The sequence below is a fragment of the Pseudoalteromonas sp. SG45-3 genome, assembly GCF_014164075.1.
In the GTDB taxonomy this organism is placed as follows: Bacteria; Pseudomonadota; Gammaproteobacteria; order Enterobacterales; family Alteromonadaceae; genus Pseudoalteromonas; species Pseudoalteromonas distincta.
In genome coordinates this window covers 115,343-173,013 of sequence record NZ_JACJEN010000006.1, presented here as the reverse complement: position 1 = coordinate 173,013, position 57,671 = coordinate 115,343, and the positions used below count along the sequence as shown (strand labels likewise).

54 protein-coding genes and 1 pseudogene (2 of these 55 running past the window's edge) are annotated in these 57,671 nt (G+C 38.7%); 26 read left to right on the top strand and 29 right to left on the bottom strand.

The genetic code is table 11. From position 1 onward, the window contains the following. From H5126_RS09700 to H5126_RS09680, 5 genes are all read right to left on the bottom strand, one after another. Window positions 1–2,463 carry the 5' portion of a prolyl oligopeptidase family serine peptidase gene (locus H5126_RS09700; protein ID WP_182695940.1) on the bottom strand. Its footprint begins 42 nt before the window's first position, so only the first 2,463 of its 2,505 coding nucleotides appear in the window; the start codon lies at window positions 2,461–2,463; its stop codon lies off the left edge, out of view. A gap of 132 nt (window positions 2,464–2,595) precedes the next feature. Continuing rightward, complete coding sequence (locus H5126_RS09695; RefSeq protein ID WP_182719859.1) at window positions 2,596–3,759, bottom strand: endonuclease/exonuclease/phosphatase family protein; 1,164 nt, start codon at window positions 3,757–3,759, stop codon at window positions 2,596–2,598. 112 nt (window positions 3,760–3,871) lie between these two features. After that, window positions 3,872–5,023 (bottom strand): 5-(carboxyamino)imidazole ribonucleotide synthase, encoded by a 1,152-nt coding sequence (locus tag H5126_RS09690; protein ID WP_182719858.1) that lies wholly within the window; start codon window positions 5,021–5,023, stop codon window positions 3,872–3,874. A gap of 2 nt (window positions 5,024–5,025) precedes the next feature. After that, the gene (purE, locus tag H5126_RS09685) at window positions 5,026–5,508 is read right to left on the bottom strand and encodes a 5-(carboxyamino)imidazole ribonucleotide mutase (RefSeq protein ID WP_002962540.1); all 483 of its coding nucleotides are present in this window, start codon (window positions 5,506–5,508) and stop codon (window positions 5,026–5,028) included. A 151-nt stretch (window positions 5,509–5,659) separates the two neighbouring features. Beyond that, window positions 5,660–7,249, bottom strand: coding sequence for an ABC-F family ATPase (locus H5126_RS09680; protein WP_138490010.1), 1,590 nt, complete (start codon window positions 7,247–7,249; stop codon window positions 5,660–5,662). 637 nt (window positions 7,250–7,886) lie between these two features. On the opposite strand from H5126_RS09680, the pseudogene H5126_RS09675 reads away from it, so the two are divergent. Continuing rightward, window positions 7,887–9,095 (top strand): annotated as a pseudogene (locus H5126_RS09675) (porin). Window positions 9,096–9,866: 771 nt separating this feature from the next. Here the strand turns inward: H5126_RS09675 and H5126_RS09665 are convergent. The 3 genes from H5126_RS09665 to H5126_RS09655 all read right to left on the bottom strand — a co-directional run bounded on the left by H5126_RS09665 (window position 9,867) and on the right by H5126_RS09655 (window position 12,036). Continuing rightward, window positions 9,867–10,748 (bottom strand): alpha/beta hydrolase, encoded by an 882-nt coding sequence (locus H5126_RS09665; protein WP_182715493.1) that lies wholly within the window; start codon window positions 10,746–10,748, stop codon window positions 9,867–9,869. 30 nt (window positions 10,749–10,778) lie between these two features. Next, window positions 10,779–11,390, bottom strand: a complete 612-nt coding sequence (locus tag H5126_RS09660) for a MarC family protein (protein ID WP_033029579.1) — start codon at window positions 11,388–11,390, stop codon at window positions 10,779–10,781. A 163-nt stretch (window positions 11,391–11,553) separates the two neighbouring features. Next, window positions 11,554–12,036, bottom strand: coding sequence for a GNAT family N-acetyltransferase (locus H5126_RS09655; protein WP_002962624.1), 483 nt, complete (start codon window positions 12,034–12,036; stop codon window positions 11,554–11,556). 107 nt (window positions 12,037–12,143) lie between these two features. Between H5126_RS09655 and H5126_RS09650 the strand changes: the two genes are divergently transcribed. Further along, a complete protein-coding gene (locus H5126_RS09650) occupies window positions 12,144–12,344 on the top strand; it encodes a hypothetical protein (RefSeq protein WP_002962626.1) in 201 nt (66 codons plus the stop codon). A gap of 58 nt (window positions 12,345–12,402) precedes the next feature. Here H5126_RS09650 and H5126_RS09645 read toward each other — a convergent pair whose 3' ends face one another. Then, window positions 12,403–12,597 (bottom strand): CPXCG motif-containing cysteine-rich protein, encoded by a 195-nt coding sequence (locus tag H5126_RS09645; RefSeq protein WP_182719857.1) that lies wholly within the window; start codon window positions 12,595–12,597, stop codon window positions 12,403–12,405. Between the two features lie 281 nt (window positions 12,598–12,878). Between H5126_RS09645 and msrA the strand changes: the two genes are divergently transcribed. Continuing rightward, a complete protein-coding gene (msrA, locus tag H5126_RS09640; RefSeq protein ID WP_039487894.1) occupies window positions 12,879–13,478 on the top strand; it encodes a peptide-methionine (S)-S-oxide reductase MsrA in 600 nt (199 codons plus the stop codon). A 68-nt stretch (window positions 13,479–13,546) separates the two neighbouring features. Here the strand turns inward: msrA and H5126_RS09635 are convergent, their stop codons facing one another. After that, window positions 13,547–13,786, bottom strand: coding sequence for a hypothetical protein (locus H5126_RS09635; RefSeq protein ID WP_182693899.1), 240 nt, complete (start codon window positions 13,784–13,786; stop codon window positions 13,547–13,549). Between the two features lie 323 nt (window positions 13,787–14,109). Here H5126_RS09635 and H5126_RS09630 point away from each other — a divergent pair, with 323 nt between their 5' ends. The 4 genes from H5126_RS09630 to H5126_RS09615 all read left to right on the top strand — a co-directional run bounded on the left by H5126_RS09630 (window position 14,110) and on the right by H5126_RS09615 (window position 18,685). Continuing rightward, on the top strand, window positions 14,110–15,024 hold the full coding sequence (locus H5126_RS09630; protein WP_182719856.1) for a 2OG-Fe(II) oxygenase family protein: 915 nt from the start codon (window positions 14,110–14,112) through the stop codon (window positions 15,022–15,024). A gap of 334 nt (window positions 15,025–15,358) precedes the next feature. Continuing rightward, the gene (locus H5126_RS09625) at window positions 15,359–16,621 is read left to right on the top strand and encodes a hypothetical protein (protein ID WP_182719855.1); all 1,263 of its coding nucleotides are present in this window, start codon (window positions 15,359–15,361) and stop codon (window positions 16,619–16,621) included. Next, complete coding sequence (locus H5126_RS09620) at window positions 16,621–17,061, top strand: hypothetical protein (protein ID WP_182719854.1); 441 nt, start codon at window positions 16,621–16,623, stop codon at window positions 17,059–17,061. The genes H5126_RS09625 and H5126_RS09620 overlap by 1 nt, the downstream gene beginning before the upstream one ends. Beyond that, a complete protein-coding gene (locus tag H5126_RS09615; RefSeq protein WP_182719853.1) occupies window positions 17,054–18,685 on the top strand; it encodes a diguanylate cyclase domain-containing protein in 1,632 nt (543 codons plus the stop codon). The genes H5126_RS09620 and H5126_RS09615 overlap by 8 nt, the downstream gene beginning before the upstream one ends. A 31-nt stretch (window positions 18,686–18,716) precedes the next feature. Here H5126_RS09615 and H5126_RS09610 read toward each other — a convergent pair whose 3' ends face one another. Further along, the gene (locus tag H5126_RS09610) at window positions 18,717–19,139 is read right to left on the bottom strand and encodes a hypothetical protein (RefSeq protein WP_182693800.1); all 423 of its coding nucleotides are present in this window, start codon (window positions 19,137–19,139) and stop codon (window positions 18,717–18,719) included. 263 nt (window positions 19,140–19,402) lie between these two features. Here H5126_RS09610 and H5126_RS09605 point away from each other — a divergent pair, with 263 nt between their 5' ends. After that, entirely contained in the window at window positions 19,403–20,104 is a 702-nt protein-coding gene (locus H5126_RS09605) for a metal-dependent hydrolase (RefSeq protein WP_182719852.1), read from the top strand. 382 nt (window positions 20,105–20,486) lie between these two features. After that, window positions 20,487–21,089: a thiamine biosynthesis protein ThiC gene (locus tag H5126_RS09600; protein ID WP_182719851.1), complete on the top strand. Its 603-nt coding sequence runs from the start codon at window positions 20,487–20,489 to the stop codon at window positions 21,087–21,089. A 605-nt stretch (window positions 21,090–21,694) separates the two neighbouring features. Here H5126_RS09600 and H5126_RS09595 read toward each other — a convergent pair. The 4 genes from H5126_RS09595 to H5126_RS09580 all read right to left on the bottom strand — a co-directional run bounded on the left by H5126_RS09595 (window position 21,695) and on the right by H5126_RS09580 (window position 24,592). Then, window positions 21,695–22,642 carry a hypothetical protein gene (locus tag H5126_RS09595; RefSeq protein ID WP_182719850.1) on the bottom strand — a complete coding sequence of 316 codons (948 nt, stop codon included), beginning with the start codon at window positions 22,640–22,642 and terminating at the stop codon, window positions 21,695–21,697. Between the two features lie 125 nt (window positions 22,643–22,767). After that, window positions 22,768–23,175 (bottom strand): hypothetical protein, encoded by a 408-nt coding sequence (locus tag H5126_RS09590; protein WP_182719849.1) that lies wholly within the window; start codon window positions 23,173–23,175, stop codon window positions 22,768–22,770. Window positions 23,176–23,293: 118 nt separating this feature from the next. Further along, window positions 23,294–23,728: a hypothetical protein gene (locus H5126_RS09585; RefSeq protein ID WP_182719848.1), complete on the bottom strand. Its 435-nt coding sequence runs from the start codon at window positions 23,726–23,728 to the stop codon at window positions 23,294–23,296. Between the two features lie 267 nt (window positions 23,729–23,995). Next, window positions 23,996–24,592 carry a cold shock domain-containing protein gene (locus H5126_RS09580; protein ID WP_182719847.1) on the bottom strand — a complete coding sequence of 199 codons (597 nt, stop codon included), beginning with the start codon at window positions 24,590–24,592 and terminating at the stop codon, window positions 23,996–23,998. Between the two features lie 416 nt (window positions 24,593–25,008). Here H5126_RS09580 and H5126_RS09575 point away from each other — a divergent pair, with 416 nt between their 5' ends. Beyond that, window positions 25,009–25,629, top strand: a complete 621-nt coding sequence (locus H5126_RS09575) for a trimeric intracellular cation channel family protein (RefSeq protein ID WP_101216650.1) — start codon at window positions 25,009–25,011, stop codon at window positions 25,627–25,629. Window positions 25,630–25,699: 70 nt separating this feature from the next. Here H5126_RS09575 and H5126_RS09570 read toward each other — a convergent pair whose 3' ends face one another. Continuing rightward, window positions 25,700–26,209 carry a DUF421 domain-containing protein gene (locus H5126_RS09570; RefSeq protein ID WP_182719846.1) on the bottom strand — a complete coding sequence of 170 codons (510 nt, stop codon included), beginning with the start codon at window positions 26,207–26,209 and terminating at the stop codon, window positions 25,700–25,702. A 91-nt stretch (window positions 26,210–26,300) separates the two neighbouring features. Next, window positions 26,301–26,747, bottom strand: coding sequence for a GNAT family N-acetyltransferase (locus H5126_RS09565; RefSeq protein WP_220491448.1), 447 nt, complete (start codon window positions 26,745–26,747; stop codon window positions 26,301–26,303). A gap of 121 nt (window positions 26,748–26,868) precedes the next feature. Between H5126_RS09565 and gloA the strand changes: the two genes are divergently transcribed. The 3 genes from gloA (at window position 26,869) to H5126_RS09550 (ending at window position 29,777) form a co-directional block, all read left to right on the top strand. After that, window positions 26,869–27,396 (top strand): lactoylglutathione lyase, encoded by a 528-nt coding sequence (gloA, locus tag H5126_RS09560; RefSeq protein WP_182719845.1) that lies wholly within the window; start codon window positions 26,869–26,871, stop codon window positions 27,394–27,396. 166 nt (window positions 27,397–27,562) lie between these two features. After that, window positions 27,563–28,192 carry a response regulator transcription factor gene (locus H5126_RS09555; protein ID WP_182719844.1) on the top strand — a complete coding sequence of 210 codons (630 nt, stop codon included), beginning with the start codon at window positions 27,563–27,565 and terminating at the stop codon, window positions 28,190–28,192. Continuing rightward, entirely contained in the window at window positions 28,179–29,777 is a 1,599-nt protein-coding gene (locus tag H5126_RS09550; protein ID WP_182719843.1) for an MASE1 domain-containing protein, read from the top strand. Before H5126_RS09555 ends, H5126_RS09550 begins: the two co-directional genes overlap by 14 nt. On the opposite strand, the gene H5126_RS09545 is transcribed toward H5126_RS09550, so the two are convergent. The 8 genes from H5126_RS09545 to bioB all read right to left on the bottom strand — a co-directional run bounded on the left by H5126_RS09545 (window position 29,774) and on the right by bioB (window position 37,907). Beyond that, a complete protein-coding gene (locus H5126_RS09545; protein WP_182719842.1) occupies window positions 29,774–30,316 on the bottom strand; it encodes a hypothetical protein in 543 nt (180 codons plus the stop codon). The two genes, H5126_RS09550 and H5126_RS09545, sit on opposite strands and share 4 nt — an antisense overlap. A gap of 201 nt (window positions 30,317–30,517) precedes the next feature. Beyond that, on the bottom strand, window positions 30,518–31,036 hold the full coding sequence (locus tag H5126_RS09540; protein ID WP_310736029.1) for a hypothetical protein: 519 nt from the start codon (window positions 31,034–31,036) through the stop codon (window positions 30,518–30,520). Window positions 31,037–31,284: 248 nt separating this feature from the next. Beyond that, on the bottom strand, window positions 31,285–32,148 hold the full coding sequence (gene htpX, locus H5126_RS09535) for a protease HtpX (protein ID WP_182719841.1): 864 nt from the start codon (window positions 32,146–32,148) through the stop codon (window positions 31,285–31,287). A gap of 212 nt (window positions 32,149–32,360) precedes the next feature. Continuing rightward, on the bottom strand, window positions 32,361–33,944 hold the full coding sequence (locus H5126_RS09530; RefSeq protein ID WP_182719840.1) for an FAD-dependent oxidoreductase: 1,584 nt from the start codon (window positions 33,942–33,944) through the stop codon (window positions 32,361–32,363). A 122-nt stretch (window positions 33,945–34,066) separates the two neighbouring features. Continuing rightward, complete coding sequence (bioD, locus tag H5126_RS09525) at window positions 34,067–34,750, bottom strand: dethiobiotin synthase (protein ID WP_182719839.1); 684 nt, start codon at window positions 34,748–34,750, stop codon at window positions 34,067–34,069. A gap of 79 nt (window positions 34,751–34,829) precedes the next feature. After that, window positions 34,830–35,708, bottom strand: a complete 879-nt coding sequence (locus H5126_RS09520; protein ID WP_182719838.1) for a methyltransferase domain-containing protein — start codon at window positions 35,706–35,708, stop codon at window positions 34,830–34,832. Then, window positions 35,705–36,856 (bottom strand): 8-amino-7-oxononanoate synthase, encoded by a 1,152-nt coding sequence (locus H5126_RS09515; protein WP_182719837.1) that lies wholly within the window; start codon window positions 36,854–36,856, stop codon window positions 35,705–35,707. Before H5126_RS09515 ends, H5126_RS09520 begins: the two co-directional genes overlap by 4 nt. 10 nt (window positions 36,857–36,866) lie before the next feature. Next, complete coding sequence (gene bioB, locus H5126_RS09510) at window positions 36,867–37,907, bottom strand: biotin synthase BioB (protein ID WP_002961242.1); 1,041 nt, start codon at window positions 37,905–37,907, stop codon at window positions 36,867–36,869. Window positions 37,908–38,002: 95 nt separating this feature from the next. On the opposite strand from bioB, the gene bioA reads away from it, so the two are divergent. The 6 genes from bioA (at window position 38,003) to H5126_RS09480 (ending at window position 44,524) form a co-directional block, all read left to right on the top strand. Further along, window positions 38,003–39,304: an adenosylmethionine--8-amino-7-oxononanoate transaminase gene (bioA, locus tag H5126_RS09505; RefSeq protein WP_182719836.1), complete on the top strand. Its 1,302-nt coding sequence runs from the start codon at window positions 38,003–38,005 to the stop codon at window positions 39,302–39,304. Between the two features lie 171 nt (window positions 39,305–39,475). Continuing rightward, entirely contained in the window at window positions 39,476–40,288 is an 813-nt protein-coding gene (locus tag H5126_RS09500; protein WP_002961238.1) for a hypothetical protein, read from the top strand. Then, window positions 40,289–41,329, top strand: a complete 1,041-nt coding sequence (locus H5126_RS09495; protein WP_096793161.1) for an extracellular solute-binding protein — start codon at window positions 40,289–40,291, stop codon at window positions 41,327–41,329. Then, window positions 41,329–42,828 carry an iron ABC transporter permease gene (locus H5126_RS09490; protein WP_182719835.1) on the top strand — a complete coding sequence of 500 codons (1,500 nt, stop codon included), beginning with the start codon at window positions 41,329–41,331 and terminating at the stop codon, window positions 42,826–42,828. The genes H5126_RS09495 and H5126_RS09490 overlap by 1 nt, the downstream gene beginning before the upstream one ends. Window positions 42,829–42,842: 14 nt before the next feature. Continuing rightward, the gene (locus H5126_RS09485) at window positions 42,843–43,859 is read left to right on the top strand and encodes an ABC transporter ATP-binding protein (RefSeq protein WP_096793163.1); all 1,017 of its coding nucleotides are present in this window, start codon (window positions 42,843–42,845) and stop codon (window positions 43,857–43,859) included. A gap of 35 nt (window positions 43,860–43,894) precedes the next feature. Continuing rightward, window positions 43,895–44,524, top strand: coding sequence for a Vat family streptogramin A O-acetyltransferase (locus H5126_RS09480; RefSeq protein ID WP_024604311.1), 630 nt, complete (start codon window positions 43,895–43,897; stop codon window positions 44,522–44,524). A gap of 4 nt (window positions 44,525–44,528) precedes the next feature. Here the strand turns inward: H5126_RS09480 and H5126_RS09475 are convergent, their stop codons facing one another. Next, window positions 44,529–44,963 (bottom strand): ATP-binding protein, encoded by a 435-nt coding sequence (locus H5126_RS09475; RefSeq protein WP_002961231.1) that lies wholly within the window; start codon window positions 44,961–44,963, stop codon window positions 44,529–44,531. 297 nt (window positions 44,964–45,260) lie between these two features. Here H5126_RS09475 and asnS point away from each other — a divergent pair, with 297 nt between their 5' ends. Beyond that, window positions 45,261–46,658 (top strand): asparagine--tRNA ligase, encoded by a 1,398-nt coding sequence (gene asnS, locus H5126_RS09470; protein ID WP_024596826.1) that lies wholly within the window; start codon window positions 45,261–45,263, stop codon window positions 46,656–46,658. A gap of 139 nt (window positions 46,659–46,797) precedes the next feature. Here the strand turns inward: asnS and H5126_RS09465 are convergent, their stop codons facing one another. Both H5126_RS09465 and H5126_RS09460 read right to left on the bottom strand, forming a co-directional pair. Beyond that, window positions 46,798–47,724 carry an electron transfer flavoprotein subunit alpha/FixB family protein gene (locus H5126_RS09465; RefSeq protein ID WP_182692832.1) on the bottom strand — a complete coding sequence of 309 codons (927 nt, stop codon included), beginning with the start codon at window positions 47,722–47,724 and terminating at the stop codon, window positions 46,798–46,800. Next, window positions 47,725–48,474 carry an electron transfer flavoprotein subunit beta/FixA family protein gene (locus H5126_RS09460; RefSeq protein WP_182715514.1) on the bottom strand — a complete coding sequence of 250 codons (750 nt, stop codon included), beginning with the start codon at window positions 48,472–48,474 and terminating at the stop codon, window positions 47,725–47,727. A 221-nt stretch (window positions 48,475–48,695) separates the two neighbouring features. Here H5126_RS09460 and H5126_RS09455 point away from each other — a divergent pair, with 221 nt between their 5' ends. From H5126_RS09455 to H5126_RS09430, 6 genes are all read left to right on the top strand, one after another. Continuing rightward, a complete protein-coding gene (locus H5126_RS09455) occupies window positions 48,696–50,342 on the top strand; it encodes an electron transfer flavoprotein-ubiquinone oxidoreductase (protein WP_182719834.1) in 1,647 nt (548 codons plus the stop codon). A 132-nt stretch (window positions 50,343–50,474) separates the two neighbouring features. Then, window positions 50,475–50,939: an acyl-CoA thioesterase gene (locus H5126_RS09450; protein ID WP_024596822.1), complete on the top strand. Its 465-nt coding sequence runs from the start codon at window positions 50,475–50,477 to the stop codon at window positions 50,937–50,939. A gap of 259 nt (window positions 50,940–51,198) precedes the next feature. After that, window positions 51,199–51,768 (top strand): outer membrane beta-barrel protein, encoded by a 570-nt coding sequence (locus tag H5126_RS09445; protein WP_002961225.1) that lies wholly within the window; start codon window positions 51,199–51,201, stop codon window positions 51,766–51,768. A gap of 212 nt (window positions 51,769–51,980) precedes the next feature. Then, window positions 51,981–52,685, top strand: coding sequence for a tRNA (N6-threonylcarbamoyladenosine(37)-N6)-methyltransferase TrmO (gene tsaA, locus H5126_RS09440; RefSeq protein WP_002961223.1), 705 nt, complete (start codon window positions 51,981–51,983; stop codon window positions 52,683–52,685). Between the two features lie 89 nt (window positions 52,686–52,774). Next, window positions 52,775–54,499 carry a proline--tRNA ligase gene (locus tag H5126_RS09435; RefSeq protein WP_182692835.1) on the top strand — a complete coding sequence of 575 codons (1,725 nt, stop codon included), beginning with the start codon at window positions 52,775–52,777 and terminating at the stop codon, window positions 54,497–54,499. A 233-nt stretch (window positions 54,500–54,732) separates the two neighbouring features. Continuing rightward, entirely contained in the window at window positions 54,733–55,578 is an 846-nt protein-coding gene (locus tag H5126_RS09430) for a UDP-2,3-diacylglucosamine diphosphatase (RefSeq protein ID WP_024596856.1), read from the top strand. Window positions 55,579–55,597: 19 nt separating this feature from the next. Here the strand turns inward: H5126_RS09430 and H5126_RS09425 are convergent, their stop codons facing one another. After that, window positions 55,598–57,671 carry the 3' portion of an ATP-binding protein gene (locus tag H5126_RS09425; RefSeq protein WP_182719833.1) on the bottom strand. Its footprint extends 986 nt past the window's final position, so the window shows 2,074 of its 3,060 coding nt (coding positions 987–3,060); its start codon lies beyond the right edge, outside the window; it ends in the stop codon at window positions 55,598–55,600.

Sequence of the window (57,671 nt, the reverse complement as noted above, 5' to 3'; positions counted from 1 at the left end):
GTCTAACCAGCTTGAAGGCTGTACAAAGCCATGCGGTTCAACAGGGAATATAGCTGTTTCAAAGTTTTGTTTTTCAAGCTCTATTAAGCGCTGTACTAAACGCACTGAGTCTTGAAAAAACACGTTATCGTCAACCATTGGGGCATTAATTAATAAACGTTTGTTTAAGCCCTCAGCGTAATAAATTGGCGAGCTGCGCTCATACGCAATCGGGTCAACATCAGGATGGTTTAATATATTAGCTGTATAACCTGTATTGTAATGTGCCCAATCGGTAACAGGTCTAAGTGCCGCACCCGATTGAAACAACTCAGGCGCGGTAAACAATGCCATAAAGGTCATAAAGCCGCCGTAAGAGCCACCATAAGTGCCGACTGCTTTGGTATCAACGTTGGCATTTTGCGCCATCCATTTAACGCCATCGGCTAAATCTTGTGTTTCAGGCGTTCCCATTTGACGATAAATTGCGGTGCGCCAATCACGCCCGTAACCTTTAGATGCGCGGTAATCCATATCCATTACTATGTAACCTTCATCAGCGAGCAATGAATGAAACATAAATTCACGAAAATAAACCGAAAATCCCATATGTGAGTTTTGTAAGTAACCCGCGCCGTGGTTAAAAATAACTGCTTTGCGATTTTTACCTACTTCACCTTCAACGTAATCAGCTGGGTAGTACACTTTTGCGTATATTGGTTGTTCGGTATGGCTCGATGGCACAGCAACAATTTTAGGTGCAGTTAGCTTTTTAGCTAAAAACTCATCCGACACTGTATGAGTTAATCGCGTTGCTTTTGTATTGGCTTTAGCATCTGCTACGTACAGCTCATTAGGCATAGTAATTGTAGAGTGCTTAAGAAGTAACTTGTTTTCATCTGGGCTTAACGTGTAATCGGTCATACCATTTAAGTCAGTTACTTGCTCGCTATTACCTGTTTGCGGGTTAACACGGTAAATTTCGTAAAGCCCTGGATGCTCAACATTCGCTTTGTAATAAATTGCGCTGTCGTCGCTGGTAAGCGTTAAGTTAGAAACCTCAAATTGGCCTTGTGTTAGTGCGGTTGCACTACCATTTACAGGCTTTTTATAAAGCTGGCTGTAACCCGACTCTTCCGATAGGTAATAAAGCGTGTTTGAGTTATGTAACCAACCAAAGTCGTTAAATGCGTAAGCAATCCATGCATCGTCATGCAGGCGATGTTGCGACACAAGTTTGTTGTTTTTAAAATCTACCGTTGCAAGCCAGCGGTCTTTGTTGTCCCACGCTTCAAGCATTACAGCTACTTGCGAGCCGTCATCGTTCCATACTATTGGGCTTTGCTCAAAACCCCAGTCCATAATAAGGTTAATACCACGAGGTGCCTTTTTAGACTTATATGTTTTACCATCACGTGCATAATTTTCTTTTTTAACTGCGGCTAAAACATCTTCGTCAAAGCCCGGTAAGGTATTAAAGCTAAGTGATGTTTGCTCTTTGTTAGTTAAATTGATGTAGACAAGCTTTGAGGTTTCTTCTTTAGCGTCGGCTACACGGCGGCGTGCTTTTTTAGGTTCTATAGTGGCGTCATTTGTAATGTAGTTAGGCATAATATCGCCATCACCACGCCAGTCTGTTTGCTTTTGTACAACGACTAACAGCGCATCACCATTTGGCGAAAGCTGCGCTTCTGCAACGGTATTTCCTTCGCCTAAGTAATAAGCTGTGTTAACAATTGAATCGTTTTGTTCATTAATTTGCTCACTGCGTGCTTGCTTATCTTTTTTATTTTTTTGTTGGAGCGCCACAAATTTAATCAATTTATGCTGCTCTTTAGCAATATACGTGCTTGGCTCTTCAATACCTTTTGGCTCATCAGCAAGTTTTAAGTTAGCAAGCTCGCTCGTTAAGCCTGTTTTTAAATCAACTTTAAAAAATACATTGCCTTGGCGGTAAACTAAATCGCCATTATTTAAAAATTGTGGCTTTGACTCGCCCGCTGATGTAGCTGTAATTTGTTTAAGTTCGCCGGTTTTTAGGTTTTTAACAAATACATTGCCTTTAAATGTGTAGGCCGCCATTGTTTTATTTTTAGAATAAACGGCTTTATTAGAACCCACAGTATGAAGTTTATTAAGAGCTACTTGCTCTGCTGTTTGGCTAGTAACCGATTGGCTAAATAAATCGCGTAGTGTATTACCCTGCTCTTTTTGAGCATAAATAATAGTAGACGAATCGCTCGCCCAGTAAGCACCCTCTGGCTGATTACCCATCCAATCCGGATCGGCCATTGCTTGTTCTAGCGTTATTTTTTGTGAGCCGATATCTGCTGGCGTGTTTACAACCGCAGCAATTTTAGTTGCTGGTAAAGCACTTTGCTGTGTTGAAGAGGTATTAGCGGTAGCGCTACAACCTGCAAGCATAACACTTGAGGCAACAGCTAAGGCCACTAACGTTTTAGATGAAGAAAAATTAAAAATCATAGTGCTTCTATACGGTTATTATAATTAAGCCGTATTTAAGCAGAAGCACTTAAGTTATTGCAATTTTTTAAGATAAATAGCCATTAAACAGGGTAAAGCTCAGTTTACTAGCGCTTCTCATGTTAACAGGCGTTATTCAATTACCAAATCAAGCCAAACCATGCGGTGATCGCTCGATGCGTTTCTATCTTTAATTAAGCGATACTCACTACTCATTTTAGTAGGCCAAAACACACCACCGTCCTTAATTTTTAAACCATAGTTTGATGGTAAAACGTAATCAACACGGGCTTGCCAATTAGCACTGTAATTTTGTGCATATGGCACATCATACTGCTCTTTAGCACCTTCGCTTTTTGGAACAAAGCTTGCGTTGATAAGTGGGTTTTTAAGTAATTGGTCGGTGGTATTTGTACGGGCTTTGTCCCCCTCAGAGGCTGCATTTAAATCGCCTAAAATAACAAAACGAGAGTGAACTTTTAAACCGCCCTTTTCGCCTTTATCGTCATAAATATACTTAGCATTTGAAACGTAATCGGCAATTAATCTTACTTCATCGTGGTTACGCTTGCCGTTTCTATCCTCTTCACCGTCAAATACAGGCGGTGTTGGGTGAGATGCAATAACATGAATTGTTTTATCATTTATGCTGATAGGTAAATCCCAAAACGATTTAGAACTGAGTCTAAGTGCTTGCCATTCTTGTGCGTTATACCAGTTTTCACCTGTTTTAGGCATTACAGGCATTTGTGCATTTGGCATGTCTTTATATTTAAAGGTTTGAAGGGTTCTTACTTTATCAAAATTAATTGGGTATTTTGACAAAATAGCCATACCATAATGCCCTTCAAAAAAGCCAAAGCCTTGTGCATCGCCCATCACGCCATTTTTATTGCCATCGTTATCTAAATCAAACTCGGTAGCTAGGCCTGTATTTACTGGTGCAATATAAGAGTAAGGGTAGTTAATAGCGGCTTGTTTTTGCTGACCTACATTTAAATAATGCTGATTAAAGTATTCAATGCCTTGCTCTTTTGGGATGTAATCAAATTCGTTAAGTAAAATAATATCAGGGCGAACACGCTGAATAATTTCCGCTATGTTCTTAATTTGCTGGTGGTTAGCTTTAAGTGCATTAACTAAAGCATCACTTTTAACTTGCTCACCTTTAGGCGTGTGATTAGTTGCATCCATACTTACATTAAAAGTTGCAACACGAAGAGATTCCGATGCAAATGTATTTAAGCTAAATAATGCAGTAATGGCTAGCACGCCAGATATTGTTTTTAGTTTCATTGTTTTACTTCACAAATTTAAAATTAGACTTTAACAGTATTACATATTCAAAGCCCATTTTTATGACAAAAAAATACCGGCTTAAGCCGGTATTTATATAAAGGTATGATAACTATTCACTGAGCACTAAATTGGCAGCTGCTTTTAAAATACCAGGATAATCTTGCTCTGGTAGGTACTCTGTAAGTTCACCAAGTTTGTCCGCAAGCTCACTCATATTAACAGCTGATACATTAATATGGCCCATTTTACGACCTGGCTTAGCTGTTTTACCGTACCAATGGCTCGTTACATCAACCGTTTTTAATACTTCACTTGGAATACTTGGTTGGCCTAATACGTTTATCATCGCGGTAATGTGTTTAAGCTCTGTATTACCAAGCGGCAAACCTGCAACAGCACGCATGTGGTTTTCAAACTGTGAGCAATGGCAGCCTTGTTGCGTCCAGTGGCCTGAGTTATGTACACGCGGTGCAATTTCGTTAACGAGTAACGTGCCTCTTACATCAAAAAACTCAATTGCTAATACGCCAACGTAGTTAAGCTCGTTTGCTATTTTTGTAAATGCATCGTTTGCTTGAGCTTCAACACTTTGATTATTTTTACCGGCAATAGAAAGCGTTAATACACCATTTGTGTGCTCGTTTTCTGTTAGCGGATAAATAGCAACATTACCGTGTTTGTCGCGTGCACCAATAATAGATACTTCACGATCAAACGGAATCATTTTTTCAGCAATAATCGTATGTGGCGCAAGCTCGGTGCCCGATGCAATAAAATCATCCATTTGTGACCAAATTTCGTCTATTTGATCATCAGATTTTAAACGCCATTGGCCTTTTCCATCGTAACCCGCTTGACATGTTTTAATTACAAGTGGTTTACCTAGTGTTTTAACGGCAAGTTCTAAATGCGCTTTTTCAGTAATTAATTGGTACGGCGCACAAGTTACGTTTGTTTTATCAAGCAATGCCTTTTCAAGCGAGCGATCGCCACCGGTTTTAATAGCGGCTTTACCTGGGTAAAACTTATTACTGTTACAGCAAAGGGTTAAAACATCATCAGGAATGTGCTCAAACTCGGCAGTAATGGCATCAGCGTTTGATATTGCTTGCTCAAGCGACGTGTTATAAACCTCACCGGTTAGCGGGTGCATAATTTGTTTACTGCCTACATCGTACGCAACAACGTTTAAATTAAGCGGCGCTCCTGCAAGGCTCATCATACGTGCAAGTTGCCCTGCACCTAATATTAAAATATTCATTATTACTCTGCAGGGTTTGGATTAGCTAATATAGTGTCGGTTTGAGCTTTACGAAACGCTTCAATTTTTGCAAAAATTTCTGGATTTTGACATCCTAAAATTTGTGCAGCTAATAAACCCGCGTTTGCTGCGCCCGGCTCACCAATTGCAAGCGTACCTACTGCAACGCCTTTAGGCATTTGGCAAATAGATAAAAGTGAATCAACACCATTTAATGCTTTTGATTTTACAGGTACGCCAAGTACAGGAAGCGACGTAAAAGCAGCCGCCATACCAGGTAAATGCGCTGCGCCGCCAGCACCAGCAATAATAACTTTAATACCACGTTCTGCGGCTGAACTTGCGTAATCAGCAAGTAATTGAGGAGTGCGGTGTGCAGACACGACTTTGGTTTCGTACTTAATGCCAAAATGCTCTAGCATAAGTGCTGCATGTTCCATGGTTGGCCAATCTGATTTTGAACCCATAATAATGCCAACAGTCATAAATACTCCTCAGTAATGTATTTTAAAAATAGCGGACTTATGTCCGGTTTTAGGCGGGTATTATACCCAAACCAAGTTTAATTGCGACTCACAAAAACAAAAAAAGCCATGTTTAAACATGGCTTTTTAGAGTTAACGGGTAAATAGCTAATTAAGCTTCTTTACTCGCTAAGTATTCGGCGTAGTTGCCTCTAAAGTCGATAACTTTACCGTCTTTAATTTCCCAAATACGGGTTGCAACCGATGATACAAACTGACGGTCGTGGGAAACAAACATCAATGTACCCTCGTAAGCTTCAAGGGCTAAGTTAAGCGCTTCAATTGATTCCATATCCATGTGGTTAGTTGGCTCATCCATTAACAATATGTTTGGCTTATGCATCATAATTTTACCAAACAACATGCGGCCTTGCTCACCACCTGAAATTACTTTAACTGATTTTTTAATATCGTTTTGAGAGAATAACATACGGCCTAAGAAGCTACGAACCACTTGCTCGTCGTCGCCTTCTTGTTGCCATTGCTCCATCCACTGAAACAAGTTCATGTCGGTTGCAAACTCATCAGCGTGATCTTGCGCGTAGTAACCAATATTCGCGTTTTCTGAGAACTTAAACTCACCAGCTTTAGGTGCTAGGCGCCCTGCTAATGTATTAAGTAATGTTGTTTTACCAACACCATTTTCACCAATAATAGCAATACGTTCGCCAACTTCTACTAAACCTTCAAGTCCAGAAAACAACGTATTGTCGTCAAAACCTTGTGTTAAGTTTGTCATTTCAAGTGCGTTTCTGAATAACTGCTTTTCTTGATCAAAACGGATAAACGGCGTTTGGCGTGAAGATGCTTTAACTTCGTCTAATTGGATTTTGTCGATACGTTTAGCACGCGATGTTGCTTGCTTAGCTTTAGATGCATTAGCAGAGAAACGAGATACAAACTGTTGAAGTTCAGCAATTTGGTTTTTCTTTTTCGCGTTTTCGTTAAGTAATTGCTCACGTGCTTGCGTTGCTGCAAACATGTATTCGTCATAATTACCTGGGTAAATACGAAGCTCGCCGTAGTCAATGTCGGCCATGTGTGTACACACAGAGTTTAAAAAGTGACGGTCATGCGAGATGATTATCATGGTACAGTCGCGCTGATTTAACACGTCTTCTAACCACTTGATGGTGTAAATATCCAAGTTATTAGTAGGCTCATCAAGTAGCATAATGTCTGGGTCTGAAAATAATACCTGTGCAAGTAGCACGCGCAGCTTAAAACCCGGTGCAATTTCTGACATTGGGCCAAAGTGTTGGTCAGTGCCAATACCTACACCTAATAAAAGCTCACCTGCTTTAGATTCTGCAGAGTAACCATCCATTTCAGCAAATTCAGTTTCAAGATCGGCTACTTTCATACCGTCTTCTTCACTCATTTCAGGTAAAGAGTAAATACGGTCTCGTTCTTGTTTAATTTCCCACAACTCTTTGTGGCCCATAATCACGGTATCGATTACTGAGTATTCTTCGTAGGCAAACTGATCTTGGTTAAGTTTAGCAACGCGTTCGTTAGGATCAGTACTTACATTACCTGCAGACGCTTCGAGCTCACCACTTAAAATTTTCATAAATGTTGATTTACCACAACCATTTGCACCGATTAAACCGTAACGGTTACCATCGCCAAATTTTGCTGAGATATTTTCAAATAATGGTTTAGCACCAAATTGCATGGTGACATTAGCTGTACTAATAATAGCGCTACCCTCCAAAGGAGTAATGATGTATTTAAATTGCGCGCAGTTTAAACCAAAATGGCCTGTTTTTCTATGAAAGTTTAAAAGCAAACCACTGCGTTTTAGCCATTTATTATGGCTATGTAGTTAGTAGTAAAAATAACGGATTAGATTTAATGGTTTCGTTAATTTTTATTCAGCTTATTCTAATTAAAATCCATAAAGTACGTTTTATAAACAGGCATAAGAGATTAGAAATTACGATACAAATTAGAGTAAAAACACTTTTAACGTGTTTGTGTGTCTACTTAACTCATTTTTGTTCACCCTGTAATAATAAAAAGTTATATTTATGAAAATAAAGTACTTTTAGAGCTTTTACACTAGTTACTACTTTTTAACCAAGATGAAATTAATTCAAATTACAATTTTTATACATCGCTAATTTCTCATCCTATTTACCTATCAAATCATTAAAAACATAAATTTTTGCAACACCTGAAAAACAAAATTAACCTTTAGTGAATATCCGTTAAGTTTAACGATTAATTTTATTGAGTATTTTTCACTTTTGAGCCGTTTATTGCTTTGTTAGTCTTCGAATCTGAATTTTTACCTACGTAAAAAATTGACCAATTTACACAGGGCAACACACAAGATGAGCAAAAAATTAGCGACGCTTATTAGCGCAAGTATTGTATTCGCACCCGCTGTTTCGGCAGTAGAATTATACAAAGATGACAAAAATACTGTTGAAGTTGGTGGATATCTTGATGTGCGTGTAATTAATACACAAAACGAAACCGAAGTTGTTAACGGTACCTCGCGCATTAACTTTGGATTTACCCGAAAGCTTAAGAAAGACTGGACCGCACTCGCACTCGTAGAATGGGGTGTAAACCCTGTTGGCAGCAGCGATATTATTTATAACAATCGTTTTGAGTCTATCCAGGATGAGTTTTTATACAACCGTTTAGGTTACGCAGGGCTTTCGCACGAAAAATATGGCCAACTTACCATTGGTAAACAATGGGGTGCATGGTACGACGTAGTTTACGGCACAAATAATAGCTTTGTATGGGATGGCAATGCGGCTGGTGTTTACACCTATAACAAAGACGATGGCGCTGTTAATGGCACTGGCCGTGGAGATAAATTAGTGCAGTACCGCAATAGCTATAACGATTTTAGTTTTGCAGTACAAGCGCAGCTTAAAAACAGCGAATTTTATACCTGTGACGTCACCGACATTTCAGAAGAAGAATGTGAAGCACTTTGGAACTCTGGCGATAGTGCAGCCCAAGAAGTTGAATTTAATTACACATTTGGTGCGTCTGTTACTTATACCCCAACTGACATGCTAACACTTACAGCAGGTGTTAACCGTGGTGAGTTTGATTTAACGTTTGGCGATGGTTCTACTCGCAATGTTGAAGATTTAATTTATGGTGCAGGTATTATGTGGGGCAACATTGATGAGCCCGGCCTATACGTTGCAGCCAACGTAAATAAAAACAAAAACCACGACACAGATAACATCGGTCGCTTAATTAAAGACGCAATCGGTGTAGAAACATTTGCATCTTAGCGCTTTGATAACGATTTTCGCCCTTTTATTGCCTACAACGTGTTTGATGCCGGTGATGATTACGTAATTCAGCCAAACTTTAACGCCGACCCAGACGATATATTTAAACGTCAGTTTGCTGTTATTGGCCTTCACTACTTAATTGACGAAGACACTATTGCCTACGTAGAAGCACGTAAAGACTTTAGCGACTTTGAAAGCGATAACGACGATCAACAAGCACAAATGGAACAGTCGGAAGATGACGGTATAGCATTTGGTTTTAGATATAAGTTTTAAATATAAGTTTATAAAACGACTACAACTTCCCTAAGCACAATCCTTTTAGCCCTTTTAACTTTTTTAACTGGGCTTTTTTTATTTTTCCATATTTTTTTCAATACTCGATTTTGCATTTAAGGCTATTTCAAAAAAGGCATTAACAGCCGCATTGGTATCTGCTTTTTTAATTTGTAATAGCACCATTCACGATGCCCCTATTTTTTACGTTTACCATTTTGCTGCTCATTACAATGAGCGAGGAAAAACTTTAATTAAGCACTCATTGTCCACACTCGGCATTTATATTTTTAGTGGATGTAGTTACCGCAGGCTTTATTATTTTTGACTATCTCTTTGATTACTTTCTTCTAATTTGACTCTATTGCTAAGTTTAGCCTTATAGTAATATTTAGTATGATGTGTTCTTTTACTGTAAAGCCACCAGCCAATTTATATTAACTGCATTAAGAGTATGTGAAACTATATTGAAATAGCAAAGTACTTACACTGCTTATTGCTGATCACAAAGGCGAAAGGCTGATTAAAAGCAGTAACAAATAGATGTGTATATGCTCATAGGTACTGACGGTATTCTAATTTAATAGTTGTGAACTGTATATAAAAACAGTATGTGTAATTACTGTGCAAAAATAATTTAAACCAACCTTTTTTTGTAAGTCGTTAATAATATTGAACTAAGTAAATTGTTATAAAGCTGATTCGTTATCATAAATAGATAAAACAACGACAACTGTATATGTATACAGTTGTCGCTTAAGCCTATCTAACCTACTTTTTAATAAACGTACTATAACCAGCTAATGCCTTAGCCACACTAATTGATGGATTATCTGAATGCTCAGCACCTTTGTTTATAGCACTTTGCCACACAAGGTTATTGTTAGGGTTGGCTGTTAAAGCGGCCTCTAAATTACTAAACGCTTTTAACATTAGCGGATGCTCTGCCCCGCCCACCGAGAGATATAAATAAGTAGACGACTTAACTTTGTTATCTTGAGCACTTAAAAACGCTTCTAAATTATTAACTACGGTCATATCGTCATACCAAGCCGCAGGGCTAAAAGCAAAATAGCCATTAAACAATTCAGGCTTTGTATGCAGCGTATACAGTACAAAGCTACCACCTGCCGAAAAACCACTTAATACACGGTTATTACTAAGCTTATATTTTGCTGATAAATAAGGGAGTAACTCAGTTTCAATAAACGCTAAAAACTTGTCGGCTTCACCATTTGGTTCAATAAGTGTTTCATGCTCTGGACGCGCTTGTGTATTTACATCTTGGCGGGCATAAGGAGGTACTAAATCGCGATTACGTGTATCTGTAAAAAACAAATTAGGAATAGACACCAATATAGCCTTATCCCCTTTTTCGCTCTTAGCTTGTTTTGTAAGTGCTTTATCCCATGTATCTAAATTAAAGTTACCATCGGTTTTAATAATTAACGGATACGCTTTTTTAGGATTGTAATTAGCGGGCAATCTTATAAACACTTTGCGCGACTCATTAAGCACGCTCGAGTTAATTGTTACATCTGTATAGGCCGATACATAATGGTTATAATAACGTATAGCTAAAATACCAATAGCAAAAATGACTACGGCTAAACTTAAATTAATAATATAGTGTTTTGTTATTTTTATTGCCATACGGCATTCCTTTCAATGTTTAGGAGTTATTTAATCGAGCTTAACCCATTGCTTTATTTCCAGCGCGGTCATAATAAGCTCAACCGAAAACGCGGCTAAAATCATGCCCATCACACGCGTTAAAATAGACGCGCCGCCAGTACCAATTAGCTTAATAATTTTACCCGAAAGCAGCAACAGTATTAAGGTAATACCCAACACACCAAGTGTAACAAGCGCTGTGCCTATTTGAGTAGTAATTGGGTGTATGTGGTTATCGGTAAGTAGTATTACCGCCAAAATAGCGCCAGGAGTCGCCGTTGCAGGTATAGCAAGCGGAAACACGGCTATATCGTGATCGGGGTCTTGTTTGGCTTTGTTAGAATCGTTTCCAAAAATCATTTGCAGGCCAAATAAAAACAATATAATTCCGCCCCCTAACTGAAACGACACCAACCTAATTCCCATCGCATTAAGTATTAGTTGCCCTATTAAAATAGAACCCAATAATACGCCCCCGGCATAAAGTACCGTTTTAAATGCAGTTTTACGGCGTTGTTGATCAGTTAAATGAGAAGTAAGCGCAGCAAACAGCGCCATAGTGCCTATTGGGTCAATGGTCGCCCAAATTACAAGGGCATCTTGAGAGAGTTTTTCTAGCATATAAAATCCTTGTTAAGCGTAAATGTTTAATAAAACACGGGTAACAAATTCATTTGCTTACGCTTAACTATAATAGAAAGCCGCTATTTTTTGTATTTTATTTACTGAGCTTTAAGGATTGAGGATTGAAAAAAAGGTAAGCACTTATAATTACCGTGAGGAGTTAAAGTGATTTATGCCAAATAGAATTTTCTCTTAAACTAAAGCCCAGTTTCATAAGTAAATTATGGGAACGTGCATTATGTGCACTCACCTCAGCAGACAAATGTTTAAGCGGAATATGCTTAACTAGAGTTTCAATAAAACCGGTCACCACTTCAAACATTACGCCCTTATCCCAAAAGTCAGGATGCAGCTCAAATCCTATAAACGCACTACTTTTACACGGGGTTAAATTATAAAGCCCACAAGTACCCATTAACTTTCCAGATATATTATGTTCAATTGCAACTCGAATTACTTCACCTTCGTAATATGCACTAATATCATCTTGTATTAATTGTTTGATTTGCGTTTTGCTAAGTGGTGTTTCGTAGTCGTTAAATTCTGACACGTGCGGGTGATTTAAAATATTAAATAAACACGCTGCGTGTTTGTGGGTAACTAAACGCAGCGTAACGCGCTCAAGCTTTGTGGTGTTAAACATTTTATTTAAGTGGTTAGTTAAATTAGCTCTTTATGGGCACGCATTATTAACTTACCATACCCTATTAACAAGCATTATCTTTAAAGCAAAAAGAGTAAGAGAACGTAATGAGTGACGATTTTAAAGTAATACAACCCACTACCACAGTATATTGCCCAAAGCGCGGCGAAGGCTGGACCTTAACAGGCATTACTAATATTAACGAGTTTACCTCAGTAATGTTTGACGGCACACGCTATACGCTTCCAGCACGCGAAATAGTAGAAGAACTTCTACCTAACCAATTAGCGCGTGAGCAAAATAGCTAACCAAACACCTACACAATAAAAAGGCTGCAATTTTGCAGCCTACTATCTAATTAACTCATTAAAACGCTTCGTCTTCGCTGTAAACATTAACGTTTAGCTCGTCATCATTTTCAAATACCACAAACGAAATAGGCTTACAGCACACTTGGCAGTCTTCTATGTATTGCTCATCAATATCTGCTGCATCAAGTAATACTTCTATACTTTCTCCACAATAAGGGCAGCTTATTGATGTTTCTGTTAACTGGTTCATTTATCACCTGCTAATTTATATTACGAATGTTGTCACTTTAATGAACACGTAAGGATAATTCAACACCCCATTAAATAATGCATACTTGGCTAACCCAATTAAACCATGCTACTAACTTAAATAGTGATCTTGTTACTAGCCTTATCCCTATAAAACTTGTCAAAGCACAATATTTTTCACCATAGATAAGTTGGCCAGCCCTCTACAATGAAATTGTATTAGCACTTAGCGGGTCTAACTTTATAAGTATTTATAAACTCACAGTACAGATGGATAATTTTATGAAAAAATCACTTACGCTTGCATTAACATCTGCCGTTATTTTGTTTAGTACATTTTCCCATGCAGCTAAAACCGAAAAAGCCGTTCTAGCTGGAGGTTGTTTTTGGTGTATGGAAAGTGACTTTGAAAAGCTAGAAGGCGTAACCGATGTAATATCGGGCTTTACTGGCGGTAAACTTAAAAACCCAACATACAATGGTAATCATAAAGGCCATTACGAGGCGGTAGAAATTACTTACGATCCGGCCATAGTAAGCTATCAAGGTATACTTGATCATTACTGGGTAAATATTGATCCCTTTGATGCCAAAGGCCAATTTTGTGATAAAGGCCCTAGTTACTTAAGCGCTATATTTGTACAAAACGACGAACAACGTAAATTAGCTGAAAAAACAAAAGCTGCAGTAGTTGCCGAGTTCCCTAATCAAACTGTGGTTACACCTATACTAAATGCAAGCACCTTTTACCCTATAAAAGGGAGGGAAAGCTTTCATCAAGATTATTACAAAAACAATCCAATCCGATACAACACCTATCGTTGGCGTTGTGGTCGCGACAGCCGCCTAGAAGAAATTTGGGGCGACAGAGCAACCCATTAATCGCGTTCAATCAGGTAATCCACTGTAAAATATTAAAAGGCTGATTTAATTATCAGCCTTTTAATATTTTAGTTATTGCGAGATTCTTTAATAAATCGATATCTAAATTCAGATAAGTAACCAACAATGCTAACAAGCAAAGCAGAATTAAAATCACCATTCACAAGCTGTGTCCAAACATTTCCCTCTCCATTAAAGCTAATGTAAATAACCATAATAAAAGCAACAAACGCTGAAACTTGATACATCCAAGAATATTCACCAAAAAATTTCTGCGTCACACTTTTTTCTTTTAATTTATCTTCCACAATTAATCTCCATTTTATATTGCTATTAAATCCTAGCTATAACATAGGCAAAATAAGGAATTTATAATAAAGGTTTATTTATACACCGTCTATTTCATAAAGCCTTTGTTATTAAGCTAAATGCTTGAATAGCAAATAGGATACGTGGTACTTCGCTTTAAGTGGACAGCAGTGATTGACTAAAGATACTTAGTTTTAGGATTCATTATCAATAAATAGTATATTCTGTTTCCTAAAGCAGGCTGTTTATCTACTAAATCAAATGCAATAAATTGCACTCCTAAATTGATATAAACAAAATTCAACAACTGGAGTTACACAAAATGCTTGCCAACCAATTACAACTAGCGCGTGCTCTAGATTTACCATCACGAACAGCTATGTTAAACCGTGAGCACTCGGTACAGCAGTTTTGGTACAACAACGACGACCTAATTACAGAAGCGTGGAAAGAATGGGAAGCAAGCGAAATTGACGCCTCTACTTTCACGTTAGACGATTCGTTACTCGATAAAAACCTCCGTGAAGCAGTAAAGCAAACATGGGAAGATCCATCAAAAGAGCTAGCCGTAAAAGCGTTATTACACGAAGTAGCGCCTGATGTGTTTCAATTTCAATTTTTTGATCCTGAGCGCCTAGCAGTATTACGCGGATATTTAGAACAAGTATGGAATTCGCAAATTCCTATGCGCCCGCCATACGGCATAGTGTTAAATCGCCGTGGTGCCATACTTGATAGCCGATCAGAAGGTTATTTAGCCGCGCCAAGCTTTCAGGCATTTTATAACGAAATACTAAACACTTATATGCGCCCTATTTCACGTATGCTGTTCCCGGAAGTTATGGGGTTTGATACACAAACATTTGGCTTTTCAATTTATTATGAGCCAAATACAGATTCGTCAATTCGCCCACATACCGACGCATCAACTGTAGCGCTTAACATTAACTTAAACTTACCAGGCGAAGAGTTTACAGGGTCACAAGTAGACTTTTATCACCCGTACACAGGTGACATTAAATCACTTACCTTTAAGCCTGGTACTGCCATGTTACATCGAGGCAATATTGCACACGCAGCCAAGCCTATTACCAGTGGCGAGCGAACTAACTTTGTATTGTGGTTGTATGGGGAGCGCGGTCGATTACCAGCACAAGGCGCACCACGCATTCCTGTTAATGCTATACAGCGCTGGACTAACCCAAACAAACCAAATGATGGCTATGCACCATTTTAAATAATCGCTTTTAAAGTTTTAAATACAAATGGCTGCCTAATTTAAGCAGCCTTATAAAAATAAAGCTTATCCAGTAACCAACACGTTTTAAGTTTAGTAATATCAAAAAACCGCCCTATTCATAATCTATATTGTCGCCACTTATAACAATAGATAACACAAATTTTCCGCCTTGCTTTTCTTATGTCCCAGTACTTCGCTTAACAAAGTACAAAATTTAGGGGGATGTCATGTTTTTTTGTATTTAATTGATAAGCCACTGTAATGCTTAAGTTGGTAATTTAATAAATTGTGCTATCTTTTTACTATCTACATTATAAAAATACGAGCTAACATGTTGTTCCGAGGTACAATTGCCATAGCAATATTGGCAATTTCTGCTGCTAATAAAACCTATGCAAACGACATAGATGTACAATTTAGTGGTTTTGCATCCTTAACACTCAGCTACACGGACGATTCAGATATTGGCTTTGCATCGAGTTATTCAAATGTGAACGAATCTGGTTTTTCAGCAACGCGTGATTCAATTTTAGGTGGTCAGGCTAATATATCACTAGCCAAAAATTGGGACTCTGTAGTTCAACTAGTAATACAAGATCATGCCTTTAAAAGCTTTGATAATTTTTTAGAACTCGCCTTTGTACGCTATCGCCCATCACGTAACTGGGCCATCCGCGCAGGTAGGTTAAACAGCGACCTTTACTTACTGTCTGAGTACCCTTACGTTGGATACGCTTACTTATGGGTGCGCCCGCCTCATTCGTATTACTCATTTGCAAACATTGCAGGTAATTTTGATGGAATAGACGTTGAATACAGTAAAGCCATTAACGATGGCTTCTTACGCTTAAAACTCGCTTATGGTAGCTCCACAGCAAAGATACAAGCCTATAATGACGACTTTTTTATTGATTTTGATAACTTAACAACTTTTAGCGCAACCTACTCTTTAGATGCATGGACTATGCGTTTTTCATTATCAAAGTCAGACTTTGGGGATTATAAGTTAACCTCTTTAGATGAGTATTTAGCCGCACTCAACTCAATACCACAAAGTATATGGCCGCAAGCGCAAAAAATATCAAACAAATTTAACACCAAAGGTAACAGTATAGAATACGCCGCGTTTGGGCTTACTTACGATCACAACAATTGGCTAATCCAATCTGAGGTGGGTATTTCAGAATCCGATTGGATAGTTGCTCCGTCAGTTCTTAGTGGCTACATTAGTGCAGGTTACCGTGTAGATAACGCAATATTTTATACAGGTTTTACAGCGGCTAAACACCGACATGACGTAATAAAAGTAAACGATCCTGCTTTTCCGCCAAGCACTCCCGAGCAATTTTCGGTGCCTATACAACAACTCGCAGTTGCCAGTCAGTCTGCTGTTAAAGTTACCAATGTTCACCAACACTCAATTAACGTAGGCGTAAAATGGCAACTGTCTGAGCGCATAGCATTAAAAGCCCAGTTAGACCGCTTTGATATAAAACCTCAAGGCGCTGGCTTATGGAGTCTTAGCAACCCTTCAGATGTTGATGAGGGCCACAAAGTACATATACTTAGTCTAAATGCTAGTATGGTGTTTTAATGATGAGCCCTCGTAACTTTTTTATAACTGCATTGCTGCCCTTGTGCCTGCTTTTTATGAGCTTTTATGCTAAATCTACAGAGTTTGTAGTCGTGGTAAATAAAAGCAATGCGATTAACGCATTATCAAAACGAGAAATTATTGATATTTACATGGGCAGGTATTTAACTTTCCCTGATGGTGAGACCTCAAAACCGCTTGATTTGCCCGCGCAATCAACATTAAAAAACGACTTTTACTTAAAACTGGTTAATAAAGACGAGCAAAAAATAAATGCGTATTGGGCAAGGCTTTTATTTTCAGGGCGCGCAAAGCCACCCACACCTTCAACATCGGTAGAAGACGCAATAAACAAAATAGCAGCATCACAATTTGCAATTGGCTATATTCCCCAATCGCAGGTTACAGACGCAGTAAAAGTGGTATACACATTTGATTAAAATTATTAGCCAAAAACTCTACATACGCGTCGCTATATCAATTGCGTTAGTTGCTATTGTTGTGTCTTTAGTCTCATCTATGCTCTCTTATTACTCAGGCTTTAAAGAGAAAAAAAACACAAATTACCTACTTGTTCAACAGTTAGCGCAAACAATGGAAAAAACAGCCGCTATTGCCGCTTACTTAAATGACAAAGAATTAAGCCAAGAAATTATTAACGGCCTACTCAGTAACGACTTAGTGCAAGGTGCAAGCCTAGAAGGAGAAGTAAACCCTAAAGGAGAGATGGATTTATTTATTACAAGTGGCTCCACTAACAAAAAAAATGAAGCTGTTTTAATTAAATTAGTTCACCCTTTTATAGAAGACACTTTTATAGGTGTACTCGCCATATACCCAGACGATAATTTTATTGAACAACAAGCACAGTCAGCGCTTATAAAAGAATTTATCTTAATGCTGATTCAATCAATTGTTATCGCATTTTTTGTATCGCTGGTAGTTCAGCGCTGGCTTACACAGCCAATTCAAAACCTAACCGACAGCTTTGCTAAAATAAATCCAAGCGAGCCAGAAACCCTTAAAATGCTAACCTTCAAGCAAGGCAAGCGGGACGAAATAAGCCGTTTAACCCAAGGTATAAATGCCTTAATGCACGAGCTACATTTAACTATTAGTAATGAGCAAACACTGCGTAAAAAAACTCAAGAGCTAGAAGCTAAATTTAGACTTATTTTTGAACAAGCCAGCGCAGGTATTTGTTTACTAGATGACAAAAACATTATCACCACCTTTAACCCTGCATTTAAGCATTACTTTACCGTACCCGGCGAAGAAGAATTACCAACCTTGCATTTTCCTGAGTTACTTAGCAATGTAGACGAATTACAAAGCCTACTGGCAGATATTCGCTCTGCTAAAAACCCACCACAAACCACCTTAGATGTAGAGTGTAAAGTTGGCTATAAAACGGTATGGTTTCATTGTTTGTTTGTAAGGTTAACAGACCAAAGAGATACCAAACGAAACCCCAAACAAGAACAGCTAGTAGAAGTAATGTTACACGATGTAACCGAGCGCGCAGAACGCGAACAGCAAACCCGCTTTGAAGCCGATCACGACCCACTTACTGGCTTATTAAACCGACGCGCTGGTGAAAAACGCCTTAAAAAAGCACTACGTGAATGTATTAAACATAATGAACATTTAGTGCTTATGATGATTGATTTAGATAAGTTTAAACCCATTAACGACACCTACGGACACGAAGCCGGCGACAAAGTGCTAATTGAAATAGCGCACAGATTTAAAACACTTTTTCACGAAAAAAACGACATGTGTATCCGCCTAGGCGGTGACGAATTTATTGTTGCGCAGCAAATTAAAACCTACGATAAAACGGCAACACAACAAAAAGCAATCGCCTTACTAAATGAGCTACAACAGCAGGTTAGTATTTCAAACACAAAAACATGCGCAGTAGGTGCAAGCATAGGAATTGCAATAGCCCCATATGATGGTAATGAACTACATCAATTAATGCACAACGGTGATAAAACTCTTTATCACGTAAAAGAAACAGGCCGAGGGAAAGTTGCCTTTTATGACGATATAAAAAATTAGATGGCGTGAATTAGTAACTACATAGTAAATGCTATAATGTTTTTATGGCTTTCAAATAGTCTTTATTATAAAAGTACGCTGCTAAACCAAAGTAAATAACAGGACCAAAATAAGCGATTGGGAAGTGAGCATAAATACTAAGATAGATAATCGATAAAATAAAAAACAGACTCATGCTAAAGCAAACCACTGCCAAAAGCCTGCCTAACCAACATATAGATTGGGCTGCAATATTTAAAACAAACAAGCTAATAGCACCAAGTATTACATACACTAAAGTGTTTAAATCTTCCCCATGCGCTAAACCATCTTCGGTATAGTACATCATGTAATGAGCAAGCGGAGTCAGTGCTAATAAAGCCCAGAAACCATAACTGCTCCAAGTTGATGAGACAAAATAGTTACTACCAATGTCAGGCGCAGGAAACGATGCTTTATATCTATTTTGGTTCATGTGGATTCCAGTTAAGCCGTTTTATATAAGTTGATAGCTAGGCTTTTATTTAAAACACAAAAGGCCAATAGACAATAAAAACTGTCCGTATTATTGATTTTTATAAAAAAATTACAACTTGATTGCTCTACTAACCACAAAACAGAATAACAATTGTACTATTAGTAATTAATCAAAGTAATAAAAAATCTAATTAAAAAGAATATTGAACAATAAACTTTTCAATTGATAGAATGCCCTACTTTTTCCCATAAAGAGATACAATGGCAAACTTCAATACTCATCTTAATACTGCCGTAATCATCACAGGCTTAGCCTCAGCCACCTTACTATCTGCAAGCCATATTGATTTAAAGGGCGCACTCTGGCTTTGGTTTTTAGGCTCAATTGGCGGCTTATTGCCCGACATAGATTCAGATAACTCAACATCACTCGATACTATTTTTAACTTATTCGCACTCAGCGCTGTATTACTGGTACTGCATTACATAACCACCGAGCTCATTATTGAAATTAGCTTTATCGAGTTAATCGTAGTGCCGTTATTGGTTTACGGATTTATGAAATACATTATTAGACCCATTTTTGAATGGATCACAGTACACAGAGGTAGTTGCCACTCTTTACTATTTATACTGTTATGCGCGCTATTAACAACTCAAGTAACATGGAAACTAAATGACCAATCAACCACACAAGCAGCCGTCTTTGCCTGGTTAACGGGTGGGTTTATTTTACTCGGCGGATTAATTCATTTATTGCTGGATGAAATTTACAGTGTAGATTTAAGTAACGTCACCATTAAACGCTCTTTTGGCACCGCTTTAAAAATAGCTGACTTCGATAATAAACTAATTACGCTAGCGTCAATTATTGCCATTGCAGGTTTGATCTATGTTGCCCCTCCCACAAAACAAACTATTACAGCGTTAAGTGACTGGTCTCAATTTAGGCTTTTATCTTAATGAAGGCGATTTAAGCCCTTTTATAGACTTGCCCTATTAAAGTAAGTGACTTTTGCAAAGTCGCTTATCCCCATTGCTAGAATGAATGCAAAATACCCTCTTAGTAATTTAAAAGTTTATGCACAAAGAGGGTAAGAGGCGCTGCGCTTTTAGAGGTTTATCAGCTTAAATCAATGCGACTTTGCTCGTTTAAGTTTAATTAAAAGCGCAAGTTTTAGCCTTTTTGTAATTAATTATTATTTTTATTGGTTTTAGTGAAATTTTTAAATCGCTTTGCCTGTCTTATAATTTCAATATTTATATAAAAGTTTCAACGGTTTGATGTGTGCAAAACTACTGCATCTTTTAAAAGCGTTAAATATAAAATTATAAGAGGTAAATAATGGAATTTACGAATAAACGCACCACTCTAATTACGGCATCTTTATTGTTGGTATTGACGTTAACACAGGCTGTTTTTACTGCCCTTTACAGTGCAGAAATTAGTTTTTCAAGGCAGTATGCATGGGGACTAGAAGCCGTAGTTTTCACTCTACTTGTTGCCTTTGCGGGTTCTGCTATGGTGCAAGCACAAAACGCTCAGCTAGGATGGTCGGCTATAACATTTAGCGCAATTCTTAACATAGTACAGGTAAGCATTGGCCTTACTTTGTTTTCAACATTTGGAAAAGTAGCGGGTGCCGTAGAAGGCGCACAACCTTTAATTGGTGGCGTGGTTTCTTTGTCATTCATGATTTACTATGCAGCTAAGTTATTATTAGGATTAGCAGCACTTGTTTTTGGCCTGTCTTTTATAGCTAAAGGCGGCAAAGCAATTGGCGGACTTACAGCCTTAGCTGGCGGAATTGCAATGCTTGCCAATGGTATTTTAATTACCTTTGGCCGTGATGGATTCCTTCCATCAGCTGTTGCTGGCGCTTCAGGCATGATTGCAACGTTACTTTTAGCAATATGTTTAATAAGCCTTTACCGTAAAGCAGACTAAGGTTTAATACCTTACAAGTAATGTGCTTATTTAAATAAGTTATAAACATCGGCGTTTATTAGAGATGCTAATTCGCCGATGTTTACGTTTAAAGTATACGCTCAGCGCATTCCTAGTTTGTTCCCTCTTAGTAATCTAAAGACTAATTCACAAAGAGGCTATGAGTCGCTTCGCTTTTAGATGAAAAATAGCTAATATCAAAAACCTTTTTACCAATTCGTATTTTGATGTGTGAAGTCAAGATTTGACCCCGCCTATCTATTGTATCAACCAAACTTACTTGACGTTTTCTTGCGATAGCCATAAGACACCAGCTTACTTTTCGCACTAAAGAAAGGCTAATATTCAACTTCGAAAAATGCAAAATTTAGAGTGGGTGTCTTGTTAATTTGTTACGAAGCTCATTAGGAGCATGGCGCATGATAATCATGACACCATAGCTCGAATATATGTCAGTATCTTTGCTTTTCAGCAAGCTTGTGACGCATCATGACTGTGAAATGGGATATATGACAATTAAATAAAGGCATCAATTTTGACGTTTAGTCATTAGCTCGTCTTCACTTCAAGGGAGCGTCCATATATGTCTTGTTAGTTTCTAATGTTTAAAATTCTCTATATACAGCAATTGGGTCGATAATTATTTCATTATCAAGTTTCCCAGTAAAAGAACGTTCAACCTCAGTTAATGCGGAAACAAAACTTTTTAAAGCTACTTTAATACCTTCTGATGGTTCATTTTTAACTTCTGTTTTGGGTTCAACTTTTTGTTCCGACTCACTTTGACAAATAATTCCAAAAATTACGAATTCTTTTTCTGTACTACGGCTATATTTTGCAATAAGGTTTTTTTCATTTTCTTTTAAATCACTCCTAGTTAATGGAGCAGAAAAAAGTATGTTATCTAAAGTGATTTGCACTTCAAAACTATCGCTGTAACCATAATCAAGGAGGAATGCTAAATCATTACAGAACTCTTGATCTAAGGTTAATCCACTTTCGCGTGCTAAAGCATTCACATCTGTTATTTCTTTTAGCTTTGTCTTTATTTCAGCTTTTTGTTTATTGTTAGTCGTGACTTTAAGCATTTTTAATGCTTCTTCTTTGGCACTAGATATTTCAGCAAAGTTAGTAACATGAGCCATCGATTTACCGATTTCATTGTATTCTTTTAGAGTATCCGTTATTTGCTTCGTATCTCGAAAAACAGCCTTTCCTTTAATTTTAATAAAACTGTAATCATTAACATCTTTTATCGCAGTAGAAATTGAATGCTTGTCAATGTTTAATATTTTGGATTTTGACATAAGTTCTTTTTCGAAAAGAGTATATGAATAATCATGTAAGAATTTCTTAGATTGGCTCTCTTCTCCTTTAGACAATATCTCAGCAAGGACACGACCACTTGCCATTGGACCTTTCTGTTCTTCAGAAGTATCAGCATTTTTCTTCTGACTATGAATAACATATTCAGTGAGGCCTTCAAACAATTGAGAAGATATTGAATACATCTTATCTTTGTCTAAGTATAAAAACGATTTAATGCTTTCCATCAGATTTCCTTTTTAAAAAGTCGTTATAAAACTTTTTTCGTGTATTTATGATTGACCAAATAGCAGTTGATATACCAACTAAGGCAACAATAGCTGTCAAAACAATTATCAATGTTGTCATTTAACTAATACTCCTCAGCCACAAGATTTGAGATTCTATGAAAAATAGAAAAACTAATCAAAAAAGAAATGAAGGCTAATACTATTGTGCAGTATTTAATAACATCAGAGTTTACAATAGATGGTGTGCCCTCACTGATCATTATCAGTGCTAATAGGACACTATAAAATGCAATAAAAGTTATTGATGTTCCATTTTGTGTAGTTTTCCATGATTTTTCATCACTAGTCAAATGCTCAATTTCATTAATATTCGATATATGTAATACCAACCCAAAGGCAATAAAATCAGAAGCTGTAATTAAACTTACAACACCAGGTTCTGTCACAAGCCAGACAAGAAACCTTGATAATATTGGTATTAAGCCAACCAAAACCGTATAGATCAGCCATTTATTTTTTTTAGTACTCATCTGACTCCATATTTACAGTAACTCTAAACACCCAAATAACAGGCTAAGTAATGGTTGGCTAAATTTTGTAGAGAAGCGAAACGTAGCCAACAGTTACCTGCCCTTGCTGATTTTCTTGTCAGGAATTTTCATTAGAAAAGAGAACACGAACCGATTTATCAGGGCAAGCAATAAATATTTCATCATCTGAGTATGTTAGTGCATCACATTTAAGGTAATCCAGAGCTTTAGCAAGAAGATCATTCCAGATTGTATGGTCGTAAACCTTAAATTCTTCACATAACATCATAAGGCTAGTACCTTTTAGATCTAACACAGTCAGATTTTTAATGGTTTCAGCTTTAGTGTAAAATTTTGATTTAACTTCAAAGTTTCCATATTTATCTTCAGTTTTTCTTAAACATTCATAAGCCCAAAACGGTTTAATCAACTGATGTTCATTAACATTAAAAGCCCCCATGTGATGCAAGTTAACCCCACTTTTAATCTCTTTTCTTCCTACTGATTTATCATTTAGTACTTCTGATAAATCTTTAATTCTACTTGATGACATATGACTCCATATTTGACGCATAACAGCTTATTGAATACCACTTTGGGGGGTTATAACACCCCAAAACGGCGTATATTACGCTGTTCGATAATTACACCAAACAACTTTTTTATAATCAGACAATAACAATTGCTACTTGGTAACTTTTGTTATTTAACCCAAAACGATTTTTGATAATGTTCTGGGAAAAATTGTAAATAACTGTATTTATATAGCCATTAATTAAATCTATTTTTATTCAAAGCTGAAAGCTTTATAGCCCTAGCCTTAAAACCGAGAATCACTTTCACAAGGGTTTCCATCACCGTCGCCATCCATTTTTGTATTAGGGCAGTTATTTATAAAAAATACCGCCTCTGCACGTGAAGTCATCTGGCTACAGTGCTGCCTGCCATCACAGGTAAAATTTTGCGTGTTTTTAGGAATAACGATTTTTGGGTATTGTTCATCAAAAGTTGCTAAATCGGCGTTGGTAATAACGGGAGTGTGATTATTAAATTGCTCGTTACTTTTATAGTGGTTGTATTTATTTACTGCGACAAAGCCAAGTACGGCGATAATGCTAATCGAGGCGACTTTGCCTAAAAAACTGTTGGTAAAATTAGATTTAGCAACACGATGATGGTTTGATTTTTTAGGCGTGACTTTAAGTGCAGCTACGCCTTCTATTCGGCAATTAACGGCTTTGGTTTTACCATCGGGCTGTGTTGCGACTTCAAAATAAATGATATCGCCAACTTTTGGCTTACGGCTCATGTGTTTGAGCGCTGAAATGTGTATAAAGGTGTCGTGCTCTAGGGTGTCTGATTTAATAAAACCAAAGCCCTTTTCGTCATTCCACGCTTTTAACAATCCTTTGTTCATGTATTTACCTGTGCTGATTAAGCTGCGATTACGCAAATTCCATTTAAGTTAAGAATGGTTAGTATACGTTCCTAAATTGCTACCGCGCAACCAAATATTCATATTAGGTTAATTTAAACACGCCAATTAGTTGGCAAAACACTTTACCATATAGGGAAAATACCGAGCTTTGATGTTTAAAATGCAGCAATAAAATAGCCTGTTTTATTTTATAAATTACGGCCATTTGTCCTTTATTCTACGACAGCTAACTTTTGCCAGTCGATTAGCTTAACAGCTTGTTTACACACGGTTTTGTTATTAGTTATTTCTATCTGAATTAAGCGTTTTTAGTGTGATTTTTCATTCGTTATTTACTTAATTTATCTATACAATCCACACCTTATTTTTACGCACGTATTTTAAGTGATTATCTCATGCTATTAACGATTGTTTATATTATTGGTATTACCGCAGAAGCCATGACCGGCGCACTTAGCGCAGGACGAATGAAAATGGATTGGTTTGGCGTAGTGCTAGTAGCCAGCGCCACGGCAATTGGCGGTGGTAGCGTTCGAGATATATTACTAGGCAATTACCCGCTTACGTGGGTACAACACCCAGAGTATTTATTAATTACCTGTATTGCCGGTATTGTCACTACGTGGCTGGCTAAATGGGTGGTTAAATTTAAAGGTATATTTATGCGCTTAGACGCCCTGGGTTTAGCTGCTTTTAGCATTATTGGCTGTCAAGTGGGGCTAAATATGGGGCTGCATTACGGTATTTGTGTAGTGGCTGCGGTTGTTACTGGTGTATTTGGTGGCTTACTGCGTGATTTAATATGTCGCCAAGCGCCGCTTGTACTGCACAACGAGCTATACGCGAGTGTATCGTTACTTGTTGCCTGTTTATACTTAGTGCTACACCATTACAATATAGACGACAACATCAGCATTATTGTAAGCCTTGTTGCAGGCTACTTAATACGTATGGCATCAATACGCTTTAAATGGCGCTTACCGACCTTTAGTTTATTAGAGCAGCACGCTAAATAAATTAGGCTTTAATACAAATTAAGGCAGGTAATATACCTGCCTTAGTTAATATAACTATTAGCGTATTAATTTAATGCCCGCTTACATCACTTAACGCGGTTTTTAACCCACTGTTATTTTGCTTTAGTACGCTAAAACTACCATCGGTTTCTAGCACTACGGCGGCTACATCTTCTATGGTTAATATACCCGCACCACGAATAGCGGCGCGAATTTCTGACTTTGTTACGCGCTGTGATTTAAGTGCAGCCGTGCAGTATTCACCATCACTCAGTAAAAGCGTGGGTTCTGCTTTTATAAGCGCTGCAAATTTTGACGAGCGCACACTAAGCCACGTAATAACATATTGCAGCCCTATTAATACTACAAAGGCAAGTATGCCCTCAGCTAACGGAACACTTTTTGAAATAATCACCGAGGCCAATATAGATCCCAGCGCAATGGTGACTATAAAGTCGAACACGTTCCATTTAGAAAGCGTACGTTTACCCGATACACGCAGCCAAAACACCAGTGCAATATAACCCAGTATGCCTATTGTAAGTACACGTAATAACCCCTGAATATCATCGTAAAACATGGTGGTTCCTTGCTATTAAAGGTGGTAATTAGCTTTTACTTATAACCCTACATGGCGCTAAGTTAAATAACGATGAATAAAGTGCCTGCATTTACTTTGTTAGTTGTTTTACAAACTTAATTTTACTTAGCTCTGTGCTTTGATTATCAACGTAGCCACAAACGTGATAACCATTAGTGATGAGCATAGTTAGCATTTGAGGAAACCGGTTCATCGATTTAACGTGTATATTGGTAAAGCTTTGTTCATAAGCCCACTTTTCTTGTTGAACAAGTAATTTTTTAGCAACACCTAATCTACGATAGTTAAAATGCACTCCACCAAGCCAACTATAAAATTGTGTATTAGATAGCTCATAGCCAATTTTAAAACCAACTAATGTATCTTCTTTATGTGCTACTAATATCAATGCTTTTTTGTTTTCTAAACGGTTACGTAAAGTGTCACTATCAATGGCTGTTAGCAGTTCAGGGATATATTCACTCACTGCGGTTATATCATCAATGGTGCCTGTGGTTATAGTTATAGTTATAGCCATAAAATTCCTTGTTTTTATTATATGATTTGACCTAGACAGTTTAAATTTAAACTACGGTTGATTATGATGGTTTAAGCATTATATCTCTATTTTCGCTTTTTAATTATTAGAAAGGATCACCATGTCTAACTATAACGAATCTCCAGAACAAGTTGAACAGGCCACTCAGGGCTTTGTTATGCAACAAACTATGTTACGTATTAAAGATCCAAAGCCGTCGCTCGAATTTTACCAAAATGTATTAGGTATGAAGCTGTTAGGTAAGTATGATTTTCCTGGTATGAAGTTTACGCTTTACTTTTTAGGCTACGAACAAGAATTACCGCAAGGTGATGATAGAACTAAAGCAGAATGGGTGTTTCGTCGCCCTGCGCTAATTGAGTTAACCCATAACTGGGGCACTGAAAGCGACGACAGCTTTGAGGGCTACCACAGCGGTAACCAAGAGCCCAAAGGCTTTGGCCATATTGGTATTAGCGTACCGGATGTTTACGAAGCCTGTGAGCGCTTTGCAAAATACGATGTTGAGTTTGTTAAAAAACCAGATGATGGCTCAATGAAAGGCTTAGCATTTATTAAAGACCCTGACGGCTACTGGATTGAAATACTATCTGCCGAAGGTATTACTGATATTATTCTTTCTCAGTAATAATAAGCTGCTATAAAAAGAGCTTAGTTGTAATCTCCACCAGCAACTAATTACCAATTTAGAACCACTGGTTTTGTTACCTTGCTTTTAAGTGAGGTAACCCATTTAAAACGTTTTAGGTAATTAGTTACCCGCCCCGCTATTTTAAGCATAAAAGGAGATTTAAATGCTCATTGGCATCATAGAAGATCATCAATTAGTAAGAGACAGCTTTAAAAAGCTTTTAGAGTTACAACCAGATTGGAAAGTAATTATTGAAGCCTGCAGCGTAACAGAAGCCAAGCTGGCTGTAGAGCTTGAACAACCTGATATATTTATTGTTGATATATCGCTTAACGGCACTGAAACCGGCCTTTCTTTTTTATCGTACCTTGAAGAGTTTTTCCCGCATATTAAAAGTATTGTTGCCTCCATGTACGACCACGAACCTTATGTAAGCAATGCTTTACGATTAGGCGCTTTGGGTTATGTGTCTAAGCGCTCTGCCTCTGATGAACTAATAGATGCAGTTAAAGCGGTCGCTTTAGGTAAAAGATACATTAGTGAAGACGTAAATTTTTCGATGAGTAGCGAAAATTTAGCATTAACTGTGCTTACTAACAGAGAGCTTGAAGCCCTTCCGTTATTTTCTAAGGGGTTAAACGCTAAACAAGTGGCGCAAATACTCGAAATAATGCCTAAAACAGCACATGTACACAAAGCAAACATATACAGCAAACTTAATGTTACTACCTCGTTTGAACTGCTAAAAATTGCAATTGATGCGGGAGTAATACAGTTAGATGAACTTACCTAACGTTTCTTCTTTATTTAATGTTAGTTTTACTACCGCATACAAAGAGGTAGCTAAACAGTTATTGGTGGGGCTAATTTACTTTATTGCTTCACTTGCCGCTTTTTGGGTTAGCCAAAACCTTGAAACAGTTCCCGAGAGCAGCGCGATATTTATTCCCGCAGGCGTAAAAATTGCGTTTTACTTACTCACTCCAACACGCTATTGGCTCACCTTATGGGTTGTGTCGCGCGCCTTAGCTGCACAGCTTGGTTTAACATACAGTGGGGTTTGGGAGTTTGATTTATTTCATGGCTTTTGGCAGGAGCTTTGTTTTATAGCGCTTGTTTATGTGTTTAAAAATAGCCGTTGGCCGCCAAGCATTAACGACAGCCTAGGTATACTTTCGTTAATACTGCTTTGTGTTGCGAGTACATCTATAAAGTGGTTTTTGTTTGCCAGTGCGTTTGAATTTACAAATGTATTGGTTGCAAAAGAGCTACTGCAGTATCAGTTAAACATGTGCTTGGGCGATATTACTGGCTCGTTGTTAATTGCCCCTTTTATTATGTTAATTTACGATTCTAAATACAGTTTTAACACAGTCAGGCTCACTAAGTTATTTGGCCTAGTAGCCACTTTAGTGTGTTTTATATTAATTATATTTTTTGTCTATGCGGTTCGCCCAGACACCTACCCGCTATTAAGGCTTGCATCGTTACTACCTATAATTTGGTTTTCGTATAAGTATGGCTCGTTAGGGGCTGTAAGCAGTGCAGCGCTTATTAACGCGTTAATAATTGTTGAAGCAAGCATTACGCACGAGCCTAGCAATACCTACATTAGCCAGTTATTTATTTTAGCAAACGCAATTACCAGTATGGTTTTAGGCGCTGCAATTACTGAGCTTAAACGTAAAAACAACGAGTTAAAGCAAACCAATAAAGAGCTTAAAGAGCAGCTAACTCAAAACACGGCGCTGGCTGCCAAAATGGTGTCGGTGCAAGAAAACGAGCGAAAGCACCTTTCGCAAGAGTTGCATGACGAATTAGGGCAAAACCTAACGGCATTAAAAACAGATTTAGCTATTTTGTCGCACCTTAGTAACGAAGATACCCAATCGTTTGTGACTACATTAAAAAATAATGCTAATTCGATGTATGACTCTGTTTATCAATTAATGCATTATCTTCGCCCGCGTGAGCTAGATGAACTCGGTTTAGAAAAGGCAATAACACAAGGGCGACTAAAAAACTTACTGCACAAGGCAAATATTAGGTATCAGCCACAATTTAAGTTAGATAATAGCCTTTCAAAAGATCACGAAATAGCTATTTACCGAATTTGCCAAGAAGCAGTAACCAATTGTATGAAGCACAGCAATGCCAGCAAACTGATTATAAATATAATAAACAGCGACGAATTTATTGAGTTAACAATTAGCGATAACGGGACTTTAGTAACCCCAACAGATAACTCAGGTCACTACGGTTTAGCGTTTATAGAGGAGCGCACTACGGCATTAGGCGGCACTTTTAAGGTGTTTAAACAAAATGGCTTTACCATTAAAGTAAAGCTGCCTTTGAGTTCTGATGGCGCAATTAACTAGCAAACATGAACTTGTTTGGTATAAAACTTTTGCCTTAATTGGCCTTCGTCAAGGTGGTCGGGATTAACTTGGATCTCGGCTTGATTACCTAATAGCTGTAATAGAATGCCTTTTGATATTAGATAGTTGCCTAAACTTGATTTTACAATCACTTCTTTGCCTATGGCTTCTTGTAAGCGTGGCGTAGGTAGGCTCGGATGGCTAATTGGTTTTAAGCCCTCAGCTGAGGTAAATAAGTTTATGCAATGCTCTTTAGCAGCAACAATACTTTCGTTTTTACTTTTAATTACATCTACATTATTTAAAAAATGAATTAGTGCTTGGTTAGCCCGATCAAACTCTGCTGATACGTCATCTATATTGCGGGCGGTTGCCCATTTTCGCACAACTATATATTCGTTTTTTTTAACACGAATTAAGCTTATTGAGGCTCCTGTCATTCTGCTATTCCACTCAATGCGGTAGCAATCAGTTCCTAAGCTGTGAAGCAACACGCTCATGCTTCCAAAATCCTTTGTACTTTTATCAATCAAGCTCATTTTCGATCCCTCACTTGCAAGTTACAAGGAGTGTAAAAACGATTACTTAAGTAATAAATCATCCATATTCTTAATCGCTCTAGGAAAATGGCTTATATAAATTTTGGATTTAGTGGCTTGCAAGTCAATAACTAATATTACATATAAAAAAGCGAGTGGTTTAGCTAACTGCTAATAATTAATTTGTAAGTGATTTATAGCTTATTTATAAGCCCAGGCATCGGTTATTATTACTTGGCAATTGTTATAACTAGCCGCTTGTTTTTGCGCAATACCTCTTACTCTAAAGTTTGTTGAGTCATTAGGTAGTATAATTAGGTCTTCGTCGGTTATTGATAGCGTATCGACTAGCGTGTTTTGATCTGTTAAAAAATCGACCTTAAACTTTATATTTTTAAAGGCGAAGTTTGATTCGTTTTTTACCTGCCCTATACATGCAACATACAATGCATCGTTTTCATTTTTAGTATTAATTTGGCTTACATTAGCGATTAAGTTTTTTTGTGCTTGGTCTTCAAGCCCTGCTACATAAATATTTTGATAAAAAATAAACCCAAAAATACCAACAATACTGAGCGCTAATGCACCAATAATAATGGGATTGTTTTCTAAGTTAGAATATTTAGCTTGAAGTGAGGTGCATTGCGGGCATTTTTTAGCCCGTGAATCTATAGTGCTAAAGCACATAATGCATTTTTTAGTGTGTTGCACCTTTTCCACTACAATAACCGTCCTTGTTAAGTATTAAATGTTAAGTATTAAAACCAGCAGCATTGCTGACTTTAAGGTATTTTAGTTTACTCATGCTAAAGAACCCCGTAAACACATATAGCTTAAAAAAGTAACGATTTTATAAAGCAATACTAGGTACTGTATATAAACACAGTGCATGCGTGTTTTGGTATTTTAACGTAAACATAAAAAAGCCAGCAATTAAGCTGGCTTAGAATATTTACTAACTTACATAGTTACTTGCGTAGTGCGTCGATTCGCGCATCAAGCGGCGGGTGGGATGAAAACAGCTCAGCAACACCTTTGCCACTTGCAATACCAAAGGCCATCATTGAGCCTTCTAATTGCGAAGGATGGTTATGCTTTAATCGCTCAAGTGCGGAACGCATTTTATCAGCACCAACTAGTTTTGCTGCGCCGCTGTCGGCTGCAAACTCACGTTTACGGCTGTAACTTGCAACCACTATGCTTGCTAGCACGCCAAATAATACTTGGAATAACATATCGAATAAGAAGTATGTCCAGCTACTACCGCCCTCTTCTTCATCGCTATTAATAAAATTATCTACAATGCCTGCCAGTACTTTTGCGGCAAATATTACAAAGGTGTTTACCACGCCTTGTATTAGCGTAAGCGTTACCATGTCGCCGTTAGCCACGTGCGATACTTCGTGGGCAAGTACGGCTTCGGCCTGATCTTTGGTCATGTTGTGCATTAAGCCTGTGCTTACTGCCACTAACGAGTTGTTTTTACTTGGGCCCGTTGCAAACGCGTTCATTTCTGGGCTGTCGTAAATAGCCACTTCTGGCATTTTGATACCTGCTTTTTGTGCTTGCGCAGATACCGTTTGTACAAGCCAATGTTCGGTTTCGTTTCGAGGCTGCGTAATTACGTGCGCGCCTGTTGATTTTTTAGCGATCCATTTCGACATAAATAACGAAATAAACGATCCACCAAAACCAAATACTGTGGCTATAAGTAAAATTCCGCCAAGGCTACGATGGCTTAAGCCCAGCGCACTCATTATTATTGAAAGCACTACACCTAATACCAACATAACCGCTAGGTTAGTTAATAAAAACAAAAATATACGTTTCATATTGTCCTCACAAAAATAGGTTTGATCACCGAACATAAAATTAAATTAGGTTAAAGCAACCACTGCGTTATGACACACTATGTCATAACGTTAGCGCTATTCTGTGACAAACTATGTCATAACACAAGTGTTATTTATGTGTTTATTGATAATTTTTTTAGGAAGAGTTTTACAGCAAATTTAAGACTAAAGTTTCTTTATAAATCAGCTTATTACAAGCTGTTATTAAGCTCTGCCATATCAATCGGAAAACCACGCTCGTGTGCCAATATGCGTGCAACTTCGTCAATTTTTTCGCCGCTATTATGTTTAAGGTACGACCATTGGTGGGTACTTCGGTGATGATTTACAGCAGGATCGCTACTTATTATTCCTAATTTTATAAACTCACCCACTATTTGATCTGCCGCTATTAACGTTGACGATGCTTTAACATTTTCGGCCCGTGCGTAACTAATATGCGAATATAAACTTACATCGGCTACGCGCAAAGTGTCGTCATCCCCTGGGATTTGTTGCCCGCCATACAAGGCATTATTTTGTTTATTAGCAGTTTTAAACGCAGGGACAAACTCGGCTACATAATCAATTGCTGTTTGGGTACGTGTTTGCAATGCTGCTTTGTCCCAGCCATCTTTAATATAATGCAGGTATTTATTGGGAAGTTTAGGTTGTGCGCTCATTGGCGTGGCATCAGCTAACCCATCATTAAACAATGTAATGTTGTTAGTCATGCCATGTATTTGAAAGTATCCGTTAGGGTAAGGGGTTAGCTGCGCCATACCTTCTGGCGTACCTCGGTTACCATAAATAATTATTTCGGGTATTTGCCCACCAGCACCTTGCCAATGAGTAATGTAAGAGGCTTTAAATTCGACCATGCGTTTTACATCTACCCCAACGAGGTCGTCAATAATACCGGTTTGAAAACCACACGCATTAATTAGGTAATCTACCTCAATGGTTTGTGAATCGGCTTGTGTATTGGTTGAATTATCAGGTTGTTCATCAAGGCTTGGCTCTGATTGATACCCAATGCGCCACTTAAGTGTTTGCTTATCATTATTGGTATTTATAACTGGCGATACATTTTTAACACTGGTGCTTGTTAAAACATGAGCGTGTTTGTACTGTGCAAGTGCTAGTTGTGCACTGGCCGATAAACGAAATATATTCCAACCATATTCTTGTGCAACAATTAGCGGAAACTTTAGCTTGTCTAAATCTAAATGCTTAGCAACGGGTATCATCCACTCATCTAACGACGTGGGCTTGGCTACTTGTTTTTGCTTAGCAAGCTTTAGCATTTGCTCATAACTATATAACTGATAATAATGCTCTGGCTCGCCTAATACTTTATTAGCGCTATCTTGCTCAACAAGCTCGCTGTAGGCTTTTACTAATTTATTTAAACGCGGAAATAAATCTTCCGGTGAGTCGTCATCGCGTTTAGGCACTGCAAATACTGTGGGGCGAACATCGATGGTGTAAGGATAAAGGCGCGCAATATCTATACATTGCTTGAGTAAATCTATGCAGTCTTCGTCGGGTATTTCACGATATAAGTTGCCACCCGCATGCAAATGGCACATTGGAGGGCCATCAATTAACGACTTTTTCTTTTCAAGCACATAAGTTTCTAGCCCTAACGCAGCAAGTCTAATGGCTATTGTGGCGCCAGCTGTGCCTCCACCTATTATACCTACGCGTTTTTTAGGTAAGCCATAGTTTAGTGCTTTTGGCTCAGCGCTTACGTGCGCATCTGGGGCGTAGTTTTCAATAAATGGGTGCGTCATATAGTCGTTATGTCCTTAGTAACATTGTCTTTAAAGCAAGCTATGTATTTATAAACGTTTATATGTGTACTAAGGCTGACTATTTCAAGATTTACCTAAAAAAGTAAATATTTTTAAACCACTTAAGTATTTATAGATAACGCACTAAGCAAGCTTTTGTATATTTGTAACTTAGGAGTTTGCTCGCTGTATGGGCTTATAGCAAGTATTGGAAACGGTAAACGTGCTTTAAGTGAATCAAGGTTTGCTTGGTACTCGTCCATGTTTTTATCTACTTGGTTTGCAATCCAGCCAACGCAGTTTATTCCCATACTTTGCATATGCGCAGCGGTTAGTAATGCATGATTTAAGCAACCTAGCTTCATGCCAACAACGAGTATTACCGGCATTTTTTCTGCTTTAACCCAGTCGTATAAATAATCGTTTTTATTAATAGGTAATGCCCAACCACCAGCACCTTCGGTAAGTATAATGTCAGCACCTTGTTGTTTTACATTTTTATAAGCATCACTAAGTTTATCAACAGTAATACTAACCCCAACTTGCTCCGCTGCTATGTGCGGCGCAATAGGTGGTGCAAACGCAAACGGATTAACTACGTCGTATTTAGCGCTCACTGTTGAGCTTTCCATTAGCATAAGGGCATCGGCGTTTACTAGTTGATCGAACGCCATTTCGCAGCCAGCAGCAAGGGGTTTAAAGCCAATGGCTTGTTTTTTGTGTTGGGCAAGTAACTTTAATAGCAAACTGGTAACGTGGGTTTTTCCGGCATCGGTGTCGGTGCCTGTTATAAAAAATTCTTTCATGCTTTGCCTTATGATCTGAATCTAACTTTGGTTTAAGTTTTAACTTAGCAATTAATCGCTTTTTTGTAATGGCTTTTTTCTAATGGCTTTTTTCTAATGATAACAGCACCACATGATAAGACACACATGCTTTGTTATTTATAAGCGGATACGCACTGCATACTTTTTGTAGCGCCGATTTAGTAAGTAACCCTTGGCGCGTATTAGTATGATTTTGCGTAGTAGCGCCAATAGCCTTAATTGAGGCAATAGCTTTTAAAGGTGTTGTGTATTCATCGGTGTAAATACGTTTTTTAGCGCTATTAATAGTAAACCCTGCATTTTGGACTGATTGGTTTATATGTAGCTCACTATTAAAGGTATTTATATGGCTGTTAGAATCAAGCGCGGCAAAGGCTGTTTTTATTTCGTTAAGTGAGCCCTCTACCACAGTGCTTATGTACGCCTGCCCGCCTGGTTTTAATATGCTGTAAAGCGATTGCATTAAAGCCGAAAAATTAGCAGACCACTGCACTGCAAAGTTACTGTAAATAACATCAACACTGTTTGCTTGTAGCGGTAAGTTATCCATATCGGCGCATATTTTGGGTGTGGTTAAATCACTACTTTGCAGCATGTTTAAGCTCAAATCCATGGCAATAACGCTTGCAAACACACTTTGTAAGGTATGCGTATTAACAAGCGGGCCTGCGCCTAAATCAACACAAAGCTTATTTTTATTAAAGCCTGGTTTTATGAGTGAAAATAGATCGCTCGCAGCATTTTTTTGTACATTTGCATGGGTGTTATAACTCGCCGCCGCTTTTGAAAACTTACTTTGTGTAGACTTTTTAAGCTCCTTATTTAGCTCCTTGCTTAAATCCTTGTTTATCTCTATATCCAATTCGCTACTTACTAGGCACGGTTTTACAAGTTGTGTTTGCACTAGGTCTGTTTTTAATACTGGCTGAGCAGTCATGCTATTGCACCTACTAAATACTTAACTAAGTGCGTTATGTCTTGCTCGGTATGTGCGGCGGTTAAAGTAATGCGTAAACGCGAGGTGTTATGTGCAACCGTGGGCGGTCTAATTGCAGTGAGCCAAATACCCTGTTGTTTAAGTTTATCTGCCGCTTGTAACGTTTGCTCAGCACAACCTAATACAATGGGCTGTATGGCTGTATTTGATTCCATTACTGCAATATTATGGGTTTTAGTGAGTTGCTTAAATAATGCAATATTGGCATTTAGCTTATCGCGTTTATCATTGGCTGTTTTTATGTTTTTAATACGCGCAAGAGTGTGACTTGCCATAAGCGGCGACATAGCGGTTGAATACGTGTAATCGCGATTAAACTGCAGCATGTAATCAATAAACTGTTTACTTCCTAATACACACGCGCCATTACTAGCCACTGCTTTACCAAAGGTAATGACTAATATATCTGGCAGCGTTTGAGTAATAAACGCTTCGCAACTGCCCAAACCAGTTTTACCTAATGCACCAAAACCGTGTGCGTCGTCAATCATTAGCCATGCGTTATGCTGTTTTGCAAGTGCGAGTAATTCTTTAAGAGGCGCGGTATCGCCATCCATCGAAAATACGCCTTCGCTTATAATAAGCTTGTTTTGCGCTTTTGATTTTTCGAGCCTTGAACGTAAATGGTTCATGTCGTTGTGATTAAAGCGCACTAAAGCCGCGTTTGAGTGCATAGCACCGTCAATCAAGCTTGCATGATTTAACTTATCTTGAAAAATAGAGCTGTTTTGCGCAGCCGCTTTATCTTGAAACAGCGCTTTAATTACGCTGCTATTAGCGCTAAACCCTGAGTTAAATAGCATTGCTGCGCCATAACCAAATTGCTCACATAAGTATTGTTCAAGAGCTTTTTGCTGGGCCTGATAACCCGTAACCAATGCTGAGCTGTGACTCCCTAATGCGTGGGAGTCATTAAGATTAACAGCCACATCACCAAAGCCTAAGTAGTCGTTACTGGCAAAGTTAAGGTAGGTTTTATTATTAACCGTTATGGTGCGCGCTGTAGCGTGATGTACTACGTGGCGTTTACGAAGTAACGCACCTTGCTGGCGAGCCTGCAGATGCGTATTTATAAAATCAAAAGGCATTGATATAAGCCTACGCTTCGTAAAACAATTCAGAGGTTGCTTTGTCGGCTACTTGCGATGAAAGCGAGGCTTCAACTGCTTCGTCTGAATAGTCGTGACGTTTTTCTGGGTTCATACCTAATTTTTTAATTAGGTTCATATCGGCATCAGCGTCTGGGTTTTCGGTGGTAAGGAGTTTATCACCATAAAATATTGAGTTAGCGCCTGCAAAAAAGCACATCGATTGCATTTGCTCGTTCATGGCGTTACGCCCTGCTGATAAACGTACATAACTGTGTGGCATCATAATGCGCGCTGTTGCTATGGTACGTATAAATTCAAAGTGATCTAAATCGTCTACGTTTTCAAGCGGAGTGCCTTTAACTTTAACGAGCATATTAATAGGCACACTTTCTGGCTGTTGTGGCAAATTAGCTAGTTGCATAAGTAGTCCAAAACGGTCGCTTGCTTGCTCACCCATACCGACTATTCCGCCCGAGCATACTTTCATACCGGCATCGCGTACGTGGTCAATGGTATTTAATCTATCTTGAAAAGTACGGGTTGAAATAATTTGCTCGTAATACTCAGGTGACGTGTCAAGGTTATGGTTGTAGTAATCAAGCCCTGCGTCTCTAAGCTCATGGGCTTTTTCGTTTGTGAGTTTACCTAGCGTCATACAGGTTTCTAACCCTAGCTCTTTTACTTCTTTAACCATTTGCGAAATGTATGGCATGTCTCTGTCTTTTGGATCTGACCATGCAGCCCCCATACAAAAACGGGTAGCGCCTTTTTGTTTTGCAAGGCGTGCTTGCTCTACTACTTTTTCTACTTCTATTAAGCGTTCGCGTTCTAAATCTGTTCGGTAATGCCCCGACTGCGGACAGTACTTACAGTCTTCTGGGCAAGCACCTGTTTTAATTGATAACAACGTAGAAATTTGCACTTCATTTGGGTTGAAGTTAGCACGGTGAACCGATGCGGCTTTAAAAAGTAAATCGTTAAATGGCATTTCAAATAATGCTTTAACTTCAGCGTGGGTCCAATCGTGACGAACAGGTGCAAGTTCCATAATACTCTCTTATTTTTTTTCATAACGGTGATATTGGCTTAGTCTACGAGTTGAAGTACCATTGTCAACGAAGCCCACCAAGTTAAAGTTTACATATGATTAAAAAGAATACGATTGACCTTGATTTTGATCGTGAGCACATTTGGCATCCATATACGTCTATGACCAAGCCAATTCCGGTATACCCCGTTACACATGCTAATCACAATATTATTCACCTCGAAACTGGCGAGCAATTAATCGATGGCATGGCCTCGTGGTGGAGCGCAATACATGGCTATAATCACCCTGTTATAAATAACGCCATGATTGAGCAAATTAATAATATGAGCCATATTATGTTTGGCGGTATTACGCATAACAGCGCGGTAGAGCTGTGCAAAAAAATAGTAAATATAACGCCGCCTAGTTTAACTAAAGTGTTTTTAGCCGACAGCGGATCGGTAAGTGTTGAAGTAGCAATAAAAATGGCGCTGCAATATTGGTTAAGCCAAGGCATTACAACAAAACAAAAATTAATGACGCCTTACAAGGGCTACCATGGCGACACCTTTGCAGCCATGAGCGTATGCGACCCCGTTAACTCAATGCATAGTTTATATTCAGGCTTTTTGCCTGAACACGTTTTTGTGCCTGCACCGGTTAGTCAATTTGGGTTCGAGTTTAACCAAACTGAAGCCCAAGAGCTTGAAGAATACTTTAAAGCAAACCACAGCCAAGTAGCCGCCTTTATCATTGAGCCTATTGTACAAAACGCAGGTGGTATGAACTTTTATCACCCTGATTATTTAGCCTGCGTGCGTAAATTATGCACCCAATATAACGTACTGCTAATTTGCGACGAAATTGCCACAGGCTTTGGCCGTACAGGTAAATTATTTGCTGTAGAGCACGCCAATATAGAACCCGATATAATGTGTATTGGTAAAGCATTAACCGGCGGTTCAATGACGCTATCGGCCACTATCACTAGCGATAAAATAGCCATTGGCATAAGCGAAGGTGAAGCCGGTGTTTTAATGCACGGCCCTACGTTTATGGGTAATCCGCTTGCCTGTGCAGCGGCCTGCGCAAGTATTGATTTATTACTTGAACAAAACTGGCAACAACGAATAAAGCAAATAAACACACAGCTACAACAACTTAATAAATGCAGTGAACTAGATGCGGTTGCCAATGTGCGTACCTTAGGAGCAATAGGTGTTGTTGAACTGAACGAGGCTGCGGGCAATGTTAATGTTGCTAAAATTCAGGCTTATTTTGTAGAGCAAGGTGTATGGATACGCCCATTCGGTAAACTAATTTACCTTATGCCACCGTATATAAGTGACGACACAAGTATAAAAACACTGTGTGATGCCATTTATAATGCCATTAAAGGCAAGCATTACGCTTAATAGTCGGTCTCAATAACTAATCCTAATACAGGTTATAGCGCTATTTGCTGTAACCTACCGCTACATTTAGTGTTTTTATCTATTAAGCGAGTTTGTAGTTATTGATCTCGTTAACCATTAGCTATATGATAATGTCTATCATTTACAATTACCTTTTTGGACTTCTTTGCTATGAAATTACTATTTAAACCAGCCAAAACTTTAGGTGCAAGCCTTTTACTAGCCTCGGCGTTTATGGCTCAACCAGTATTAGCTAACGGCCCTATTGGCGAGCATGTTAATCATCTTCAAGCTAACCTTAAAAGTTACGCAGAAGAAGTAGAATGGATGGTAGGCAAAGTTGATACCATGGTAAGCGACTACGATACTAAAGGCGCAAAATCTGTAAAAACTGATGATTTAATTGAATATTGGGAATCAGTTAAGTTTCACAGCGCAATAGAAACTAACTTTGTACCAGTATACGCTTCTATTTGGCAGGGTCTTTATGGCGTAAAAATGGCCATTGATAATAAAGAGCCTGCTGAGGAAGTTCGTAAACAGCAAAAAGCGATGAACATAGCCTTGTGGCAAGGCCTTGGGGCTGTTAAGCTTGCTGCAAAATTCCAGCAAAAAGGCTTGTTAGACACTGTAAAAGCAACCGCTACAACTCAAATGACACAAAGTGCCACAATTGATGAAATTAAGCACAAATTAGACCGTGTAGTAGCAAAATTTGCTGAGCGTTTACGAGACGAAGCAACTGAAATTGTTCACGATACTTATCTGCACCTGTTTGAAGGCGTTGAAGGTACACTTATTGAACAAGATGCAAAACTAGTTGAAGTGCTGGAAAAAGACTTTAACGTAACACTGCCACAAGCCATTAAAAACAGCAAAAGCGTAGACGAAGTACGCGATGTGATCAGTGACATGCAAACAAAATTAGACCGCGCTAAGGTTTTAATAGAAAAAGCCGAAAAAGCACGTAAGGATGTATTTTAAGTGAAGCGTAGGACCTTTATTCAAGGCCTAGCTGCGTTAGGGGTGGTTGGCTCATTGCCACTGCCTCTTTCTCGTGCGCTAGCCGCTGATATAGCAAACCCTGTTTCTGTTGACGATTTACCAAAGCTTAAAGGCGAGTTAACGCTTTATTTAGGCCGAGGCGAAGGTGGTTTGTATGAAAACGTATTACAAGCAATCCAGAAAAAAAATCCAGACTTTAAACTCGGTATACGCCGAGGTCCTACTGCTGCTTTAGCAAATACCATTGTTGCAGAAGCTAAAGCTGGCGTTCGCCGCGCTGATTTATTTTGGGCAGTTGATTCAGGCGCAATTGGTTTAGTAACCGATGCTGGCCTTGCACAACCCATCCCTGGTGATTTATCTGCTCAGTTACAACCACAATTTAGATATAAAGAGTGGGCACCAGTAACTGGCCGTATTCGTACATTGCCATATAACACGTCGCGTTTGACTAAAGATCAAATTCCAACAAGTATTATGGAAATTGCCGACAGCGATTTAAGTATTGGCTGGGCGCCCGCCTACGCTTCTTTTCAATCGTTTGTAACCGCAATGCGAATTTTAGAAGGCGATGACAAAACCGCTAAGTGGCTTAAAAAGATTCAAAAACGTGCTAAAACATACGCCGGCGAGCTAGGTGTTGTTATGGGCGTTGAACGCGGTGAAGTTGATATTGGTTTTGCAAATCACTATTACACTTTACGTTTAAAATCAGGTAAGCCTGATGCCAAGCTAGATTTAGCATTTACACAAAATGATGCGGGCTGTTTAGTTAATGCATCGGGTGTATTAGCGCTTAACGACGATCCGCTTGCAACTAACTTTATGCGTTACTTACTAAGTAAAGAAGTACAAGGTTACTTAGCCAGTGAAGCGTACGAAATTCCGTTAGTAAATGGTATTACCCAACCTGAGGGTTTACCGTCACTTGCTAATATTTCTCCACCTAAAGTAGATTTAACACAGCTAGCTGATTTACGCCCTACTATAGATTTGATGCGAAGCAGCGGCGTATTGTAATGAAAATACCTGCCTCTTATCCAATGGCGCTGCTTGCAGCGCTTGTTGCGCTTACCCCTGTTTATGTATTAATTGTGCTTGCAAGCGATGCGAGCTCAGTGTTTGACACCCACAATCTTCAAATTTTAGGTAACACGTTATCGTTAATGGGTTTAACGGTACTTGGGTCTATTTTAATTGGTGTGCCACTGGCGTTTATTAGCGCGTATGTGCATTTACCATTTAAAAAGCTCTGGCTGGTTGTATTTGCAGCCCCACTGGCAATTCCCAGTTATATTGGCGCATTTACACTTTATGCTGCTTTTGGCCCCGGTGGCGAAATAAATACCTTAACAGGAATAGAAACACCATCAATGTATGGCCTAACAGGTGCCGCCATTGTAATGACACTTTATACCTTCCCGTTTGTAATGATGACAACTCGCTCATCCCTACTTAGCCTTGATGCGAGTATGGTTAATGCAGCACGAACGCTGGGCATGTCGATGACGCAAAGTATATTTAAAGTTATATTACCGCGCGTAGTTAACGGTATTGCAGCAGGCTCTTTGTTAGTCGCGCTTTATACGTTATCAGACTTTGGTACGCCCGCAATGATGCGCCTAGATACCTTTACCCGCGTAATTTATGTTGAATACAACGCCTTTGCGTTAGGGCGCGCTGCAATGCTTTCACTTCAGCTGATGGTTATTGTTGGTTTTTTACTTTTAGTTGAATCACAAATAAAAACAGCACCTGAGCGCCATGGTCGCCCGTTAATTTTATTTCCAAGTACAGTACAATTAAGTGCCATGTTTGTTACGTTTGCACCTGTTTTACTGCTTGCTATTGGCTTGCCTTTGGCTATATTTTCGCTTTGGTTAGCTCGCGATGGTTTTAGCTCATTTGATTTTAATATTGCATGGAACTCAACGTATGCATCGGGTATTGCGGCAATTGTAGCCGTTATCGTTGCGATCCCCGTTGCACATGCTGCACTGAGTGGAAAAGCGGGTCGTATAATGGAGCGTGTTACTTACTTTGGTTTTGGTATTCCAGGTATAGTAATGGGCACAGCGCTTGTTTACGGTGGTTTGCAGTTGCCGTTTTTATATCAAACACTGGGATTGCTTATTATTGCTTACATGCTGCGATTTTTACCACTTGCTGTAGGCTCTGTTAGAACAAGCACCGAACACTTAGATCCAAGCTTAGTGAAGTCTGCGCGCGTATTAGGTGCAAGCCCACGTGAAGTATTTACTCGCATAACACTGCCTTTAACTATGCGCGGTATTATTGCCGGTGCAGCACTGGTGTTTTTAGAGTCAATGCGTGAACTCGAAGCCACGCTATTACTTGGTCCTACAGGGTTTGAAACCCTCTCTACTTATTTATGGCGTGTATACGAAGCGGGCTATTTTGGTCGCGCCGCGATTCCAGGGTTATTGTTAGTAGTGATATCTGCCTGCGGGTTAGCTATTATGATGTCTGGCGAAAAACGCAACCAGTTTGAACATTAAGGATTTAAGAAACAATGCTATCTGTAAGTCAGTTGTCTATAGATTATGGCAGTAACCGCGTAGTAAGCGATTTAAACTTTTCGCTGGGTGAAAACGAAATCCTTATGCTTGTAGGGCCAACAGGTTGTGGTAAAAGTACAATTTTACAAGCCCTTGCTGGCCTTATACCTATTAGCGAAGGCGAAATAAACACGGGGAAATGGCGAGCTACTCCCAAATTAACACTACCTCCTGAAAAACGCAGTGTAGGTATGGTGTTTCAAGATTTTGCGTTATTTCCGCACTTAACCGTACAGCAAAACATTTGCTTTAGATTAAAAGATACAGCCCCTGCTGAGTATTGGATAAACCTACTTGGGTTGAGCGATTTTAGAGACAAAAAACCAGCAACGCTTTCTGGCGGACAAAAGCAGCGCGTTGCACTTGCGCGTACCCTTGCCCACCAACCTGACTTTGTATTACTTGATGAGCCGCTTTCAAACTTAGATGCCGCTCTTAAAGACATGCTTCGTTGGGATATTAGAAACGCACTTAAAGCCGCTGGCGTACCGGCGATTTGGGTAACACATGACCAAGAAGAAGCACTCTCAGTTGGCGATCGTGTTGGTGTGCTTAAAGGCGGTAAAATTCAGCAAATCGATACACCCGAGCGCTGCTTTAGTACCCCAAACAATCGCTTTGTAGCACGTTTTTTAGGTGAAGCCAGCTTTATTAGCGGCCAATTTAGCCAAGGACAAGCCACTACCTCAATTGGTAATGCGCCAGCTCATGGCGTTGACTGTGAAAGTGGCGACGTTGATGTACTACTACGCCCTGACGATGTATTGCTTGTACAAAGCAGTGTTGGTAATAACGGCGAAGTGATTTGGGTACGCTTTGAAGGTGGCAGCCGCTTGTGCGCTGTAAAACTTGCGTGTTCTACGGTGGTAACTAGCCGAGTAAGCCATGAAGTTGTGGTAAACCCAGGCGACGAAGTGCATGTATCACTAAGCACATCGCACCCACTAGCCGTTTATAAATCTATAGATTAATATCTATACCTAACTCAAAGTTAAGAGGAAACCCCATGAACGGACCAAACCCCAATAATCCTTCACCAATGGAAGGTTTTCCTCAAGTAGGTTTTTTAAAAAACTATATTACTTCTATCAATATTGAAGTAGGCGATTATACATATTATGACGATCCTGATGGCCCTGAGAATTTTGAAAAAAATGTGCTTTACCATTTCGATTTTATTGGGGATCGTCTGATCATAGGTAAGTTTTGTGCGATAGCTAAAGACGTTACTTTTATAATGAATGGCGCTAACCATCAAACTTCTGGATTTTCTACTTATCCATTTTTTATATTTGGTAATGGCTGGGAAAAATTTGTACCAAAATCAAATGATTTACCCTTTAAAGGCAATACAGAAATTGGTCATGATGTTTGGATTGGTTATAACGCTACAATTATGCCCGGGGTAAAAATTGGCAGCGGCGCTATTATTGCCAGTAAATCAGTTGTTACCTGCGATGTACCTGCTTATAGCGTTGTAGGTGGAAATCCCGCTAAAGTGATAAAAACCAGATTTGACGATAAAACAATAAATACGCTGCTAGATATAGCTTGGTGGGATTGGAGCAATGAAAAAATCACTGCTCATTTAGATGCCATTACACAATGCGATATAAAAGCCTTATCTAATCTCTAAGTGATTACCACTCAAACATGTAGGCCATTTTACTTATTGTTTTTAGCGGCACATTATGTGAGTTTCGTTTAGCGTATAGGTGCTGCATAGCTTTGTCTTTTACTTCACCCACTATCACTTCTTTTACTTGATAACCTAAAGCAACGGCAGCTTGAGAGTAAGCTATAAATTCCCACTTTTTAATATTGGTGTTATCTACAATCACCAATGGAATGCCTTGAGCAAGTGCATTTATAAAGCGCGCCAAATTTAAATTATGAAATTGTGGTAACTTAAATTTATCGAAATGATATTCGCCCTGCTCATTATTAAAGTAATCATCAGTTGAGCAAATTAGATACTGACTTTCGTCGGCTCCACCTAATTCGTCAGCAAGGCTTTGCGCGTAGTAAGACTTACCACTTCCTGGTAGTCCTCGTAAAATAAAAACTTGTTTCATAGCATCGATTTTTTAAGGGTGAATAAATATTAATTTAGTTTGGATGTTAATAATGCCACAAAATCATTAAATTTCAGAGCAACAAATCATAATAGTGGCAATTAAACTCTAAAAACTGTTTAAAAATAAACCGCATGCATAAAAACTTTTAAAGAGTTGCCCACAATAGTTTTTTTATTTAACTTTACTAGGTAAGATACAGGGTTCAAGTGCAGCGCCGTTTATGTGCAATTTATGCCCGAGTGTTGCGCACAGTTAAAATAAAATAGTTAGGCAACTTATATCATTGGAGTGAAGATGAGCCATTTAGCGATTTCAGAGCTATTAAAAGGCAATGTTGCGGTAGACAGCCAAGTAACAATTAAAGGCTGGATCCGTACTCGCCGCGATTCAAAAGCAGGAATTTCATTTTTAGCCGTTCATGACGGTTCGTGTTTTGATCCTATTCAAGCGGTAGTTCCTAATTCACTGAATAATTATGATGAAGTTACTAGCTTAACAGCCGGTTGTTCTGTGTCGGTTACTGGTGTTTTAGTTCAATCTGCTGGCCAAGGTCAATCTTACGAAATTCAAGCTAACTCAGTGACTGTATTAGGTTGGGTAGAAAACCCAGATTCATACCCAATGTCGGCAAAGCGCCACAGCATTGAGTACTTACGTGAGCACGCTCACCTTCGCCCTCGTACAAATATGATTGGCGCGGTAACTCGTGTACGCAACTGTTTAGCACAAGCTATTCACCGTTTTTACCACGAGCAAGGCTTTTACTGGATCAGCACGCCAATCATTACGGCAAGTGACTGTGAAGGTGCTGGCGAAATGTTCCGTGTATCAACGCTTGATATGCAAAACTTACCACTTACAGACAAAGGCGAAGTTGATTACAGCGAAGATTTCTTCGGTAAAGAAGCATTCCTTACTGTATCTGGTCAGTTAAATGGCGAAACTTACGCGTCTGCAATGTCAAAAATTTATACATTTGGCCCTACATTCCGCGCAGAGAATTCAAATACATCTCGACACCTTGCAGAATTTTGGATGGTAGAACCTGAAGTAGCGTTTGCTGATTTAGAAGATATAGCAAAACTTGCTGAAAACATGCTTAAGTATGTGTTTAAAGCCGTACTTGAAGAGCGCCGTGATGACATGGAATTTTTTGCACAACGTGTAGAAAAAACCGCAATTACGCGTTTAGAAGAGTTTGTAGATAAAGACTTTGCACAAGTTGACTACACAGACGCTGTAGAAATCCTTAAAAACTGTGGCAAAAAGTTTGAGTACGCTGTTGAATGGGGTGTAGATTTACAATCTGAGCACGAGCGTTACTTAGCTGAAGAGCACTTTAAAGCACCGGTAGTTATTAAAAACTACCCTCGTGACATTAAAGCATTTTACATGCGCCAAAACGAAGACGGTAAAACCGTTGCCGCAATGGACGTTGTAGCACCTGGTATTGGTGAGATCATTGGCGGTTCACAACGTGAGGAACGCCTTGATGTACTTGATGCACGCTTAGAAGAAATGGGCTTAAACAAAGAAGATTACAGCTGGTACCGCGACTTACGTAAATACGGTAGCGTGCCGCACTCAGGCTTTGGTTTAGGCTTTGAACGCTTAGTTGCTTATGTAACAGGTATGGGCAACGTACGTGACGTTATTGCCTTCCCTCGTACTAAAGGCAGCGCAACTTACTAATATTTAGTAAGATGTATATAAATACTAAAAACCAGCCAATAGGCTGGTTTTTTTGTGTCTTTAATCTATCGAATAAAAAAGCCGCAGCACTCAAAGAGCACCACGGCTTTCAACCAGAATAAGTTTGTTTATTTGAAGGCTATAAAGCACTTTCTAACTGTGGCAGTACTTCAAACAAATCAGCCACTAAACCGTAATCTGCAACTTGAAAAATAGGTGCGTCAGGGTCTTTATTAATCGCGACGATTACTTTTGAGTCTTTCATACCCGCTAAATGCTGAATAGCACCGCTAATACCTACTGCAATGTATAAATTAGGCGCTACAATTTTACCTGTTTGCCCTACTTGCATGTCGTTAGGTACAAAGCCTGCATCAACTGCTGCACGCGATGCACCAATAGCTGCACCTAGTTTATCTGCAATACCATTAAGTAATGCAAAGTTTTCGCCGTTTTGCATACCGCGACCACCCGATATGACCACACTAGCTGCTGTAAGCTCAGGGCGTTCTGATTCTGTTTGCTCAACACTTACAAAGCTGCTTAATTGCGAATCTGATACTGTATCAATGCTTGTTATAGCAACAGCTGATTGCTCACCTTGTAAATCAAAGCTACTGGCACGTACGGTAATTACTTTTTTACTGTCGAGTGATTTAACCGTGGCGATTGCATTACCTGCATAAATAGGTCGTTTAAATGTATCGGCGTCCACTACTGCGATAATTTCAGAAATTTGCGCAACATCTAATAGCGCGGCAACACGTGGCATAAAGTTTTTGCCCGTTGTAGTAGCACTTGCAACAATGTGGCTGTAGGTGTCGCTAAGTGATAAAACTAAATCGCTCATGTTCTCAGCTAACTGATGTTCATAAACGCTATTATCGGCAACTAAAACATTAGCTATGCCATCAATGCTTGCAACTTGTGAGCTCATTGCGCTTAAGTTGTTACCTGCTATTAGTACATCAATAGGAAAGCCCATTTTTACTGCAGCGTTAATAGTTTTTGAGGTTTCTGGTTTTAAGGCACCGTTGTCGTGCTCTGCAATTACGAGTGTTTTCATTTAAATCACCTTTGCCTCTGTTTTTAATTTTTCTACAAGCTGTGCAACGTCTTCTACAATAATTCCTGCGGTGCGTTTAGCTGGCTCTTCAACACTTATTAATTGCATACGCGGTGTTAAATCAACACCAAGCGAATCTGCTGCTATTACTTCAAGCGGCTTACGTTTGGCTTTCATAATATTTGGCAGTGATGCATAGCGAGGCTCATTTAAGCGTAAATCAGTTGTAACAACCGCCGGTAAATTAAGTGCTACCGTTTGCAGCCCGCCATCAACTTCGCGAGTTACGTTTACTTTGCCATTTTCAATAACAACTTTTGATGCAAATGTACCCTGCCCGCGATTAGTTAATGCAGCAAGCATTTGACCTGTTTGATTATTATCTGAGTCAATTGACTGCTTACCTAAAATGACAAGTTCAGGCGTTTCTTGCTCTACAATTTTAGCGAGTAGTTTTGCAATATGAAGTGACTCGAGCTTTTCATCGGTTTCGATGTGAATGGCTTTGTCAGCGCCCAATGCTAATGCTGTGCGTAATTGTTCTTGTGATGCTTTTGGACCAATAGTTACGGCAACCACTTCAGTGGCGGTACCGGCTTCTTTAAGGCGAATTGCTTCTTCTATAGCAATCTCACAAAACGGGTTCATTGCCATTTTAACGTTGGTTAAATCAACGTCGCTGTTATCACTTTTAACGCGTGCTTTTACGTTGTAATCAATCACTCTTTTTATTGGTACGAGAACTTTCATAGGAACTCCATAATTATTTAAACCTACAAGGTAACGTGCACGTCAACCTATTTATTTTATGAAATTAGACTACTTCCTGTTGACGTAAACGTCAACCTAAAATAACCTTTAACTATTCACAGTCTGTAACGTTTAATTTGCAAAGTTATAAATAGGCTGTACACCTTATTTAAATGCGTAGTAAACATTCAAATAAGTCCGTCATAGATAAAGAGGTTATTATGGTCGAACGTGAAACCATGGAATTTGATGTAGTAATTGTTGGTGCAGGCCCTGCTGGGCTTTCAAGTGCAATTAAACTCGCGCAATTAGCACAAGAAAAACAACAAGAGTGCATGATTTGCGTAGTCGAAAAAGGTTCTGAAGTAGGTGCACATGTACTCTCTGGTGCTGTTTTTGAAACCAGAGCTTTGGATGAACTACTACCTAATTGGCAAGAGCTTGGCGCACCGGTTACAACCAAAGTAACTAATGATGAAATTTATTGGTTTAATAACGAGCAAAAAGCGACATCAATTCCCCACTTTGCTACACCAAAAACATTTCATAATGATGGTAACTACATTGTATCTATGGGCAATGTATGTCGATGGCTTGCAGAGCAAGCTGAAAGCTTAGGCGTAGAGATATTTCCAGGATTTAGCGCACACTCTTTAATAATTGAAGATGAAGCAGTAAAAGGCATTATTACTGGCGATATGGGTGTAGACAAAGATGGTAATAAAAAAGACGGTTACATGCCAGGCATGGAGCTTCGTGCAAAATACACTATTTTTGCCGAAGGTTGCCGAGGTCATTTAGGTAAACAACTAATCAATGAGTTTGTACTTGATGCAGATTCATCACCGCAGCATTATGGTTTAGGCTTTAAAGAAATCTGGCGAATAGATGAAAGTAAACATGAGCTTGGCAAGGTAGTTCATGGTACAGGTTGGCCACTTAGCGGCGATACTAATGGTGGTGCATTTATGTATCACAGTGAAAACAATCAAGTTGTTGTTGGTTTAATTGTTGATTTAAATTACTCAAACCCACATTTGAGCCCGTTTGATGAGTTTCAGCGAATGAAGCACCATCCTGTATTTAAAAACGTACTTGAAGGCGCTGAACGTATTGCTTACGGTGCGCGTGCTATTGCTAAAGGTGGCTTGCATTCATTACCAAAAATGCATTTTGCTGGTGGTTTACTTGTTGGGTGTGATGCAGGCACTCTTAATTTTGCAAAAATTAAAGGTAATCACACTGCAATGAAATCAGGAATGATTGCCGCAGAGGTTATTTTTGAAGCATTGCAAAATGAGTTAGCAAATACCAATTTAACTAATTATCAAACTGCGTTTGAGCAATCATGGGCATATAAAGAGTTATATCAATCTCGTAACTTTGGCCCTGCTATGCACAAACTCGGTAAATTTTTAGGTGGTGCGTACAATACTCTTGATCAAAACATTTTTAATGGTGGTTTACCCTTTACGTTTAAAGATAATACGCCCGATCACTCTACCCTTGTTGATGCTAACGCAGCTGACAAAATTGCATACCCAAAACCAGATGGACACCTTAGCTTTGATAAACTCTCAAGTGTGTTTTTATCAAATACTAACCACGAAGAATCACAGCCGTGTCATTTAAAGCTTAAAGATGCGTCAATTCCTATTAACGTAAATTTAGTTAAATTTGATGAACCCGCACAACGTTATTGCCCTGCAGGCGTTTACGAAGTACAAGAAATTGCAGGCAATAAAGAGTTTGTTATTAATGCCCAAAACTGTGTGCACTGTAAAACCTGCGATATTAAAGACCCAAGCCAAAACATTACATGGGTAACACCTGAAGGTGCAGGTGGGCCAAATTATCCTAATATGTAACTAAATTATGCGCTGTATAGCTATATAACTACGTTTTTTACATATAAATTATAAACATATCCTAAATTGCAGGGGCTTCGGCCCCTTTTTTACGTTATGCTAATAGTAGTTTTAATAATAAGAGTGTTATTTATGCCGTCGTCAAAAGTTATTTTTCGTTTTTTAGCAGAGCCTACTGATGTTAATTTTGGTGGTAAAGTTCATGGTGGGGCCGTCATGAAGTGGATTGACCAAGCAGGTTATGCGTGCGCTGCAGGTTGGAGTGGTCATTACTGCGTAACGGTTTCGGTTGCGGGTGTTAAATTTAGACGCCCTATTTTAGTGGGTCAAATAGTCGAAGTAGAAGCTAAAATTGCTCATACGGGTAGAAGTAGCATGCAAATATTTATTCAAGTTAGGTGTGGCGATCCAAAAACGCAAAATATGGTTGAAACAAACCATTGTGTTATCAGCTTTATTGCAATGGATGAAACGGGCTACCCAATAGAAGTGCCTTCGTTTAAAGCAGTGACCGATGAAGACATTAAGTTAGAAAATTACGCTATAAAAATGAAAGAAATAGCAATTGAAACAGAAAACTTGCTTCATAAAGTCTAATTAGTAATTTAAATAGAGTAAGGCTATGTAAAAAACTCATTATACTTTGTAAAACATACAACTTATTTTAGAGTACACGATTACGCAAAAGTTCACTTTGATTATAAAACACGCTAAACAATGTAAAAACCAATACAAAAGAACCAATTATGGCGTGTTTTTAATCCATTTTAATATTGGCACGCTCGCTGCAAGTAGATAATTGAAGTTTGATTAATGAAATCAAGCATTTGATTATTTTTTGTAAAGGAGCTATTCAATGATTAAAACACTTTCTCTTTCAGCTATTGCACTAGCAACACTGGGTTTTAACTCTGCAGCACACGCTGACATTTCTGATTTCGATTCTCCACGTATTTATACTGGTATCGGTTACGGTCAATATTCTTTTGAATTTGAAGACAGTGACAACGACACTGACTTTGACGACGATGCACAAATGCTTAAAGGCTATATTGGTACTCAGTTTAACGAATACCTAAGCTTAGAACTTGCTTATCAAAACTTTGATGAAGTAAGTGATATAGACAGCAAAGCTGAAATTGATGGCGTATCGCTTGCCGCACGTTTGGGCTACCCAATAACAGAGAGCTTTTCTGTATATGCAAAAGGCGGTTGGCTTGAGTGGGATGCAGATTACACACAAGATTTACCAGTAGGTGGTGTAACAGCTTCTACAGATGGTGGTGATGCATTTTACGGTGCGGGTATTGAATACGCACTTACAACAAATGTACAGTTTCGTTTAGAGTACGAACGCTACAAACTTGATGACGATATTGATCCAGACATGGATGTAGCGTCTGTATCAGTTCAATACATGTTTTAATTAATCTTTAACATGTATCAGAGGGTAAGCTTATGAGCTTGCCCTTTTTTGTTTTAGGTCCTTTTTAAATATATTAATACAAAATATAAACCACTCAGTCTAATAAGTGATTTTAAACCGCTTGGTCTATAAGCAATAAACTTACTTACACTAATGCCATAAATACTAAATGCAGGTAGAATAGCGCTCTATTTTATTTGTACCCGAGTACTATGAGCGATTATACCATTTCGGCTATTGGCCACATTGAATCTCCTTATAAACAAAAGTTTGCTATACCTAGGCAGCCTCGTTTAGTGCCACAAGCCAAGGCAAAACTTATTTTTGCACCTGATTTTAATCGCGAAGAGTTTGTACGTGGTTTAGATGAATTTACTCATATTTGGTTGTTATTTCGTTTTCATGAAACGGCCGATAAAGGTTATTCTGCTATGGTTCGCCCACCTCGTTTAGGTGGGAATGAGCGAAAAGGTGTATTTGCTACCCGCGCTACATTTAGACCAAACGCGATTGGTATGAGCGCAGTAAAACTTGAAGGTATTGAATATAAAAACGGACAACTTAGTTTATTACTCGCTGGCATTGATTTACTTGATGGCACCCCCATTATCGATATTAAACCGTACTTACCCTATTCAGATGCAATGCTTGACGCCAGTGCTGGCTTTGCAGATACACGCCCAGAAACACAAATGACGGTTGAATTTAGCCCTCAGGCAATTGAGTTTGTTAATGCGCAAACACAATACCCAGATTTACATGATTTTATAGCTAATGTTTTAAAACAAGATCCCCGCCCTGCCTATAAAAAACAAAAAGACGGCGAGCAAAGCTATGGTATGACTTTGTACAATTATAATATTCGCTGGCAAGTCAATGGCGAGCATAACGTAGTAACAAACATAGAAAAAAACTAAATAACTCACTTAGCGCTTTAGTGTAAAAGCATCCGCTGTTAAACTTAAGCTCTATTAAAAGAACATAATTACTCTATTTCGGAAAAAACATGCGTACAAGCCAATATATACTCGCAACACTTAAAGAAACGCCATCAGATGCTGAAATCGTATCGCATCAGTTAATGCTTAGAGCCGGTATGATCCGTCGCGTCGCTTCGGGTTTATACACTTGGTTACCCTCTGGTTTACGTGTGCTACGTAAAGTAGAAAACATTGTACGTGAAGAGATGGATAAAGCAGGTGCTATTGAAATGCTAATGCCTGTAATTCAACCCGCTGATTTGTGGGAAGAGTCTGGCCGTTGGAATGAGTTTGGTCCTGAGCTTATGCGCTTCACAGACCGTCATAACCGTACGTTTGCACTTGGTCCAACACACGAAGAAGTAATAACTGATTTCGTACGTAAAGAAATAAGCAGCTACAAGCAGTTACCAGTTACTTTATATCAAGTACAAACTAAAGTACGCGACGAACGTCGCCCTCGCTTTGGTGTGATGCGAGCTCGTGAATTTACAATGAAAGATGCCTACTCTTTTCACTTAAGTGAAGAATGTTTAGATGCGACTTATCAAGCGATGCACAAAGCATACTGTAACATTTTTGAGCGTTTAGGCCTTGATTACCGCCCTGTACTTGCTGATACTGGGTCTATTGGTGGTAGCTTATCGCACGAGTTTCATGTACTTGCTGAGTCGGGCGAAGATGCCATTGCATTTAGTGATGGCAGTGATTACGCAGCTAATATTGAAAAAGCAGAAGCACTAGCGCCAAACGATCCACGCCCAGAAGCAAGTAAAGAGTTAAAAGCATTCCCTACTCCTGACGCTAAAACAATTAATGAGCTTAAAAAGCATTACGGTGTAAAACCTCATCGCGGTGTTAAAACCTTAATTGTTTACGGTGCACCTGATGAAAACGATGCACGTGGTTTAGTGGCGCTTGTACTTCGTGGCGATCATGATTTAAATGAATTAAAAGCTGAAAAGCACCCATTAGTAGACTCTCCGCTTGAAATGGCAACAGAGGCAGATATTGTTGCTGCTATTGGTGCAAAACCTGGCTCCTTAGGCCCGGTCGGCTTATCTATGCCTATTATTGTTGATAGAGCCGCTAATATCCTTGCTGATTTTGTTGCCGGTGCTAATAAAGACGACGAGCATTACAGCGGTATTAACTGGGATCGTGACGTAACTGATTACGAAGTTGCTGATATTCGTAATATTGTTGAAGGCGATATGAGCCCATGTGGCCAAGGCGTTTTACAAATTAAACGCGGTATTGAAGTAGGTCATATATTCCAACTTGGTACCAAGTACTCTGAAGCGATGAAAGCGGGAGTATTAAACGAAGGCGGTAAAAACCAAACCATGACCATGGGTTGTTACGGTATTGGTGTTTCACGTATTGTTGCTGCTGCTATTGAACAAAACAACGATCAATACGGGATCATTTGGCCAAAATCAATCGCGCCATTCGATTTAGCGATTGTTCCAATGAACATGCACAAATCGCATCGTATTCCTGATATTGCAAATAACCTTTACCAGGGTTTAAAAGATGCAGGTCTTGATGTGTTATTTGATGACCGTAAAGAACGCCCTGGTGTTATGTTTAATGACATGGAGCTAATTGGTGTACCTTACACGCTTGTAATTGGTGAGCGTAACCTTGACGAGAATAAAGTTGAGCTTAAAAACCGCCGCACCGGTGAAAAGCTAATGATTGATATTGATACAGCAATTGATGCAATTAAAGCGGCTGTTAAAGGTTAATAACACGCACGCTCAAAATAGACTAAAAGGCCGCATTTAAAATGCGGCCTTTTTTATGCGCGATTAATAGCAATACGTAATAATAGCTGCTCAATGACTCACCTTTCCTAGCTTTGTAGAAATCATTTAATTACGGCCTTGGTATAAATTGTCATGGAGGCTTCGCTAAAGTGTCTCATAAGTGTCATTAGATTTATCTACAGTGTTTAATTATTACACTATGGATGACGGGCATGACAAACAATCAACTGCGTAAAAAACAACATTATCCAGCCATTTGGATATCTGATGTTCATTTAGGTTACAAAGATTGTAAAGCTGATTACTTACTTGATTTTTTAAACTCGGTAGAATCCGACACACTTTATTTAGTGGGTGATATTATTGACTTATGGTCAATGAAGCGACAGTTTTATTGGCACCCTTCTCATTATGAAGTATTAAACTGCATACAAACAAAAGCAGCTAGCGGTACACGTGTCATTTATATTCCCGGTAATCATGATGAAGCGTTTAGAAACTATATAAATCAAACATTATTTGGTGTTGAAATCCACCAGCAGTTTATTCACACCACTAAAGCTAATAAACGGTTTTTACTTATACACGGCGACGACTTTGATTCAGCGACTCGTTATAACAAACTTGTTAGTATTGCGGGGGATGCAGGATACGACTTTTTATTATTTTTAAATCGCTGGACCAATCGTATACGTAAAATATTTGGTGGTAACTACTACTCGCTTGCATCGTGGATAAAAGCTCGGGTACACAAAGCTCGAGAAGCAATTAGTGCCTTTGAAGATGCCGCAGTTCATGAAGCTAAAAAACAAAACGTAGACGGTATTATTTGTGGACACATTCACCATCCCAAAATTAAAGTGGATGACGGTATTATGTACTGTAACGATGGTGATTGGATTGAGAGCTGTACTGCGCTTGTAGAGCAGCAAGATGGAAAGATAGAATTACTACATTGGTCAGATACACAATTTATACTCGATAGCGCAGACATAGCTATTCTTAACACGCCTTTAAATACGTCAACAAATACCAAACCAAAAAAATCAGCTGCTTAGCAGCTGATTTTCAAAACGATTAACTTAACCAAGTAATTAGCTTGTCTTTTAAAGTTTGTGGTTTAATTGGTTTAGTAATGTAGTCGTTCATTCCAGCAGCTAAACAACGCTCTCTATCACCTTCCATCGCACTCGCTGTCATAGCGATAATCGGTATGTGAGTATAATCTACCCCTGCCTTACTATTTCTAATTTCACTTGTGGTATCGTAGCCATTTAAATTGGGCATTTGGCAATCCATTAATATAACATCAAAAGCTTGCTCTTCGTTTTCTCTCAGTGCTTCTAAGGCTTCTATACCGTCTGACGCACAAGTGATTTTTACTTTAGTACGTTTTAATATTGCCTTAGCTACTTCAATGTTTATCATATTATCGTCAACTAATAATACATGATACGCAGATAGGTCAGGCTCTACTTGTTCCTCTTCCAAGCCTTTTGGTGGCGCTATAATACAGTCACTACTAGCACCAAATAAGCTGGCCAATTTATAGCTGAATTGATCTTGAGTAAGCGGTTTATTTAGAATGTGGCTACCCTCAGGTAATATCATTTTAGTCGGTTTATCGGTCACCATGTCGCGTAAAATTAAGACGTACTTTTTATTAAACTGTTTACAATAATCAATAAGGGCATCAATTTGAGGATGCTCATCGTCAATCAATAATAAGTCAGCTTCAAACTCTTTGTGCTCACTAAAATAGTCAAGTCGTACAATGTTTTCTGCTTTTACTTTGCAGGTTAATAACAATAAGTCGCATACGTTTTTATAAACGTTATCGCGCGCTATTAATGCAGCTACGTTGATACTTGTAGCAAGCTCTATACCTGTGTTTAATTTTTTCTCTTGTGCAACGTGTAGCTCAACCGTTGCGGTAAAGGTACTACCCGCGCCCTTTTTACTTATAACCGTAATATTACCACCCATTAACTGAGCAAGTTTTTTACATATAGATAAGCCTAAGCCTGTACCACCAAAATGACGGGTTGTACTTGAATCTTCTTGTGTAAATACTTCAAATAGTTTGTCTATGTTTTCAGGCGCTATACCAATTCCGGTATCTTTTATTGTAAAGCTCATTAATAATTTTGAGTCAGTTATGTACTTAGAACCGACAGTTAAACTTACTTCACCTCGGTGGGTAAATTTAAATGCATTATTAACTAAGTTAATTAAAATTTGTTTAAGTCGATGGCTGTCGCCAATAACCATTCTGTCTACTACATCTTTAGTATCTAAAAATACTTCAAGACCTTTGCGTTGGCCCTGTAAAGCTAAAGAGCTAATCATATCGCTACATACTGTAACAACATCAAATGTATGGTTATCAATATCAAGCTTACCTGCTTCAATTTTAGAAAAATCAAGAATATCGTTAATCAGATTCATCAATGAATTAGCACTGCTATTTGCTAGTTTTAAATAATGGTATTGTTGATCGGTTAAGCCATCTTCTTTGAGCATTTCAAGCATCCCTAGTACGCCATTCATTGGTGTGCGTATTTCGTGAGAGATATTTGCTACAAAGTCACTTTTTGCTTGGCTTGCTGCTAATGCTTGGTCAATTGCACGTTCTAGTTCAATGGTCCTTTGTGAAACCTTTAGCTCCAAAGTACTGTTCAAACCTTCAAGCTCTGATTGAGTGTTTTTTAACGAGCTAATATTTCTTAAAATAGCCGCTACTTGATAACGGTTATTGTATACATCAAAAATACTGCTAAGCGTGATTGAAAAGTATTGTTTGTTGCCATAACCATCAGTGTAGATAGCTTCAAACGGCATTTTTGAACCGTTTGTAATGGTCTCTTGTATACAATTAGTGTCTGCGTCGTTTAAATTAAACAGCGAGACAAAATCAGGATTAGTGCCTGATATTGAACTACCAAAAACCTCTTTAGCGGTATTATTAAAGTGAACAATTTCGCCGTTTTGCTCAATTGTAAAAATAGCATCCAAAGAATTTTCTATTACTTTATTGTTTTGCTCTTTTAGAGAATTAATTAACAGCTTACGGTTTATAAAGCGTTGGTATAAAAAAGCAATAACTAAAAATACGCTAAAAAATACCACTAACATTGCAATAAAGTTTTGA

What these genes read in the sequence shown, in the direction of transcription:
- asnS (WP_024596826.1), top strand. Translation starts at nt 45,261, where the DNA reads ATGAGCCATTTAGCGATTTCAGAGCTATTAAAAGGCAATGTTGCGGTA.
- H5126_RS09630 (WP_182719856.1), top strand. Translation starts at nt 14,110, where the DNA reads ATGCTTGCCAACCAATTACAACTAGCGCGTGCTCTAGATTTACCATCA.
- H5126_RS09550 (WP_182719843.1), top strand. Translation starts at nt 28,179, where the DNA reads ATGAACTTACCTAACGTTTCTTCTTTATTTAATGTTAGTTTTACTACC.
- H5126_RS09690 (WP_182719858.1), bottom strand. Translation starts at nt 5,023, where the DNA reads ATGAATATTTTAATATTAGGTGCAGGGCAACTTGCACGTATGATGAGC.
- H5126_RS09645 (WP_182719857.1), bottom strand. Translation starts at nt 12,597, where the DNA reads ATGAACCAGTTAACAGAAACATCAATAAGCTGCCCTTATTGTGGAGAA.
- H5126_RS09545 (WP_182719842.1), bottom strand. Translation starts at nt 30,316, where the DNA reads ATGAGCTTGATTGATAAAAGTACAAAGGATTTTGGAAGCATGAGCGTG.
- H5126_RS09480 (WP_024604311.1), top strand. Translation starts at nt 43,895, where the DNA reads ATGAACGGACCAAACCCCAATAATCCTTCACCAATGGAAGGTTTTCCT.
- H5126_RS09460 (WP_182715514.1), bottom strand. Translation starts at nt 48,474, where the DNA reads ATGAAAGTTCTCGTACCAATAAAAAGAGTGATTGATTACAACGTAAAA.
- H5126_RS09530 (WP_182719840.1), bottom strand. Translation starts at nt 33,944, where the DNA reads ATGACGCACCCATTTATTGAAAACTACGCCCCAGATGCGCACGTAAGC.
- H5126_RS09605 (WP_182719852.1), top strand. Translation starts at nt 19,403, where the DNA reads ATGGCAAACTTCAATACTCATCTTAATACTGCCGTAATCATCACAGGC.
- H5126_RS09665 (WP_182715493.1), bottom strand. Translation starts at nt 10,748, where the DNA reads ATGGCAATAAAAATAACAAAACACTATATTATTAATTTAAGTTTAGCC.
- H5126_RS09490 (WP_182719835.1), top strand. Translation starts at nt 41,329, where the DNA reads ATGAAAATACCTGCCTCTTATCCAATGGCGCTGCTTGCAGCGCTTGTT.
- bioD (WP_182719839.1), bottom strand. Translation starts at nt 34,750, where the DNA reads ATGAAAGAATTTTTTATAACAGGCACCGACACCGATGCCGGAAAAACC.
- H5126_RS09590 (WP_182719849.1), bottom strand. Translation starts at nt 23,175, where the DNA reads ATGAGTACTAAAAAAAATAAATGGCTGATCTATACGGTTTTGGTTGGC.
- H5126_RS09435 (WP_182692835.1), top strand. Translation starts at nt 52,775, where the DNA reads ATGCGTACAAGCCAATATATACTCGCAACACTTAAAGAAACGCCATCA.
- H5126_RS09520 (WP_182719838.1), bottom strand. Translation starts at nt 35,708, where the DNA reads ATGACTGCTCAGCCAGTATTAAAAACAGACCTAGTGCAAACACAACTT.
- H5126_RS09475 (WP_002961231.1), bottom strand. Translation starts at nt 44,963, where the DNA reads ATGAAACAAGTTTTTATTTTACGAGGACTACCAGGAAGTGGTAAGTCT.
- tsaA (WP_002961223.1), top strand. Translation starts at nt 51,981, where the DNA reads ATGAGCGATTATACCATTTCGGCTATTGGCCACATTGAATCTCCTTAT.
- H5126_RS09485 (WP_096793163.1), top strand. Translation starts at nt 42,843, where the DNA reads ATGCTATCTGTAAGTCAGTTGTCTATAGATTATGGCAGTAACCGCGTA.
- H5126_RS09655 (WP_002962624.1), bottom strand. Translation starts at nt 12,036, where the DNA reads ATGTTTAACACCACAAAGCTTGAGCGCGTTACGCTGCGTTTAGTTACC.
- H5126_RS09660 (WP_033029579.1), bottom strand. Translation starts at nt 11,390, where the DNA reads ATGCTAGAAAAACTCTCTCAAGATGCCCTTGTAATTTGGGCGACCATT.
- H5126_RS09610 (WP_182693800.1), bottom strand. Translation starts at nt 19,139, where the DNA reads ATGAACCAAAATAGATATAAAGCATCGTTTCCTGCGCCTGACATTGGT.
- H5126_RS09650 (WP_002962626.1), top strand. Translation starts at nt 12,144, where the DNA reads ATGAGTGACGATTTTAAAGTAATACAACCCACTACCACAGTATATTGC.
- H5126_RS09565 (WP_220491448.1), bottom strand. Translation starts at nt 26,747, where the DNA reads ATGGCTATAACTATAACTATAACCACAGGCACCATTGATGATATAACC.
- gloA (WP_182719845.1), top strand. Translation starts at nt 26,869, where the DNA reads ATGTCTAACTATAACGAATCTCCAGAACAAGTTGAACAGGCCACTCAG.
- H5126_RS09450 (WP_024596822.1), top strand. Translation starts at nt 50,475, where the DNA reads ATGCCGTCGTCAAAAGTTATTTTTCGTTTTTTAGCAGAGCCTACTGAT.
- purE (WP_002962540.1), bottom strand. Translation starts at nt 5,508, where the DNA reads ATGACTGTTGGCATTATTATGGGTTCAAAATCAGATTGGCCAACCATG.
- H5126_RS09580 (WP_182719847.1), bottom strand. Translation starts at nt 24,592, where the DNA reads ATGAACAAAGGATTGTTAAAAGCGTGGAATGACGAAAAGGGCTTTGGT.
- H5126_RS09555 (WP_182719844.1), top strand. Translation starts at nt 27,563, where the DNA reads ATGCTCATTGGCATCATAGAAGATCATCAATTAGTAAGAGACAGCTTT.
- msrA (WP_039487894.1), top strand. Translation starts at nt 12,879, where the DNA reads ATGAAAAAATCACTTACGCTTGCATTAACATCTGCCGTTATTTTGTTT.
- H5126_RS09465 (WP_182692832.1), bottom strand. Translation starts at nt 47,724, where the DNA reads ATGAAAACACTCGTAATTGCAGAGCACGACAACGGTGCCTTAAAACCA.
- H5126_RS09620 (WP_182719854.1), top strand. Translation starts at nt 16,621, where the DNA reads ATGATGAGCCCTCGTAACTTTTTTATAACTGCATTGCTGCCCTTGTGC.
- H5126_RS09500 (WP_002961238.1), top strand. Translation starts at nt 39,476, where the DNA reads ATGAAATTACTATTTAAACCAGCCAAAACTTTAGGTGCAAGCCTTTTA.
- H5126_RS09575 (WP_101216650.1), top strand. Translation starts at nt 25,009, where the DNA reads ATGCTATTAACGATTGTTTATATTATTGGTATTACCGCAGAAGCCATG.
- htpX (WP_182719841.1), bottom strand. Translation starts at nt 32,148, where the DNA reads ATGAAACGTATATTTTTGTTTTTATTAACTAACCTAGCGGTTATGTTG.
- H5126_RS09570 (WP_182719846.1), bottom strand. Translation starts at nt 26,209, where the DNA reads ATGTTTTACGATGATATTCAGGGGTTATTACGTGTACTTACAATAGGC.
- H5126_RS09515 (WP_182719837.1), bottom strand. Translation starts at nt 36,856, where the DNA reads ATGCCTTTTGATTTTATAAATACGCATCTGCAGGCTCGCCAGCAAGGT.
- H5126_RS09625 (WP_182719855.1), top strand. Translation starts at nt 15,359, where the DNA reads ATGTTGTTCCGAGGTACAATTGCCATAGCAATATTGGCAATTTCTGCT.
- H5126_RS09445 (WP_002961225.1), top strand. Translation starts at nt 51,199, where the DNA reads ATGATTAAAACACTTTCTCTTTCAGCTATTGCACTAGCAACACTGGGT.
- H5126_RS09455 (WP_182719834.1), top strand. Translation starts at nt 48,696, where the DNA reads ATGGTCGAACGTGAAACCATGGAATTTGATGTAGTAATTGTTGGTGCA.
- H5126_RS09600 (WP_182719851.1), top strand. Translation starts at nt 20,487, where the DNA reads ATGGAATTTACGAATAAACGCACCACTCTAATTACGGCATCTTTATTG.
- bioB (WP_002961242.1), bottom strand. Translation starts at nt 37,907, where the DNA reads ATGGAACTTGCACCTGTTCGTCACGATTGGACCCACGCTGAAGTTAAA.
- H5126_RS09695 (WP_182719859.1), bottom strand. Translation starts at nt 3,759, where the DNA reads ATGAAACTAAAAACAATATCTGGCGTGCTAGCCATTACTGCATTATTT.
- H5126_RS09585 (WP_182719848.1), bottom strand. Translation starts at nt 23,728, where the DNA reads ATGTCATCAAGTAGAATTAAAGATTTATCAGAAGTACTAAATGATAAA.
- H5126_RS09595 (WP_182719850.1), bottom strand. Translation starts at nt 22,642, where the DNA reads ATGGAAAGCATTAAATCGTTTTTATACTTAGACAAAGATAAGATGTAT.
- H5126_RS09430 (WP_024596856.1), top strand. Translation starts at nt 54,733, where the DNA reads ATGACAAACAATCAACTGCGTAAAAAACAACATTATCCAGCCATTTGG.
- bioA (WP_182719836.1), top strand. Translation starts at nt 38,003, where the DNA reads ATGATTAAAAAGAATACGATTGACCTTGATTTTGATCGTGAGCACATT.